Annotated in this window: 51 protein-coding genes; 18 read left to right on the top strand and 33 right to left on the bottom strand. The window is 63.0% G+C overall.

The window, feature by feature from the left end; translation table 11 throughout:
* Window positions 1-366 precede the first annotated feature (366 nt).
* Window positions 367-810, bottom strand: coding sequence for a DUF2147 domain-containing protein (locus tag Q0718_RS11910; protein WP_298918167.1), 444 nt, complete (start codon window positions 808-810; stop codon window positions 367-369).
* 223 nt (window positions 811-1033) lie between these two features.
* Here Q0718_RS11910 and rho point away from each other — a divergent pair, with 223 nt between their 5' ends.
* Entirely contained in the window at window positions 1034-2326 is a 1293-nt protein-coding gene (rho, locus tag Q0718_RS11915; protein ID WP_366523886.1) for a transcription termination factor Rho, read from the top strand.
* Window positions 2327-2619: 293 nt separating this feature from the next.
* On the opposite strand, the gene mmsB is transcribed toward rho, so the two are convergent.
* The 8 genes from mmsB to sdhC form a co-directional block, all read right to left on the bottom strand.
* Complete coding sequence (mmsB, locus tag Q0718_RS11920; protein WP_298918170.1) at window positions 2620-3495, bottom strand: 3-hydroxyisobutyrate dehydrogenase; 876 nt, start codon at window positions 3493-3495, stop codon at window positions 2620-2622.
* A complete protein-coding gene (locus Q0718_RS11925; protein WP_298918173.1) occupies window positions 3492-4529 on the bottom strand; it encodes an enoyl-CoA hydratase/isomerase family protein in 1038 nt (345 codons plus the stop codon). Before Q0718_RS11925 ends, mmsB begins: the two co-directional genes overlap by 4 nt.
* A gap of 161 nt (window positions 4530-4690) precedes the next feature.
* Window positions 4691-5845, bottom strand: a complete 1155-nt coding sequence (locus Q0718_RS11930) for an acyl-CoA dehydrogenase family protein (protein ID WP_298918176.1) — start codon at window positions 5843-5845, stop codon at window positions 4691-4693.
* A gap of 129 nt (window positions 5846-5974) precedes the next feature.
* Window positions 5975-7273 (bottom strand): hypothetical protein, encoded by a 1299-nt coding sequence (locus tag Q0718_RS11935; RefSeq protein WP_298918178.1) that lies wholly within the window; start codon window positions 7271-7273, stop codon window positions 5975-5977.
* 1364 nt (window positions 7274-8637) lie between these two features.
* Complete coding sequence (locus Q0718_RS11940; RefSeq protein ID WP_298918181.1) at window positions 8638-9360, bottom strand: hypothetical protein; 723 nt, start codon at window positions 9358-9360, stop codon at window positions 8638-8640.
* Between the two features lie 143 nt (window positions 9361-9503).
* Window positions 9504-11288, bottom strand: coding sequence for a succinate dehydrogenase flavoprotein subunit (sdhA, locus tag Q0718_RS11945; RefSeq protein WP_298918185.1), 1785 nt, complete (start codon window positions 11286-11288; stop codon window positions 9504-9506).
* Between the two features lie 9 nt (window positions 11289-11297).
* Window positions 11298-11642 (bottom strand): hypothetical protein, encoded by a 345-nt coding sequence (locus tag Q0718_RS11950; protein WP_298918188.1) that lies wholly within the window; start codon window positions 11640-11642, stop codon window positions 11298-11300.
* Window positions 11639-12025: a succinate dehydrogenase, cytochrome b556 subunit gene (gene sdhC, locus Q0718_RS11955; protein ID WP_298918192.1), complete on the bottom strand. Its 387-nt coding sequence runs from the start codon at window positions 12023-12025 to the stop codon at window positions 11639-11641. The genes Q0718_RS11950 and sdhC overlap by 4 nt, the downstream gene beginning before the upstream one ends.
* A gap of 190 nt (window positions 12026-12215) precedes the next feature.
* Here sdhC and Q0718_RS11960 point away from each other — a divergent pair, with 190 nt between their 5' ends.
* From Q0718_RS11960 to Q0718_RS11970, 3 genes are all read left to right on the top strand, one after another.
* Window positions 12216-14792, top strand: a complete 2577-nt coding sequence (locus tag Q0718_RS11960) for an RHS repeat-associated core domain-containing protein (RefSeq protein WP_298918195.1) — start codon at window positions 12216-12218, stop codon at window positions 14790-14792.
* Window positions 14783-15184, top strand: a complete 402-nt coding sequence (locus Q0718_RS11965) for a hypothetical protein (protein ID WP_298918198.1) — start codon at window positions 14783-14785, stop codon at window positions 15182-15184. The genes Q0718_RS11960 and Q0718_RS11965 overlap by 10 nt, the downstream gene beginning before the upstream one ends.
* A 367-nt stretch (window positions 15185-15551) precedes the next feature.
* Complete coding sequence (locus Q0718_RS11970) at window positions 15552-15851, top strand: hypothetical protein (RefSeq protein WP_298918201.1); 300 nt, start codon at window positions 15552-15554, stop codon at window positions 15849-15851.
* Window positions 15852-16277: 426 nt separating this feature from the next.
* Here the strand turns inward: Q0718_RS11970 and Q0718_RS11975 are convergent, their stop codons facing one another.
* A complete protein-coding gene (locus Q0718_RS11975) occupies window positions 16278-16637 on the bottom strand; it encodes a response regulator (protein WP_298918204.1) in 360 nt (119 codons plus the stop codon).
* A 151-nt stretch (window positions 16638-16788) separates the two neighbouring features.
* Here Q0718_RS11975 and Q0718_RS11980 point away from each other — a divergent pair, with 151 nt between their 5' ends.
* The 4 genes from Q0718_RS11980 to Q0718_RS11995 all read left to right on the top strand — a co-directional run bounded on the left by Q0718_RS11980 (window position 16789) and on the right by Q0718_RS11995 (window position 20739).
* Window positions 16789-17685 carry an N-formylglutamate amidohydrolase gene (locus Q0718_RS11980; protein WP_298918207.1) on the top strand — a complete coding sequence of 299 codons (897 nt, stop codon included), beginning with the start codon at window positions 16789-16791 and terminating at the stop codon, window positions 17683-17685.
* 180 nt (window positions 17686-17865) lie between these two features.
* On the top strand, window positions 17866-18267 hold the full coding sequence (locus Q0718_RS11985; protein ID WP_298918210.1) for a helix-turn-helix transcriptional regulator: 402 nt from the start codon (window positions 17866-17868) through the stop codon (window positions 18265-18267).
* 63 nt (window positions 18268-18330) lie between these two features.
* A complete protein-coding gene (locus Q0718_RS11990) occupies window positions 18331-19137 on the top strand; it encodes an inositol monophosphatase family protein (protein ID WP_298918213.1) in 807 nt (268 codons plus the stop codon).
* A 141-nt stretch (window positions 19138-19278) separates the two neighbouring features.
* Window positions 19279-20739, top strand: coding sequence for a Do family serine endopeptidase (locus Q0718_RS11995; RefSeq protein WP_298918216.1), 1461 nt, complete (start codon window positions 19279-19281; stop codon window positions 20737-20739).
* A gap of 199 nt (window positions 20740-20938) precedes the next feature.
* Here the strand turns inward: Q0718_RS11995 and Q0718_RS12000 are convergent, their stop codons facing one another.
* A complete protein-coding gene (locus tag Q0718_RS12000; RefSeq protein ID WP_298918220.1) occupies window positions 20939-21460 on the bottom strand; it encodes a DUF892 family protein in 522 nt (173 codons plus the stop codon).
* Window positions 21461-21681: 221 nt separating this feature from the next.
* On the opposite strand from Q0718_RS12000, the gene Q0718_RS12005 reads away from it, so the two are divergent.
* Window positions 21682-22128, top strand: a complete 447-nt coding sequence (locus tag Q0718_RS12005; protein ID WP_298918225.1) for a glycine zipper 2TM domain-containing protein — start codon at window positions 21682-21684, stop codon at window positions 22126-22128.
* Window positions 22129-22496: 368 nt separating this feature from the next.
* Here Q0718_RS12005 and carB read toward each other — a convergent pair whose 3' ends face one another.
* From carB to Q0718_RS12040, 7 genes are all read right to left on the bottom strand, one after another.
* Entirely contained in the window at window positions 22497-25784 is a 3288-nt protein-coding gene (gene carB / locus Q0718_RS12010) for a carbamoyl-phosphate synthase large subunit (protein WP_298918230.1), read from the bottom strand.
* A gap of 608 nt (window positions 25785-26392) precedes the next feature.
* Window positions 26393-26557 (bottom strand): hypothetical protein, encoded by a 165-nt coding sequence (locus Q0718_RS12015; RefSeq protein WP_298918233.1) that lies wholly within the window; start codon window positions 26555-26557, stop codon window positions 26393-26395.
* 270 nt (window positions 26558-26827) lie between these two features.
* Entirely contained in the window at window positions 26828-27679 is an 852-nt protein-coding gene (locus Q0718_RS12020; RefSeq protein WP_298918235.1) for a DUF6544 family protein, read from the bottom strand.
* A gap of 108 nt (window positions 27680-27787) precedes the next feature.
* Window positions 27788-28948 (bottom strand): acyl-CoA dehydrogenase family protein, encoded by a 1161-nt coding sequence (locus tag Q0718_RS12025; protein ID WP_298918238.1) that lies wholly within the window; start codon window positions 28946-28948, stop codon window positions 27788-27790.
* Window positions 28949-29083: 135 nt separating this feature from the next.
* Window positions 29084-29500: a hypothetical protein gene (locus Q0718_RS12030; RefSeq protein WP_298918240.1), complete on the bottom strand. Its 417-nt coding sequence runs from the start codon at window positions 29498-29500 to the stop codon at window positions 29084-29086.
* Between the two features lie 38 nt (window positions 29501-29538).
* Entirely contained in the window at window positions 29539-31329 is a 1791-nt protein-coding gene (locus tag Q0718_RS12035) for an acyl-CoA dehydrogenase C-terminal domain-containing protein (protein ID WP_298918243.1), read from the bottom strand.
* Window positions 31330-31341: 12 nt separating this feature from the next.
* Window positions 31342-31848 carry a MerR family transcriptional regulator gene (locus tag Q0718_RS12040; RefSeq protein ID WP_298918246.1) on the bottom strand — a complete coding sequence of 169 codons (507 nt, stop codon included), beginning with the start codon at window positions 31846-31848 and terminating at the stop codon, window positions 31342-31344.
* 269 nt (window positions 31849-32117) lie between these two features.
* On the opposite strand from Q0718_RS12040, the gene Q0718_RS12045 reads away from it, so the two are divergent.
* Together Q0718_RS12045 and Q0718_RS12050 are read left to right on the top strand one after the other, a co-directional pair.
* Window positions 32118-34772, top strand: coding sequence for a peptidoglycan-binding protein (locus tag Q0718_RS12045; protein WP_298918248.1), 2655 nt, complete (start codon window positions 32118-32120; stop codon window positions 34770-34772).
* Window positions 34773-34847: 75 nt separating this feature from the next.
* Window positions 34848-35306 (top strand): GNAT family N-acetyltransferase, encoded by a 459-nt coding sequence (locus Q0718_RS12050; RefSeq protein ID WP_298918251.1) that lies wholly within the window; start codon window positions 34848-34850, stop codon window positions 35304-35306.
* Window positions 35307-35308: 2 nt separating this feature from the next.
* Here Q0718_RS12050 and Q0718_RS12055 read toward each other — a convergent pair whose 3' ends face one another.
* The 3 genes from Q0718_RS12055 to Q0718_RS12065 all read right to left on the bottom strand — a co-directional run bounded on the left by Q0718_RS12055 (window position 35309) and on the right by Q0718_RS12065 (window position 39957).
* Entirely contained in the window at window positions 35309-36730 is a 1422-nt protein-coding gene (locus Q0718_RS12055) for a DUF1501 domain-containing protein (RefSeq protein ID WP_298918254.1), read from the bottom strand.
* Between the two features lie 10 nt (window positions 36731-36740).
* Window positions 36741-38483 (bottom strand): DUF1800 family protein, encoded by a 1743-nt coding sequence (locus Q0718_RS12060; protein WP_298918272.1) that lies wholly within the window; start codon window positions 38481-38483, stop codon window positions 36741-36743.
* Between the two features lie 175 nt (window positions 38484-38658).
* Window positions 38659-39957: an aspartate kinase gene (locus Q0718_RS12065; protein WP_298918274.1), complete on the bottom strand. Its 1299-nt coding sequence runs from the start codon at window positions 39955-39957 to the stop codon at window positions 38659-38661.
* 73 nt (window positions 39958-40030) lie between these two features.
* Between Q0718_RS12065 and Q0718_RS12070 the strand changes: the two genes are divergently transcribed.
* The 4 genes from Q0718_RS12070 (at window position 40031) to Q0718_RS12085 (ending at window position 43797) form a co-directional block, all read left to right on the top strand.
* Entirely contained in the window at window positions 40031-40204 is a 174-nt protein-coding gene (locus tag Q0718_RS12070; protein WP_298918276.1) for a hypothetical protein, read from the top strand.
* Window positions 40205-40264: 60 nt separating this feature from the next.
* Complete coding sequence (gene cobT, locus Q0718_RS12075; RefSeq protein ID WP_298918278.1) at window positions 40265-42121, top strand: cobaltochelatase subunit CobT; 1857 nt, start codon at window positions 40265-40267, stop codon at window positions 42119-42121.
* Between the two features lie 106 nt (window positions 42122-42227).
* On the top strand, window positions 42228-42557 hold the full coding sequence (locus tag Q0718_RS12080) for a hypothetical protein (RefSeq protein WP_298918280.1): 330 nt from the start codon (window positions 42228-42230) through the stop codon (window positions 42555-42557).
* Window positions 42558-42621: 64 nt separating this feature from the next.
* Entirely contained in the window at window positions 42622-43797 is a 1176-nt protein-coding gene (locus Q0718_RS12085) for a serine hydrolase domain-containing protein (RefSeq protein ID WP_298918282.1), read from the top strand.
* 14 nt (window positions 43798-43811) lie between these two features.
* Here Q0718_RS12085 and Q0718_RS12090 read toward each other — a convergent pair whose 3' ends face one another.
* Complete coding sequence (locus Q0718_RS12090; protein WP_298918284.1) at window positions 43812-44837, bottom strand: hypothetical protein; 1026 nt, start codon at window positions 44835-44837, stop codon at window positions 43812-43814.
* Window positions 44838-45044: 207 nt separating this feature from the next.
* Between Q0718_RS12090 and Q0718_RS12095 the strand changes: the two genes are divergently transcribed.
* Window positions 45045-45383 (top strand): VOC family protein, encoded by a 339-nt coding sequence (locus Q0718_RS12095; RefSeq protein WP_298918286.1) that lies wholly within the window; start codon window positions 45045-45047, stop codon window positions 45381-45383.
* Window positions 45384-45398: 15 nt separating this feature from the next.
* On the opposite strand, the gene bfr is transcribed toward Q0718_RS12095, so the two are convergent.
* Window positions 45399-45884 carry a bacterioferritin gene (gene bfr, locus Q0718_RS12100; protein ID WP_298918288.1) on the bottom strand — a complete coding sequence of 162 codons (486 nt, stop codon included), beginning with the start codon at window positions 45882-45884 and terminating at the stop codon, window positions 45399-45401.
* Window positions 45885-46024: 140 nt separating this feature from the next.
* A complete protein-coding gene (locus Q0718_RS12105) occupies window positions 46025-46216 on the bottom strand; it encodes a hypothetical protein (protein WP_298918290.1) in 192 nt (63 codons plus the stop codon).
* Window positions 46217-46318: 102 nt separating this feature from the next.
* Between Q0718_RS12105 and Q0718_RS12110 the strand changes: the two genes are divergently transcribed.
* The gene (locus tag Q0718_RS12110) at window positions 46319-46981 is read left to right on the top strand and encodes a hypothetical protein (RefSeq protein ID WP_298918292.1); all 663 of its coding nucleotides are present in this window, start codon (window positions 46319-46321) and stop codon (window positions 46979-46981) included.
* Here the strand turns inward: Q0718_RS12110 and Q0718_RS12115 are convergent.
* From Q0718_RS12115 to Q0718_RS12130, 4 genes are all read right to left on the bottom strand, one after another.
* Window positions 46978-47103 (bottom strand): hypothetical protein, encoded by a 126-nt coding sequence (locus Q0718_RS12115; protein WP_298918294.1) that lies wholly within the window; start codon window positions 47101-47103, stop codon window positions 46978-46980. The genes Q0718_RS12110 and Q0718_RS12115 overlap by 4 nt on opposite strands.
* A gap of 71 nt (window positions 47104-47174) precedes the next feature.
* Window positions 47175-47678 carry a MarR family transcriptional regulator gene (locus Q0718_RS12120; protein WP_298918296.1) on the bottom strand — a complete coding sequence of 168 codons (504 nt, stop codon included), beginning with the start codon at window positions 47676-47678 and terminating at the stop codon, window positions 47175-47177.
* 1 nt (window position 47679) lies between these two features.
* A complete protein-coding gene (locus tag Q0718_RS12125) occupies window positions 47680-48012 on the bottom strand; it encodes a putative quinol monooxygenase (protein ID WP_298918298.1) in 333 nt (110 codons plus the stop codon).
* A gap of 408 nt (window positions 48013-48420) precedes the next feature.
* Window positions 48421-49206, bottom strand: a complete 786-nt coding sequence (locus Q0718_RS12130) for an SDR family NAD(P)-dependent oxidoreductase (protein ID WP_298918300.1) — start codon at window positions 49204-49206, stop codon at window positions 48421-48423.
* A 104-nt stretch (window positions 49207-49310) separates the two neighbouring features.
* Between Q0718_RS12130 and Q0718_RS12135 the strand changes: the two genes are divergently transcribed.
* Entirely contained in the window at window positions 49311-49754 is a 444-nt protein-coding gene (locus Q0718_RS12135) for a DUF1761 domain-containing protein (RefSeq protein WP_298918301.1), read from the top strand.
* Here Q0718_RS12135 and Q0718_RS12140 read toward each other — a convergent pair.
* From Q0718_RS12140 to mtaB, 5 genes are all read right to left on the bottom strand, one after another.
* Window positions 49732-50286 carry a YetF domain-containing protein gene (locus Q0718_RS12140; RefSeq protein ID WP_298918303.1) on the bottom strand — a complete coding sequence of 185 codons (555 nt, stop codon included), beginning with the start codon at window positions 50284-50286 and terminating at the stop codon, window positions 49732-49734. The genes Q0718_RS12135 and Q0718_RS12140 overlap by 23 nt on opposite strands.
* A gap of 10 nt (window positions 50287-50296) precedes the next feature.
* Window positions 50297-50782 (bottom strand): hypothetical protein, encoded by a 486-nt coding sequence (locus Q0718_RS12145; protein WP_298918305.1) that lies wholly within the window; start codon window positions 50780-50782, stop codon window positions 50297-50299.
* A complete protein-coding gene (locus Q0718_RS12150; protein WP_298918307.1) occupies window positions 50779-51678 on the bottom strand; it encodes a DUF2391 family protein in 900 nt (299 codons plus the stop codon). The genes Q0718_RS12145 and Q0718_RS12150 overlap by 4 nt, the downstream gene beginning before the upstream one ends.
* A 70-nt stretch (window positions 51679-51748) precedes the next feature.
* Window positions 51749-53521 carry a signal recognition particle-docking protein FtsY gene (gene ftsY / locus Q0718_RS12155; RefSeq protein WP_298918309.1) on the bottom strand — a complete coding sequence of 591 codons (1773 nt, stop codon included), beginning with the start codon at window positions 53519-53521 and terminating at the stop codon, window positions 51749-51751.
* A complete protein-coding gene (gene mtaB / locus Q0718_RS12160) occupies window positions 53514-54809 on the bottom strand; it encodes a tRNA (N(6)-L-threonylcarbamoyladenosine(37)-C(2))-methylthiotransferase MtaB (RefSeq protein ID WP_298918312.1) in 1296 nt (431 codons plus the stop codon). Before mtaB ends, ftsY begins: the two co-directional genes overlap by 8 nt.
* Window positions 54810-55283: the final 474 nt, after the last annotated feature.

A 55283-nucleotide genomic window follows, 5' to 3' on the forward strand; every position in this document is an offset into this window, starting at 1 on the left:
TGAAAATGGTTCTTGTTTTCCCTTCCCCGTCACGGGGCAGGGCCCGCGCCTCGTGTCGCCTTCGCGGCACAAACGCACCCCCGCCGTGGCCCCGATGCCCGGTCGCACGATGAAACTCGCCTGAAGATCAATCAGCCCTTACCCTGGACAGAAACGCGCTGGCACGGTCCCGTGGGGTCCATCGCCCAACTCTCACAGCCAGACGAGACGGCAGAAGAGGGATCCCGGACCGAGCGCGGGATGAGGATTGAGAAGAAGTTCGGTCGGGACGGCCCATACTGCGGATCAAGCCGGAAAATGGACCATCGTCAGGGTCACCCGAAAGATGAGACACCCGGGCGTGACCAAAGGTGCGAGGCCGTGGGGCTAACCCACCCGCGTCCATTCCTGCGTCTGGCAGAAGAAGGCGATGCAGCCCTTCACCTTGAGGATATCGGAATCGTCCTTGTCCACGCGGATGGAGCTCTTGTAGCTCTTGCCGTCTTCGGGATTGTAGATGCGGCCATTCTTCCAGCGGTCGTCGTCCCATTCGAACCCTTTGAGCATCGTCAGGCCGATGATGGGTTGGGTCCGCAGGGCGGGATTGTCGTTGTTGACATCGGTCGTCGGTTCGCCGGGCGGGATGTCGGCCGTCGCGACGATGCCGCAAGGCGTGCCCGCCATGGACCCCGCACCGCAATCGGAAATGCGCACGGTCGCCGTTTCCTCTTCCGTCAGCCAGAGGCCGTAGACTGTGCCGGAAGCGGCGGCGGGCAAGGCGATGAAACAGGACAGGGCGGACAGGGCGGCGGCAAAGGCGGCGGTTTTCATAACGTCTTCTCCTCTGTCCGGAACGGCCGCGTCAAACGAAGTTCGCATTCTGATTGCTTGACCCAGCCCGTGGACATGCCTATCTGCAACGGGCAGCCGTCCTGGCTGTTCCGATTCCGAGCGTTTTCCGCCGGGATCATCTGCAGGCCGAGCCTCCTTTCATATTCACGAACGCGCCGTCGGATTCGTCCTGTGCGCGCCTCCTTTTCCGAAGTTGCAGACCATGACCGTCGATACGCCCGTTGACCAGCTCGAGACCATCTCGCTGGACGACCTCAAAGACATGAAACCCGGGGAGCTCAACCGCTTCGCCGAAGAAGTCGGGATCAAGAACCCCGGCTCCATGCGCAAGCAGGACATCTTCTATCAGACCCTGAAGGATCTCGCCGAGCGCGACGTGCTCGTGCGCGGCAAGGGCGTGCTGGAAGTCGTGCAGGACGGCTTCGGCTTCCTGCGCGCTCCGGAAGCCAACTATCTGGCCGGGCCGGACGACATCTACGTGTCGCCGAAGATCATCCGCAAGTTCGGGCTCAGAACCGGCGACACCGTGTCGGGCATTCTGGATTCGCCCGAGGGCGACCAGCGCTATTTCGCGCTGAAGGAAGCCGAGGAGATCAACTTCAGCACGCCCGAACAGGCGCGCATGAAAGCGCATTTCGACAACCTCACCCCACTCTATCCCGATCAGCGTTTCCAGATGGAGATCGAGGATCCGACCCTGAAGGACACGTCCGGCCGCGTCATCGACATCGTCGCGCCGATCGGCAAGGGCCAGCGCGCCCTGATCGTCGCCCCGCCGCGCACGGGCAAGACCGTGCTGCTGCAGAACATCGCGCACTCCATCGAGCGCAACCATCCGGAATGCTACGTCATGGTGCTGCTGATCGACGAACGGCCCGAGGAAGTGACCGACATGCAGCGCAGCGTGAAGGGCGAGGTCGTGTCCTCGACCTTCGACGAACCCGCCACGCGCCACGTCCAGGTCGCCGAGATGGTGATCCAGAAGGCCAAGCGCCTGGTGGAGAGCGGCAAGGACGTCGTCATCCTGCTCGACTCCATCACGCGACTGGGCCGCGCCTACAACACGGTCGTGCCGTCCTCCGGCAAGGTGCTGACCGGCGGTGTGGACGCCAACGCGCTGCAACGCCCCAAGCGCTTCTTCGGCGCCGCGCGCAACATCGAGGACGGCGGCTCGCTGACCATCATCGCCACCGCGCTGATCGAGACCGGGTCCAAGATGGACGAAGTCATTTTCGAGGAATTCAAGGGCACGGGCAACTCCGAGATCATCCTCGACCGCAAGGTCGCCGACAAGCGCATCTTCCCCGCCATCGACGTGACCAAGTCCGGCACGCGCAAGGAAGAGCTGCTGGTCGATCCGGTCGCCCTGCAGAAGACCTACATATTGCGCCGCATCCTCAACCCGATGGGCACGATGGACGCGATCGAGTTCCTGCTGGGCAAACTGAAGGACACGAAGACGAACAACGAGTTCTTCGACTCGATGAACACCTAGGCCTTTCCGGGACTTCGACATACGCGGAAACACCCGCTCCGAGCGCAGCGAGGGCCGTAGTGGTGTTTTCGCGTCCGCGCGCGGCTCCAGCACGCTGAGCGGCAGCGAATCGCGCCGCAGGCGAGCGCCCTTTCGGGCGCTTTCTTATTCCAGCCTAGGATGAAATAGAGTGGGCTTTCGCTGCCGCTCAGTCCGCTTCGCGGACGCGGCAAAAGAACCCCGTGCTCGGCTACGCCTGCGCGCGCCGCCCTTTCGCCGGTGTGCGCGATCTGAAGCCGGATTAAAGCTTTGTCCTACAGCGACCCATCGATCAGCTTCATCACGCCGGAAAAATCCAGCCCGCCCTCGCCCGCCGCTTCCATCAGCGCGTAAAGCGCCTCCGCCTGCGCGCCCATCGGGGTCGCGGCGCGGGCGGTCGTCGCCGCTTCCTTGGCTAGCCGCAGGTCCTTCAGCATCATCGCCGCCGCGAACCCCGGCTGGTAGTCCCGGTTGCTCGGTGCGCTCTCCACGGGGCCCGGCGCGGGGCAATAGCTCGTCATGGACCAATTCTGGCCCGACGCCGTGCTGGAGATATCGAAGAAGGTCTGGGCGTCGAGACCCAGCTTGCCCGCCAGGTTGAACGCCTCGCATGTGCCGATCATGTGGATGCCGAGCAGCATGTTGTTGCAGATCTTCGCGACCTGTCCATTGCCCGCATCGCCGGCGTGGAAGACATTCTTCCCCATGATTTCCAGCAGCGGTTCGGCGCGCGCGAACGCGTGTTGCGTCCCGCCGCACATGAAGGTCAGCGTGCCGTCCGCCGCGCCTTTGACCCCGCCGGACACGGGCGCATCGATCATGTCGAAGCCTTGGTCCGTCGCCTGCCCGATCACGGTCCGCGCGCTGTCCACATCGACGGTGGAGCAATCGATCATCAGCGTGCCGGGCGCGGCCACCTCGAACACGTCGGCATAGACGGCGCGGACATGCTGACCGGCTGGCAGCATCGTCACGACGGCATCCGCGCCGGAGACCGCCGCCGCAACCGTATCGGCCTTCGAACATCCCGCGTCGCAAGCCTTGGCGACGGCATCGCCCGACAGATCGAAGGCCCGCACCTCATGAGGCTTGGCCAGATTGGCCGCCATGCCCCCGCCCATGTTACCTAGTCCGATGAAGGCGATGATCATGTGTGGAACTCCTGACGCGGCTCCGCCACCTGTCGGAACATACGTTCGACTTGCTCATCCGTCACGGCCTCGACATCCTCGTGCGACCAGCCCGGGTTGCGGTCCTTGTCGATCAGCTGGGCGCGGATGCCTTCGTAGAAATCTTGGGTGGTCAGGAAATTCAGCGACAGGTCGAGCTCCATCATCATGGCATCGCGGAACTCCATAGTCGCCCCGCGCCGCAGCGCTTCCAGCGTCGTCGCCAGCGCGAGCGGGCTCTTGCGGCGGATCAGCTTGGCTTGCTTGGCCGACCAGTCGGAGCCTTCGTCGTCGAGCGCGGCGAGGATGTCGGCGACACTGTCGCGGTCGAAGAGCTGCACCTCGGTCGGCACGTCCGCGTCGCCGGGCGGGGTCGCTGCGAAGGACTGGATCAGGCCCGCAACCTCGGCTCCGTCCTGGATGTCTGCCAACGCCTTGATAAGGGCGGCGTGCTTGTCCGTCGGCACATAGGCGGTCGCCACCCCAATTTCGAAACATTCCGCCGGCCCAAGCCGCGCGCCGGTCAGGCCGAGCCAATTGCCAATGTCCGCCCTGAGCCTTGGCAGGAAATAGGTCCCGCCGACATCGGGAAAATAGCCGATCCCCGTTTCCGGCATGGCGAACAGGGTCGTATCGCCCGCCACGCGGTGGTCGCCATGGACCGACAGGCCGACCCCGCCGCCCATGACGATGCCGTCGATCAGCGCGACATAGGGCTTCGGATAGGTCTGGATCAGTTCGTTGAGCGCGTACTCCGTACGCCAGAACGCCTCCGCCCGGCCGTCCTTCGCCTTGCCGCTATCGTGCAGCATGACGACGTCACCGCCCGCGCAGAAGGCCCGGTCGCCTGCACCGTCGACGACGACGGCAAGAACGTCGGCGTCGTCTCGCCAGTCAAGCAGCGCGCGGGTCATGGCTTCGCACATCGGCGTCGTCAGCGCATTGAGCGCGTCGGGTCGGGCCAGCGTGATGCGCCCGATGGCGCCGTCAATGCGGGCGATGATGGTGTCGGTCATTGGTCTTCTCCTTTCCTCCCCGGAAAAGGGAGGTGCCGAGCGCAGCGAGGCGGAGGGGTGACAGGATCATCAAGACGGCGCTTTGCGCCGACATATAATTCGTCACCCTTCCGTCATAGCTGCGCTCTGCCACCTTCCCTATCAGGGAAGAAATATTGTTTTTACTGCCGCAGCAGTCCGCGGCTGATGATCACCCGCATGATGTCGTTCGTGCCTTCGAGGATCTGGTGGACGCGCAGATCGCGCACAATGCGTTCGACCTGATAGTCGGCGAGATAGCCGTAGCCGCCATGGACCTGCAACGCATCGTTGGCGATCTTGCTGCACAGATCGGTCGCGAACCGCTTGGCCATGGCGCACTTCATGCCGGCGTTCGGGACCTTGTGATCAAGCGCGTCTGCCGCCGAATAGATCATGAGCTGCGAGGCCTCCAATTCCGTCGCCATGTCGGCGAGGCGGAATTGCGTGTTCTGGAAGTCGGCGATGGGCTTGCCGAACTGTTTGCGCTCCTTGGCGTAGTCGGTCGCCAGCCGCAGCGCGGCGGCCGCGCCGCCGAGACTGCACGCGCCGATATTGATGCGCCCACCATCGAGGCCGGACATGGCGAAGCGGAAGCCGTCGCCTTCCGCGCCGACGCGGTTGGCCGCCGGCACGCGGGCATCCTCGAAGATGACCTGCGCGGTCGGTTGCGCGTGCCAGCCCATCTTGCGTTCCGGCGGGCCGAAGCTCACGCCCGGCATGTCCTTGTCCACGACGAAGCAGGACACGCCGCGCGCGCCGTCATCCGACGTGCGCGCCATGACGACATAGACGTCCGACCAGCCCGCGCCGGAGATGAATTGCTTCGCCCCGTTCAGCACATAGTCGTCGCCCCCTTTATCATTTGTGGCCCGGACCGCCTTCGTGGACAGCGACGCGGCGTCCGATCCGGCGCCGGGTTCCGTCAGGCAGTAGGAGGCGATCAATTCGCCCGCGACCAGCCTGGGGACATAGCGCGACTTGAGGTCGTCACCCGCATAGGAGGCGATCATCCACGTCGCCATGTTGTGGATCGTCATCATCGCCGTATGGCTGACGTCCCCGGCAGCGAGTTCTTCGAACACCATGGCCGAGGCGAGCCGCGACAGGCCCGTGCCGCCGTCGTCTTCCGGAATGTAGATGCCGAGAAAACCGAGCGCGGCCGCTTTTTCGAACACGCCGCGGTCGAGATGCTTCTCCCGGTCCCACTGTTCCGCATGGGGCGCGAGTTCCGTGGCGGCGAACGAGGCCGCCATGTCGCGGATCATCGTCAGGTCTTCGGTCAGTTGAAAATGCATGGGCGCGGCTATGCGGCCCCGCGCGGCGAAAGACAACGCGCGAAGACCGCGCATCACGGGCCGGATGACCCGTCAGTCCGCCTCCGATTAGAAGTCTTTTGCGCGGATCAGGTCACGCAGAGGCCCCCATCAGTCCACGCAGAGGCTGGGCCCGGCCGTGCCGTTCGCGACTTCCGCGAAGCAGCCGAACGGATTGTCGTCGGGCTGGCAGAGGCCCGTCGCCGGCGATCCGGCCGGCGTGCCCGCCGTCGTGCGGCATTGGCCGGCGCACTGGCCGCTATCGGTGCAGACGCGCCCGGCATCGGCGAAAGGCCGCGTGCAGCGTTCCGCGCCCAGCAATCCGGCGCGTTCGACGGTCCCGCCCGTCTTGTAGCAGCTGATGCGGTCCACCTCGCTCAACCGTCCGGTCTCGGAAGGCGGCGCGGGCGTGCTCGCCTGGTCGGACACCGTCGTCAGGTCCAGATAGGGCCGCAGGGCTTCGCCCGCGACGGCGATGCGCGCCCGGCGCGCGGCCGGTTCCAGCGTCACCAGCGTCCGGCGCGAAGCGTCATACAGATAGAGCGCGGTCGCGTCATGGCCGATCTGCTGGAACAGATGGATAGGCCCGCCCCGGACGTTCTGCTCCCAGGACCGGTCCGCGCTGCGGAAGAACTGACCTCGGGCATAGGCGGCGCGCTGCAGATCCTGAGGGCGCGGAGAGGCTGCGGCAGCAGGCGGCTGGGGCTGAGTCTGAGGCTGAGGCCGGGGCTGGGGCTGAGGCTGGGGCTGAGGCTGGGGCTGAGGGCTCGGCTGGACGACCGGCGGCGGCGCAGGCTGCGGGGCGGCCTGCATCGGCTCGGTCCCCGTGATCGCATAGATGTCCGTCATCGCGGCCTGGCCCGGCCAGCGGCCGCGAATGACATTCGCGTCCAGATCGACGACCAGCATGACCTCGCCGTTCGGCCCGCTTAAGGTCAGCGTCCGCGCCGTCGAAGCGGTTTCGAAGAATTCGTAATTGACCGTGCCGTCCTGGCGCATCTCCGTCCAGCGGCCCGGCTGTGCCCGGCTCTGAACCAGGCTGCCGCCGGGGAACCGGATGACGGCCAGTTCGGGCGACGGACGGCGCGGCGCGCCAACCTGGACGGGAGCGTTCTGAACGGGAGCGCTCTGAACGGGAGCGTTCTGGACGGGCTGTGCTTGCGTCTGCGCCTGTGCGGAAAGCGGCGAGGTCGGCGACGGCTGGGCCTGCACCATCCGGACGCTCGGTGAGGCACTGCGCGCCGCGTCCGCAGCGACAGGCCTATCGGCGGCCAGTCCACCGGCCGCAGGCCCGTCCGGGGACGGCGCGCCCAGCAATTGCGCCCCGGCGGATTGCGGCCAGGCCGTCTGCGCCGTGAAGCAGAGCGCCAGAAGGGCTGCCGCCATGATGGAAATGCGGATGAAGCTCATGATCCTGTCCTCGCGTCCGGGCGGCGGGTTCGCCCCCTCATAGCCGCTTGCGTCTTTCCGCAAGGTGAACGGACCGGCGACCGCCGCGCGCCCCGGCGTTCCAAGACGAACCCTGGCCGCCGCACTCTGCAAGTTCCGTTCCACGTCACCCCGAAACCATGCCGGAACTCCGACAGCGCTGCAGCGCCGCCTCCCGATGGCATTCTCGACCGTCATCGCGAGCTCGGCTCTCCCTTCATCGCCCCTACTTCCATTGCCTCTGGAATTCATGGCCGCGATTCGTTTTCCTCATCCATCATCTCTCACACCGGGCTCGATCCGGGATCCATCTCCCCACTCTTGCGATTTGCCTAAAGGTCCTGCGATGATCCCGCAGAACCGCGCCAGAGCGTTCGTGTCCGGAGTGAGGTGAATTCGGTTCACGCATGCGGGACGGTGCGCCCGGATTGCGGGCGTCACGCCCGGTCCGGCAATCCATCGTCCCGGTTGAAAGGGACACGAGGCGCGGGCCGCTGTCCGTTGATGGACAGAGAAAAGAACACACCGATTTACAACGGGCCGGGGCCCGCGCGGATGGAACGTGCTGGCGCCCGCGCCGCATTGCCGGCGGGATCGGTTCGATGGCTGGAACGGTCTCCGCTCGGCCCCGCAACGTCGGGGCGTCGCATCCAAGGCGCACGCTCCGCCAACGGGTCGCCCCGACGGCTCTGCGGCGGGGCGCGGCCTGGGACTCCGCGCGATCAGCCTGCGACCGCGCCTCGTCCGCCTCCGAATGTCTCCGCCGCCTGCGCCGCCGGATCTCCCCCGGTCGGCGCGGGCGTCGGACGGGTCGTTCACCCCACCCGGAAACCGCACTCCACCGTCCGCACCGCCGAGGACAGGCTCCCCCTCGTGTCTGATGCGAACACGTCCGTTATAAGGGAGGCCCGCCATACCGAGAATCTTTTTGGCTCACTTTTTTCGTAGGCGAGGATCGATTTTCGCGACGGGCCGGTGGCAGCGGCGTTTGCGGCCCGGATAGGCGAGCATGCCGTCCTCGGGAATGAGACGTTAGCGAGGATGGCGGGGGATGGGCGGCCGGAAACGGGGCTGAATCGGGGCGAATAGGAACAGTCTGAGGCGACGTGTCAGACCCGTTCCAATCGTTAAAGAGTGAACCGTCCAAGCCGCCCGACACGAACCGGTCGCTGCCGCTTAGACAGCGCGGCCACGGTTGCATCGATGGCGCGCCTTTTCAAAGCCAGATACGAAGCGAATTTATTGGTGAGGAGAAGGGTGACGTTGCACCGTCAGTGTTCCATATTTGAGGCATATGATTAGGCGTAACTCTCTCGCTACTTCGTGTTTCCAGCTCCTCAATCACATTATTGCACGACATGAACCGTGTCTCCGACTACGATTCTATCTCCGGAATCCCAAATCTGATCTATCCGGGCGACACAGCTATCATGATCGTCCGCACACACTTTTCCTTCGAAAACCAGTCCCATTTTTTCGCGTAACTGCTCTGAGGTCGGCAGCCATAAGCGGTTGAGAAAACCGCGGGATTTGTCCGGGCAGTCGGATAACGTATCGATAAGTCTATAGTGCGTCGTAACAAGACGCTTTTCGGCCTCCCGCCAAAACTCCTTATTGATTCCCTGGGTATCGTAGAGACGCTCTTGAGCGCCTGCGGCTGTGAACGCACAATAATGATCAGCTTCTTTTGCAAGTTCAAACTGATTTCTGTCCATCAAGGGCGACCAGTGAAAGCCGATCAATGGCGAGTCGATGAACACAATTTTATCCCCGGCAGGCAGTATGAACTCACTACAAGCGGAAAGGCATCGGCCTCGCACTGTGACCTCCATCTCTTTGGCCAATGCAACTTTGGCCGCCTCGAGCGCATCGACCGTAAAGCCCCCACCGGAGTTGATTTCCAAGCGAAATGTCGACGGGGCATCCGACAATAATTGTGTCAGGCGGCCATCTATCCTTCCGACGAAAACGAGATTTTCATCTGCTTGAAAGCAAGAGACAAGAAGATAGATCGATGCCAGTATAGCAGTTGCAGACAAAACTATATTTTGTTTGTATAAATGTCTCATCTCATCGAGATTTAAGTCCCGTCGGGCAACGTTTTAATGGAAAATCCGGCAAGTCTGCACTTTCCACATCGCACCCCTGGGCGTACCTTCACCGTCCTGCGGGCGAAAACTCGTACCCGGTCAAAGGGGAGTGAGAGGTAGGCTCAGTACACCCGCTTCTTAGGCTCAATATACTCAATCCCATCCGTCATCGTGTAATCATGCACGGGGCGGTAGTCGATCTTCACCGCATTCGCCCCGTCGTCATACCATGCCAGCGTGTGCTTCATCCATTGATCGTCGAGCCGGTCGGGATAGTCCTCATGCGCGTGGGCGCCGCGGCTTTCCTTGCGGTTGTCGGCTGAGGCGATGGTGACGCGGGCCTGGGCGACGAGGTTGTCGAGTTCGAGCGTTTCCATCAGGTCGGTGTTCCAGACCATGGTCTTGTCGGAGACGGAGACGTCGGCGAGCGTGTCGGCGACCGTTTTCACCTTTTCCACGCCTTCGGCCAGGCTCTCTTCCGTGCGGAAGACGGCGCAATGTTCCTGCATCGCCTTTTGCAGGGCGAGGCGGATTTCGGCGGTGCCTTGGGTCCCGGCGGCGGCCTTGAAACGCTCCAGCCGGGTGATGGAGTGTTCGCCCGCATTGGCGGCGAGCGGGGTGGTGTCGGCGCCGGCCGTCAGGACCTCGCCGCAGCGCAAGCCCGCCGCGCGGCCGAACACGACCAAGTCGATCAGGCTGTTGGAGCCGAGGCGGTTTGCGCCGTGGACGCTGACGCAGGCGGCTTCGCCCACCGCCATCAGCCCGGGGACCACATGGTCGGGATCGCCGTCCTTCAGCGTCACGACTTCGCCGTGATAATTGGTCGGGATGCCGCCCATATTATAGTGGCAGGTCGGCAGGACGGGGATCGGTTCCTTGGTCACGTCGACGCCGGCGAAGATTTTCGCCGTCTCGGAAATGCCGGGCAGGCGCTCGGCCAGCACGGCCGGGTCGAGATGGTCGAGATGCAGGTAAATATGGTCCTTGTTCGGGCCGACGCCGCGCCCTTCGCGGATCTCGATGGTCATGGCGCGGGAGACGACGTCGCGACTGGCGAGGTCTTTGGCCGACGGCGCGTAGCGTTCCATGAAGCGTTCGCCCTCCGAATTGGTGAGGTAGCCCCCTTCCCCGCGCGAACCTTCGGTGATGAGGCAGCCCGCGCCGTAAATGCCGGTCGGGTGGAACTGGATGAACTCCATGTCCTGCAGAGGCAGGCCGGCGCGCAGCACCATGGCATTGCCGTCGCCCGTGCAGGTATGCGCCGACGTGGCCGAGAAGAAAACGCGGCCATAGCCGCCGGTGGCGAGGATCACGGTCTGCGCCTTGAAGCGGTGCAGCGTGCCGTCATCGAGCTTCCACGCCGTGATGCCGCGACACTTGCCATCTTCCATGATCAGGTCGAGGGCGAAATATTCGATGAAGAATTCCGTGCCGCGCCGCAGCGACTGGCCGTAGAGCGTGTGCAGCATGGCGTGGCCGGTCCGGTCGGCGGCGGCGCAGGTGCGCTGCGCTTCCGGGCCCTGACCCATATTCTGCATCATGCCGCCAAAGGGGCGCTGATAGATCTTGCCTTCGTCCGTGCGCGAGAACGGCATGCCCCAATGTTCGAGCTCATACACCGCGTCGGGCGCGTTGCGGCAGAGATACTCGATCGAGTCCTGGTCGCCGAGCCAGTCCGAGCCCTTGACCGTGTCGTACATGTGCCAGCGCCAGTCATCGTCGCTCATATTGCCGAGCGACGCCGCGATGCCGCCTTGGGCCGCGACCGTGTGGCTGCGCGTCGGGAAGACCTTGGTCACGCAGGCGGTCTTGAGGCCTTGCTGCGCCGCGCCGAGTGCTGCGCGCAGCCCGGAGCCGCCCGCGCCGACGACGACGACGTCATAGTCGTGATCGATGAAAGTGGTCATGAACCCGTCCTAGAAAAAAGCGGCGGCGACGAGACCCGCCACGCTGGCCAGCCACAAGATGAGGGCGACGGACTTGTTCTTCCAGAGGCCGAAACGCCGCAGCCCACCGTCGAAATAATCCATGATGACCTCGTCCATCTCCAGCTTGGCGTAGAGGATGGCCGCGCTCAGGAACGCGATCATGCCGACCGCGCCGAGCGGGCTGGACAGCCAGGCCGCGATGCCGGACGGCCCATCCGGCAGGGCCAGCATGACGGACAGGATCGCGAACGGCAGGCCGACGATCACGCCCCACCCGGCCAAGCCGTGCATTTTGTGATGCTTCGTGCCGTGGGCGGCGGAATAGGCGCTCATGCCAGCACTCCGATCGCGGTCAGGACCAGCGCGGCGACCAGCGCCAGCGCGATCATGCCGTAGGACAGCCCATTGTTGAACCGCGGTTCGAACATCTCGCCCTGGTTCCAGATCGCGTGGCGCAGCTGCGCCAGCGCCATGAAGATGAAGGAGAACAGGAAGACGAACAGCCCGATCGCGCCGAGCGGCGAGAATAGCAGGTCGCGCAGCGGAATGCTGTCGGAGAAGCCGAAGAAGACCAGCCAGACCGCGACCAGGACCAGCGCGACGTAAGAGATGATCGCGCTCGCCCGGTGCAGGATCGAGCTCATCATCGCGCCGTGCCAGCGCCAGACCTGCAAATGCGGCGCCATGGGCCGCGGATCGTTCCATTCCGATGACATGGATGCTCCAGCCTGACGGCCCGCGCCGCGAGGGTCGCGCGCCGGCCTTGTTTCGTCCCCCGTCGCCCGGGGCTCAAGTGACTACGGATAATGGCCCGCCCCGGTTGCGACAAGGGAGGAAGCGGCGCGCGGACGGCTTTTGTTTGCGTTTGCGAGTGAGTCGCGGGGGTGGCGGGCTTGGACGGCGCGGATGCAAGCCGAGGCTGTGAATAACTTCTTGAAGGCGATATTTGCAACCCCAGGAAGAAAATGTTACCAGATAGCAATAATCCAAGCTGGGGAGCTTTCGTTCATGCCGTCATCCGCCGCCATCCTCCGGTCTGCGAGTTTCGCCGTCACCGGTCTCGCCGTCGTTCTTGCCAGCCCCGCCTTCGCCCAGGACGCGGCGCAGCCTTACGGCCCGCCCGTGTCCCAAACGACCGAGCAGGGCACGACCACGCTCTCCCCCCGCGCGGACGGCTTCGACGTCACCTTCCAGGATCTGCGCGGCGTGACCACGCGCTACGCCTACGACGCGGCCGGCTTGCTCGCCAGCGAGACCGCGCCGGAGATCGGGCGCCTGCGCTTCGATCACGACGACCAAGGCCGCCCGGTCCGCCGCGCGAGCGCCGACGGCCTCGTCGCCCGCGTCGAGTATGACGACAGCGGGCGATTACTGCGCAAGGCGTATCGGTCGGATGGCCCTCGGGGCATGGAGGACCGGATCGTCACCCGCTACGGCTATGACGTGTGCGAGAACGGCGCGGGCAAGCTCTGCCGGATCGTCCACAACGGCCACGTCACCCGCTTCGCCTATACGCCCGACGGACGCCTCGCCTCCAAGGCGGTGCGCCTGGCGGACGAGACCGATGTGGAGCGCCTGCGCTACGACTACGATGCGGACGGGCGGCTGGATCGGATGCGCTATCCATCCGGCCTGGTCGTGCGCCACCACTATGACGCCGACGGGCGGCTCGTCCGCCTGACCGGCCACTACGAGACGGGCGAAGACCGCGCCCGCTTTACCATTGCCCGGGACATCGCCTTCGACGCGGACGGACGCCTCTCGGGCTTCGTCCACGGCAACGGCGTGCGCACGCGCCTGCGCCGAGGCGACGGCGGCGCGTTGTCGCGGATCACTCTGGCGAAGGACGGCACCGTGCTCGACCGGGCGGACCTCGCGCGCGACACGGATGGCCGCGTCACCGCCATCGACCGCCCCGACGACGTCCGCGACCGCCGCTTCGCCTACGATGCGGGCGGCCGCCTGGTGATGGAGACCACGGGCGACGGCACGCCGACCGCCACGACCCGCATCGACTACGCCTACGACGCGGTGCACAACCGCACGTCGGCCACGCAGGGCACGGCCACGCGGCATTACACTTACGCGTCTGACAGCAACCGTCTGACCGCCATCGGGCGGCAGTCCGTGAGCTACGACGAACGTGGCAACCTTACTTCCGACCGCTCGCGCCGCCGCAGCTTCACCTACGACGCGACCAACCGGATGGTCGCCTTCATGCGCGACGGCGAGCTGCGCGCCACCTACGACTATGACGCCCACGGCCGCCGCATCCGCAAGCGCCTGCACCGCCCGGACGCGGACGGCGTGCGATCCGTGCGCTTCGTCCATGACACGGACGGCCGCCTGGTCTCCGAAGTCTCCCGCCGCGACGACCGCGCCGCCGTCCATGCGCGCGACCTGGTCTGGTTGGGCGGGCTGCCCCTGGCCCAAGTCGAGCGCAAAGTCCGCTCTGATGGCACGACACGGCAGGCGTCCGTCCTGTCGCTCCACGCCGGTCACCTGGGCGAGCCCAGAGAGGCGAGAGACAAGAGCGGCACGGTCGTCTGGCGCTGGGAGGGCGATGCCTTCGGCCATGGCCCCGTGCGGCGCGACCCCGACGACGACGGCGTGAGCACCGAGGTCTCCTTGCGCTTCCCAGGCCAATACCACGACCGCGAAAGCGGGCTGTTCTACAACCACCACCGGGACTACGATCCGAAGCTCGGACGCTACGTGCAAAGCGACCCGATCGGGCTAAAAGGCGGGGTCAACCGGTACGCCTATGTCAGCGGAGACCCGGTGAACTGGGTGGATCCCAACGGAATGAAACAATGCTGGTACACCTGGGCCGACCCGGACTCCGATGGTGGGGCTGGAACTTCCATCATTTTGACAAATTGCACTAGCAGCGTCGGCGGCGAAGATGGAGTTGCAGGCGGAGGCGGAGGCGGAGGTGGAATCGGAGTAGGCGGCGGAGCGCCCAACCCCGGACCCGTCTTCGGAGAGGGAGGCGGGGGCAACAATAATTTTGACCCATCAAAATCTATGTGCGTAAATCCAAGCACTAATCTACAATCAACGCTTGATGAAATCGCATCAAGAACATCAAATGACGGAAATGAGCACGGGGCATTTTACTATACCAGAAATGGGAAAGTGTTTTCAACGCCGATTTTTACCTCTGGCCAACCCAACACAATCGACCCGTCAACCTATATTCCTCATCTACAACAACTATCATTGTCTGGCGCCACAATCATTTTTGCAATACATTCGCACCCGTACTTAAGAATTTTAGATTCACACACAAACACTTATAACCGTACATTTCTTTCTGCTGGAGATATAAGGCTGTTTACAAATCTTCCTAGATATAACATTAACGTAGAAAGAAATTTATACGCCGCTCTTGTCGGCCATCCAAATGGGGTTCGAATCGACAGTTTTTTCCAAATTGACCTTAATGCAAATCAAGTGAATAGGATAGACACATGCGATTGATATATATGATTTTGATTTTAGTTTTATTAGGGCATAACATCAGCTCTAACGGCAAAGAATCGAACTCTTCTTTCTTAACTGAGTTTAACTACACTTTTAACGTTTCCTGCGCTCAAAGTACATATATAATTAAAGGAGTTATAAAAAACACCCCTCAGGAGAAAGCATATATAATAAAAAGTATTTACAAGGATTCGGTAAAAATACGCACTAAAAACCACAAGCTACACAAACAACTATTATCGGGGATTAAACTGGAGGAGCTTCCTCTGTTTTTTTGCGATATATCTGACCTATCTGTCAAATTCACCAAGCCTTTAACTCTGATTGATGGGAGCCACATGTCCGCTTTGTATGTTTATGAAGATAATATAATACCATTAATGGAATAGTCCCTTTAAAAAATCAACATATTTATTGCATTCTTAGGGTGGGGCAGGAGTTTACTATGGCTCACTTCCAATCGGTGGGGCTATCAAGTTATAATTAAGTTCAACTCTCATACCTGCGTAGAATGATCAAAAAAACTGTCATAGCAAGCTTTGTGGTTGCTCTCAGTCTAAGCTTTTTTTCAAACTTTGAATGAGCCTAGCATTATGAACTTTTCGAACATATTTTTCGTCTGAGCAACAGGATCATACTTTCTGCTGAAAGAAGGCCTTGGATTTAACGATGGTAAGTATCTCTTCAAAGTTAACCTTAAGCTTCCCTTAGTGTTACATATGACTTATATTGTTCTTATCATAATGGCCGCCACATTTGACTTCTTTTCTCTATAATATTATTTATATCCGCACCGACTATGCCTATGACGCGGTGCACAACCGCACGTCGGCCACGCGCCGCTACATCTACGCGTCTGATAGCAACCGTCTCACCGCCATCGGGCGGCAGGGCGTGAGCTACGACGCACGCGGCAACCTGACCTCCGATCGCTCAGGCCGCCGGTCCTTAGAAGCGGTCTCCGCAGTGGTTTTCTTAGTTGAAGGCCTCGTGTACTATTCAGGAAATGTTGACTTACCAAATACAGGCAAACGATGTCCAATCGTAACCCCATAAAAAGGAAAGCGTATGTCGTGCTTGCGGTTCAACTGACATTATTCTATGTGTCACTACTATGTTATGAGTGGTTTACCAGGAACCAGTGGAACGGCCTAGACCCCCAATTTGGAGTAGTCGCATTGTTAAGCTTAAGTGTTTTGTTGACTGGATTTTACGGACTATTAACATCAGTTTCTTCGAGGCCTCCATGGTGGGTGGCATCGTGTTTTGCAATTCTGCCACTGGCGCTCACTCTGTTTTGGAAATGAAATGAGGTAAATGACGGTAGACCGGTGAGTTTTTATTTTGTGAATCGACATTATCACAAGAAGGCGTTGCATTCTTGTGAAAGACAGAGATATAAAGTAGTCATTCTATGTATACATGCCGATTATGAAAACTCGTTTGGCGAATTATCTGATAAATCTCTGTCGTAAGTGACACTCAAGCCGCGATCAACCGATCCACTTCGTCTACCAATTGCCGCAGATGCACCGGTTTGCTCAGCACGGTCTGCTCCGAGGCGCGTTCGTCGCTCATGGCGACGGCGGCGAAGCCGGTGATGAACATGACCTTGATTCCGGGCGACAGGGTTTCGGCCTGTTTGGCGAGTTCGATGCCGTCCAGGCCCGGCATCATGATGTCGGTCAGGAGCAGGTCGAAGGCGCCGTCGGCGAATTTCAGGGCGCGCAGGGCGCGTTCGCCGTCGGAGCAGGCAATGACGTTGTGCCCGGCTTTTTCGAGAGCCTTTTCGAAGAAACGGCGCATGTCCGCATCGTCTTCGGCATAGAGGATTGTGGCCATGACATTGTGTCCCGGGCGGTTGATCTGTGCTGCAGTCAGAGGCCAAAGGCTGCGATCTGCCCTGCCATCCTAGCAGCATTCGTGCCTGATGTGACAGGTGCGACTTAAAAAACCCTGACCAAGGCGTACCGATCGGCTAGGATAACCGTTCATGCGGCCTTTCACCCCTAAAGACGCGCCAGTCAGCCCGGCGGAACGCCAGAGCCTCGCCCGGCTCGATCCGGGCCATTGGGTGGACCGGCCCGATGTCTGGCGCGCGGGTGTAGTCTTCGCCTCGCCCCATTCTGGCCGGATCTACCCCCGGCCGTTCCGCGAAGCGTCCTGCCTGTCCACGGCGCAGCTGCGCCGCAACGAGGACATGTTCGTGGACCGGCTGTTTTCCGGCGCGGTCGCCGCGGGAGCACCGCTGCTGCGCGCGCGGTTCCCGCGCTGCTATGTCGATGTCAATCGGGCACCCGACGAATTGCCGCAAGGCTGGTCGGATGTCCCGATCCGGGAAACGCCGCGCGCCCAGGCCGGTATCGGCGTGGTGCCGACCCATATCGGCGAGCGCGCCCCGATCTACCGCCAGGAACCGAGCCGGGCCGATGCTGCAGCGCGCCTGAAACGGCTCTACTACCCCTACCATAACGCGCTCTCAATGTTGATCGCGGAGGCGCAGACGCATTTCGGGCAGGCCTTGCTGATCGATTGCCACTCCATGCCGGGCTTCGCGCCGATGGGGTCGCGCCGGCCGGATATCGTGCTGGGCGACCGGTTCGGACGGTCCTGCAACGCGGAAACGATCTTCGTCCTGCGCGACGCATTCCAGGCGGAGGGTTTTTCCGTCGCGCTCAACTACCCTTATGCGGGCGGTTACGTGACCGAGCATTACGGCAAGCCGGAGGACGGGATCGAAGTGATCCAGGTCGAAATCAATCGAGATCTCTACCTCAACCCTGTCACGCTGGCGCCCAAGCGCGGTTATGAGGGCGTGGCGGCGAAGGTCGGCCGGATCGTGCGTTGCATTGTGGACGGCCGACGTCCTCACGCTCTAGCTGCGCAATAAACGGCCGCAACGCTCTTCATTGTTCGATTCCCGCACATTGGACGGAGGCTGAGATACCGTCTCGCGACGTCAGGCGAGCGGTTCGGGCCGAAACACTCCCGCTCCAGGCGAACAACCCTGACGGGGCTGGCACGGCATTTGCTCTCTTGTGAGGCGAGACGTTTTGAAAGGACACGCCCCATGACCAGCGACATCGACCTCTTCGTCGGCAAACGCCTGCGCCGCCGCCGCCGCCTGCTCGGCCTGACCCAGCAGGCGCTGGCCGAACAGGTCGGCATCCGGTTCCAGCAAATCCAGAAATATGAATGCGGCGCCAACCGCGTGTCGGCCGCGCGCCTGTTCGAACTGTCCGAAGCCCTGTCCGTGCCGGTGCAGTATTTCTACGAAGGCCTGTCGGACCGCGACCCGTTCGGGTGCGAGGATCCGGCGCATATCGCCTCGGACGTGCTGTCGAAGAAGGAGACGATGGATCTGGTGCGCGCCTATTATGCCATGGGCGAAGGTCCGCGCAAACATCTGCTGGACCTGGCCAAGTCGCTTGAAGCGGCGACCAAGCCGGCCTTGCGCCTGGTCGTGCCATAGATTCCTAACTGGACGCTTTCCCGTCCGCTTGCGCCGTGCGGCGCCAGCCCCTAGTCGGCGGCCATGACCGACATTGCCGACCGCTTAGCCTTCATGGACACGCTCGCCGAGGCGGTGCGGGCCATTGCCCTGCCGCTGTTCCGCTCCGGCGTCGCAGCCGAGAACAAGGCCGAGAGCGGCTACGATCCCGTGACCGAAGCCGACAGAGCGGGCGAGCGCGAATTGCGTCGCCTGATCCTCGAACGCTATCCGGACGATTCCATTGTCGGCGAGGAACATCCCGATCACGAGGGCACGAACCGTTACCGCTGGACGGTCGATCCGATAGACGGCACGCGCGGCTTTGTCGCCGGTGTCCCGGTCTGGAGCACGCTGATCGCCCTGTCGGTCGATGAAGAGCCCGTGCTGGGCATGATCGACCTGCCCGCGCTGGGCCTGCGCGCCGTGGGCGATTTGTCCGGCGAGCCGGAGGCTTGGCTGATCCATGATGACAGTCGGCGCGAACGCCTGCGCGCCCGCACGATCGACCGCCTGTCCGAGGCGCGGCTGGGCTGCACCCAGCCCTTCGGCATGTTCGGCCACGGCGAACTGGCCGCCTACAAGATCGTTCAGAGCGGCGTTGCCTTTTCGCGGCTGGGACTGGATGCCTATGGCTACGTCCTGCTGGCGCAGGGGCGGATGGATTTGATGATCGAAGGCGGCATGAAGCCTTGCGACGTGCGTGCCCTGATGCCGGTAGTGGTCGGGGCGGGCGGGGTGATCACGGATTGGCGCGGGGGGAATCCCAAGGACGGGCCGCGCCTTGTCGCCTGCGGCTCGCCGGATCTGATGCCGGAACTGTACACCTATCTAGGCCGGGCGATGACGTAAGGTTGCGGCTCGGCTTCACTTCCGAATTAAACCTCAGTCACCTTGTGTCGCGGAGGCTTGCGGGAACGGGCGGCGACTCCATATCTTTCCAAGACATTACAAGCTTTGTTCACGAGCCCGTTTCGCAAGGAGTCCCTGCTCATGAAGAAAATTCTGATCCTGTCCGCTGCCGCCATCGGCCTTGCGACGACGCCTGTCGCCCTGTCGCAGGTGCTTTCGGATACGACCGATCCGGCCGCGCCGCTCTACCAGCCGGTGCAGCTGCTCAGCCAAGGCAATTCCTCCATGACCTACGATGCGCGCCGGGGCGTCGTTACCATGGCACCGTTGCTGGAGCGCGTCACACCCGCTGTCGTGTCCATCAACACGGTGACGGAGGGCCGCGTCCGGCCTGAAACCGACGATGAGCGCCTGGAGATGTTCGAGCGCTTCTTCGGCCCATCGCCGCAGAACCGCGGCCCGCGCGCCGGGCTGGGCTCTGGCGTGATCGTCGATGCGCGCCAGGGGCTGATCCTGACCAACAACCACGTTATCGATGGCGCGGACGAAATCGAGGTGCGCTTGGAAGATCGCCGCGAGTTCTTCGCCGAAGTGGTCGGCACGGATCCGCAGACCGATCTGGCGCTGCTGAAGATCGACGCGCGCAATCTGCGCGACCTGCCGATCATCGACACGGACGATGTTATGGTCGGCGACTATGTCATCGCCGTGGGCAATCCGTTCGGCCTATCCTCGACCGTGACCAGTGGCATCGTGTCCGCCCTGGGCCGCGAAAGCGGCGGCGGGGGCGACCGCTATGCTGATTTCATCCAGACCGACGCGGCGATAAATCCCGGCAACAGCGGCGGCGCTTTGGTCAATTCCAAAGGTGAGCTGATCGGCATCAACACGGCCATCATCTCCCGCTCCGGCGCCAGCAACGGCATCGGCTTCGCCGTGCCGACCCGCACCATCCGCAATGTCATCGACCAGCTGACGGAATTCGGCGAAGTGCGTCGTGGCCGGATTGGTGTGGAGATCGGAAATGTCACGCCGGAATTGCGCAGCGGGCTTGGCCTTCCGTCACTGGCAGGCGCATTGGTTCAGACTGTCGTCGAAGACAGCCCAGCCGAGAAAGCTGGCCTCGAACAAGGTGATGTCGTCATTGCTTTCAATGGCGAGGAAATCGAGGACATGGCGGATCTGCGCAATACGGTCGGCCTGTTGATGCCTGGCACGACGGCGGACATCACCTATCTGCGCGACGGACAGCGTCGCACGACCCGCATCACGCTCCAAGCGCAGGATACCGAGCGCGACGTGCTGGACGAACGGACCGCCGACGACATTCCGTCCATGGAGAGCTTCTCCGGCGCGACGATCACGGACATCCCGTCCGATCTAGATCTGCGCGACGGCGATGACGGCGTCTATATCAGCCAAGTGCGCCGGGGATCCCGCGCCTTCCGCTCCGGCCTGCAGCGCGGCGACATCATCCGCAGCATCAATCGCCAGGACATAGAGAACCTGCGCGATTTCGAACGCTTCATCGAAGCTAATGAAGGCCCGTATGCGCTGGTCGTGGAACGGGACGGCCAGACTGCCTTTATCGGCGTGCGCTAGGCGCTCCGCCTTCTTTTAAAGGTCCGTCAAATTCTGAGAAAAGGTTTCCGGGAGAACATCCCCGGAAACCCAGATTGATTGCATAATGAAAGGGTCGGATAACGGTTGGCACCGCTGAGGAGGTAGCTCGTAAGTCCGGCCCTCGCGGAAGGGCTCCCCCCTGCCGCGCCAGGCCGCCTGGCCTGGCGCTTCAAGATCTTTACTCTTCTTCGTTTGCTTCGGCGGCTTGCTCGTTGATGCAGTTGACCGCCATGTCGGTGAAGGCGCGGTCGCCTTCATAACCCTCGTCCAGCAGCCCTTGAAGCGCCTTCGATCCTTGGTGATCGCCAAGCTGTTTGGCATAGGCATTGGCCGTGCCGTAACCGGCCAACGCGTAATGGGTCATGCGCTGGAACTGGGCAATGGCCGTCGCTTCGCGCAACGCCTCGTCTGTATAGTCGGAATGCAGCACGTGTTTCTTTCCTTCCGTGACCAAGCCTTCCATGCCTTTGCAATGCATGCCGGAGGCTTTCTCGTCATGGCGTTCGGCCAGCTTTTCCAGCTCCGCATTGTTGTCCTTGATCATTTTCTCGGACTGCTGGAACTTCTGCACCAATGGGCTGCCTTCGGGCAGCTTGCGCGCGAACATCCCGCACGTCTCCGCCGCTTGCTTGTTGGCGGAATGGATGTCCTTGATTTCGTGGATGTAGAGGTCCTTGAGGGATTTCGTCGTGCCGGACATGGCTGTGTCTCCTTTTGAAGTGGGTGTCAGAGACAAGCGATTCCGGGGGCAAGAAAGTTCCGGACAAACAGCGCAGTCAGGAAAAAGGAGTCCGGAGTTAACCCTGCAACCTGTCGCCAATCTGAATATTGTCCTCAGCCTTCAGCCAGACGGTATCCAGCATGACCGGTTTCGTCAGGCGGTTTTGCCTGGCGCCCGCAACGGGATGAAAGGACGACATCATGACACGCACGACCCGAATCGCCGCAGGCTTCTTGGTTCTAGCCGGGATCGCCTCCCTCACCGGGCCGGCTTCCGCCCAAAGTACGGAAGAAGTCCTGGGCGCCGTGATCGGCGGCACGGCCGGGACCTGGATCGGCAAGGAACTCGACAAAAAGGGCTCGACCCGCGAAGGCGAAATCATCGGCGCTGTTATAGGCGGCAGCTTGGGTTATGTCATCGGCGACCAGATCGATGACCGCAATGACCGCCGCCGTCATCAACAACGCCGTGTCTATAGCCAACCAACCTATCACCAGCCCCGCCGCGTCTACTCTCAGCCTGTCTATAGCCAGCCGCGTTACGTCCCTCCGCGACGAGTCCACACGCAGCCAGCCTATGTCGCTCCGCGGCGGCGCGTCGTGGGACACTACCCGCAAGGCCGTACGGTTTATCGCTCGCGTTACTAGTCCTCTGCGTTTGAGACTGAAAACAAGCCCCGCCTCTTTAGGTGGGGCTTGTCGATCATTCGGGAACGACCCGCCTACCCGATTTGGTCAAACAGTAGGTCACAGCTGTCTCGACGCCGTAACGCCGCTCTGTGGATCCGTCGGTCATCAATGGATCAAGACCATTTCATTATCGCCATTCACGCCCAGTTCTTGAAAAACGGATCGGAACAGGACACGGCTCTGACATGGGTGGGATTACCCTCTCGGCCGACCTCGAACCGGATCATGCAACTCCCGCTTTTGTAGGCTGTGGGCGGCATGGTCGTCATAATTCCACGTTCTCGAATCATGCCGGACCAATAAAAAGGTTGCAAACCGTAGCTGTTCTACCCGCTGGCAATGCTCTGCAAACTCTCTACCTCATACCCGCCGGCTTTCAGCGCCTTGATGCTCTCGACCGTGGCGCGACTGGCGGCGGCGGTCGTGAAGTAAGGAATCTTCTGTTCCAGCGCTGTCCGGCGGAGCGATTTGGAATCTTCCAAGGCCTGTTTTCCGGATGTCGTGTTGAAAACCATCTGCACGTCGCCATTCTTCATTTCATCGACAATGTTGGGACGGCCTTCATGGGCTTTCTTGACATAGTCGATCTCCAGTCCCTGCTCGCGCAAATATTTGGTCGTGCCGCCTGTCGCGACAATACCGAACCCGCTTCCGATCAGTTCGCGCGCCAAGTCTGCCATGAGCGGCTTGTGGTCGTCCTTGACGGAAATGAAGACACGCCCCTTTTCGGGGAGCGTCACGCCGCCGCCGAGCTGGCTCTTGGCGAAGGCGACACCGAAATTATCCGCCAGCCCCATGACTTCGCCAGTCGAGCGCATTTCCGGTCCTAGGACCGTGTCCACACCCGGGAAACGCGCAAACGGGAAGACGGCTTCCTTCACGGCGATGTATTTCTGCGGCCGCGTGGTGAGGTCGAAGCTGGAGAGCTTCTCCCCTGCCATGACCTTCGCGGCAATGTTAGCCACCGGCAGGCCGATGGCCTTGGCCACGAACGGCACGGTCCGGGATGCACGGGGGTTCACCTCGATAAGGTAGACCAGATCGTCCTTCACCGCGAACTGGATGTTCATCAGTCCAACCACGCCGAGTTCCAGCGCGAGAAGGCGCGCTTGCCGCCGCATCTCCTCTTGAATGCTCTCAGACAGCGTATAGGGCGGGAGCGAGCAAGCGCTGTCGCCGGAATGGACCCCGGCTTCCTCGATATGTTCCATGATGCCTGCGACGAACACGTCCTCGCCGTCGCAGATCGCGTCCACATCGACTTCTACCGCATCGCGCAGATATTGATCGATCAGGAGCGGCGACTTGCCCGATACCTTCACGGCTTCGGTGATGTAGCGTTCCATTTCTGCATCATTGTCCACGATTTCCATGCCGCGCCCGCCCAGCACGTTGGAGGGCCTCAGGACGAGCGGATAACCGACCGTCTTGGCGGCTTCCTTCGCCTCTTTTGCGGTCTTGGCGATGGCATTGTTGGGCTGGCGCAGACCGAGCTTTTCGACCAGAGCCTTGAAGCGTTCGCGATCCTCCGCGCGGTCGAGCGCGTCGGACTTGGTGCCGAGTAGCGGGATACCGTTCGCCTCCAATGCGCCCGCCAGCTTGAGCGGCGTCTGCCCGCCAAACTGCACGACGACGCCGAGCAGCTCGCCGGATTGCATCTCGCCCTGGATCAGCTCCAGCACATCCTCTTCCGTCAGAGGCTCGAAGTAGAGCCGGTCGGACGTGTCGTAATCGGTCGAGACCGTTTCCGGGTTACAGTTGACCATGATGGATTCGATGCCCAGATCCGCCATGGCGTAGGCCGCGTGGACGCAGCAATAGTCGAACTCGATCCCCTGGCCGATCCGGTTGGGCCCGCCGCCCAGGATGACCACCTTTTTGCGGTCCGACACGCGGGCTTCGTTCTCGATCTCTCCCCCGAAGCTCAGCGCCTCATAGGTCGAATACATATAGGGCGTCTTGGCCTGAAACTCGGCCGCGCACGTGTCGACGCGTTTATAGACGGGGCGGACTTTCGCCTTGTGACGAGCCTTGCGCACGGCACGTTCCTTGGTCCCGGTCAACTCGCCGATGCGCGCGTCGGAGAAGCCTTCGGACTTGATGGCGCGCCATTGCTCAGGCGTGGCTGGCAGACCGTTCTCGCGGAGCCACTCTTCGGCCTTCACGAGGGTTTCGATCTGGCGCAGGAACCACTTGTCGATGGAAGTATAGGTATAGACCTTGTCCACGCTCAGCCCGTGGCGGAAGGCCTGCGCGACGACGAGCAGGCGGTCGGGGGCGAGGATGGAGAGCCGCGCCTTGATCGCAGCGTCGAGCGCTTCGGAGTCGGTCTCGTCGAAGTGGATTTCGTTCAATCCTGTCAGGCCGGTCTCCAGGCTGCGCAAGGCCTTCTGGAAGCTCTCGGCAAAGGTTCGACCGATGGACATGGCCTCGCCGACGGAGCGCATCGCCGTGGTCAGAATGGGCTCCGCGCCGGGGAATTTTTCGAACGCGAAGCGCGGGCACTTGGTGACGACATAGTCGATGGTCGGCTCGAACGCGGCCGGGGTCGCGCCGGTGATGTCGTTATCGAGCTCGTCCAGCGTGTAGCCTACGGCAAGTTTCGCGGCGATCTTGGCGATGGGGAACCCGGTCGCCTTGGACGCTAGAGCCGAGCTGCGCGACACGCGCGGGTTCATTTCGATTACAACCATGCGGCCATCCGCCGGGTTCATGCCGAACTGCACGTTCGAGCCGCCCGTCTCCACCCCGATCTCGCGCAGCACGGCGATGCTCGCGTCGCGCATCCGCTGATATTCCTTGTCGGTCAGGGTCAGGGCAGGCGCGACCGTGATACTGTCGCCCGTATGCACGCCCATCGGGTCGATATTCTCGATGGCGCAGATGATGATGCAATTGTCCGCACGGTCGCGCACGACCTCCATCTCATACTCTTTCCAGCCAAGCAGGCTTTCGTCTACGAGCACCTGATTGGTCGGCGATGCGGAGAGGCCGGAGCGGATGATATCCTGATACTCGTCCTTATTATAGGCGACACCGCCACCCGTGCCGCCCATGGTGAAAGCCGGACGGATAATGGCGGGCAGACCCGTGAAGTCTAGCGCGTCCATCGCGGTGGCGACCCCGGCCGCGTAATCGACCGATCCGTCTTCGCGGGTCGGGGCGGTGACGATGGTCGCGCGCGGATTTTCCAGCCCGATTTTGGTCATGGCGTCGGCGAAGCGCTCGCGGTTTTCCGCCTTGTCGATGACGTCCGCCTTGGCGCCGATCATCTCCACGCCATACTTTTCCAGAACGCCCATCTGCTCCAGCGCCAGCGCACAGTTCAGCGCCGTCTGCCCGCCCATGGTCGGCAGCAGCGCATCCGGCTTTTCGATCGCGATGATCTTCTCGACGATCTCCGGCGTGATCGGCTCGACATAGGTTGCGTCCGCCAAACCCGGATCGGTCATGATGGTGGCCGGGTTGGAGTTGACCAAGACGACCCGATAGCCCTCCTCCTTCAGCGCCTTGACCGCTTGCACGCCCGAATAGTCGAACTCGCACGCCTGCCCGATAATGATCGGCCCCGCCCCGATGATGAGGATGGAGGAGATGTCGGTACGTTTAGGCATGGGCGCGGCGTCCGTGGCGGAAGAAAAGCAAATTGCCGTCTGTTAGGGAGATGGATGACGAGTCGCAAGGATCCGGTCGGGACTTTCGCACATCTTCCTTCAGCGGCAGTCTAGACGCGCTGCCTCAGTGCCCTCGGGAATGCCGGCTCGATTGGGGCCGCACGGCTTCCGTCCGGTTTGTGGCGCCAAGCCCTTCCCGATGTGAGTTCGTAACACGGAAACCGCGGCTCTTTTCAGTCATCGCACCATGTCCGATCTGGGACGCCGAGAGCTGGGCTTTGGCAGGTAACAAGGGTTCGACACCGATAGGCGGCATCGCCGTATCCATGTCGCGACGGATCAGGTCGCTTTCATTGCCCCAACTTAACTTGGACTGTGTTTTAGGGACGGATATTTTAGGGGTTGGCTTGAGTCTGATCATGGCGGACTTTCCGTGCCGCAACGGATCCGACCGCAGGCGACCGAGAGTCCGGCACTTGATTGAAATTGAGGTAAGAGGAAAAGGTTTGCGCGAAACATGACGGGCCGCTTCTCTGGGGAGTGAAACGGCCCGAACCATAGCGTGGTAACCGGAACAGTCGCATGGCGACGATCCGATGACGCCAGGATTAGCTGTTAGCAGGCTTGGTTTGGTTTTTCTGCGACATATCGGTCGATGCTTTAGAAATCGTCTGTTCGGACTTGTCATCCATTGAAACGACCTTGGACGGAGGCGACGAAGGCTTGCCCGTCTTCTTGGTTTTGTTGTTACCCTTGTTCTTGAACACGGACATTACGTCCTCTTTTCATTGTACGAGAAACATGTCTCGTCGCGCGCGGAAGACTGTTCCGCACTCTAACAAGTGGTCACGGCTGAGCAGCTTTACAAGCCTGAATTGCAATTATAAATTACAGATCCGGAAGAGGGATCGCGGCGCTGTCCGTAACGGAGAGAAAGCGAATTGCCGTCTGTCAGGGGCGCGAAGGCGAGGTGTAATCAAGGGTAAGGATCGTCTACGCTCTTTTGCCAATCGCAATCGGAAAAGCCAAAACTGTCGCGTTGCTTATGGATAGATCTGCGCATGGGGCAGGCGAAAAGCGGTCACGTCGGCGATGAAGAAGGGAAAATAGTCGTCCGTGCCGAAGGCATTTCCGGCTTCCACATGGGTCGGAATCGTGAACCCGTCAAACGTCTCGAACTCCGACAGGTAGCCGCCGAATGGCTGCCACCGAAACACACCCTGCGGGTTCGCGTTGCTCCACCGTTGCAACATCACCTGGATCGGGCGGCCATTGCTATCGACCGTCACATCGGCGGATTGCACAAGACCCCCATATGACATTGTGAACCGAGCTGTGCTGTCATCGACCGCGTCCCACGTGACGTGGTCACTTGGGAGTAGAGCGGCGGGCGCCCAGAACACGGCTTCGGCTGCGTAGCGTCCGAAGGCCGAACGGGCATGATCCGAACTCCCGCCGAAACGCGCAACCGGTGCCAGGCCAGCCAGCCAGAACCGTGTCCAACCTCCACTATCTGAGCCGGACACGCGCATGACGCCCGAGCCGCCAGACATCGCCCAGACAAAACCGTGCGGCGGAGCCAGAACCTGTTTGGCGGTCATGCTCAGATAGTTCGGTCTATCTTTTCTGCCCAAGCTAAAACGTCCCGTCATGTCGATCTCTGCAACGGTGTGGAGCGGTGTGCCTTCCGCAATGGCAAATGTCAGATATCGGCGCGCAGCATCGGGCAGGTCGGCCACCATGCGCCTGTTGAAGCGCAGAGGCGCATCGGGTTGCATGCGGATCAGCCGGTCCATTTCCGCCTGGTCAGAGCGGTGGTCGCTCTGACGCCACAGGGCGAGAACGACACACGCGGCCACTATTGATGCGACAAGAAGCAGAAGGACGAATTTCATCTGGGTGGGATCCACTATGCACTCAAGAGCCCAAGCTTATACCGCGCTCAGCCGGACGTAAAAAGCGCCCCGAAGGGCGCTCTCAAACAAGCTGGACTTAACACGCGTCTAGAGCGACCGTGCGATCACCATCTTCATGATCTCGTTCGTGCCGCCATAGATGCGCTCCACGCGTGCGTCGCGATACATGCGGCCAATCTTGTATTCGTTCATATAGCCGTAGCCGCCAAACAATTGCAGGCAGCGGTCGATGACTTCGCACTCCTTGTCCGTGCACCAATATTTGGCCATCGAGGCCGTGACCGTGTCCAGCTCGCCGCGCAGATGCTTGTCGGCGCAGTCATAGACGAAAGTCTTGGCGATGGTCGCGATGGTCTTGCATTCGGCCAGTTCGAACTGCGTGTTCTGGAAGTCGATGACGCGCTTGCCGAACGCCTTGCGCTGCTTGACGTAATCGATGGTCTCGCGCAGCGCCTCTTCCATCACGGCGACGGCGGTGACGGCGATGTTAAGCCGTTCCTGCGGCAGTTCGGTCATGAGCTGGATGAAGCCCATGCCGGTGTCTTCGCCGAGCAGTGCGTCGGCCGGGACTTTCATGTCGTCGAAGAACAGCTCCGCCGTGTCCTGCGCATCATTGCCGACCTTGTCGAGAATGCGCCCGCGCCGGAAACCGTCCAGCTCGTCCGTCTCCACGACGAAGAGCGATTTGGAGTGTTTCCCCTCCCCGCCCGTGTCGGCCACGATGATGACCAGATTGGCCGTGCCGCCATTGGTGATGAAGGTCTTCGAGCCGTTGATGACCCAGCCGTTTCCGTCCTGTTTGGCATTGGTCCGCACGCTTTGCAGGTCCGAGCCCGTGCCCGGTTCGGTCATGGCGATGGCGCCGACCAGTTCGCCGGACGCCATGCGCGGCAGCCATTTCTTCTTCTGCTCTTCCGTGCCGTAATGCAGGATATAAGGCGCGACGATAGCGTTGTGGAGGGAGAGGCCGAACCCGTCCACGCCGGCGCGGACCAGCTCTTCCTGGATGATCATTTCGTGACGATAATCTCCACCGCCGCCGCCATATTCTTCCGGCATGGAGGGGCAGAGCAGACCGTATTCGCCCGCCTGGTTCCAAAACTTGCGGTCGACCACCTTGTTCTTGCGAAACTCTTCGGAGTGCGGCGCCATCTCGTTCTTGTAGAATCGGTAGGTCGCGTCCCGGAACATGTTGATGTCTTCTTCTTCGTACCAATCGGGAGCTTTGAAATCGAGCACGTCGGCCATGGGTGAAGTCCTTGGATATATGGAATGCGGTGACGAAACTGTTACAGGAAAATGCCGCAGCCCGTGGTGCCTATGACGCGTAAGACTGCGCTTATCAGGGGTGTGATGGGCGTCGGTTCATGAGCAGGTTCAAGTCTACTCCGCTGTAGCATCAGCATAGACAATTTCGCCGCTTTGGTCCTCGATCACACCGTTTTCGTTCAGTGTGGCGCGCAACGTTACCCGGTCGATCGAGCCGCTGCCATCGTAGACCACAAAGTCAAAGGATGGCTCGTTTTCCATGCCGCAGTTTTCCTCGACATCTACGTCCCATTGGTAGTCGGCACCGTCACTACGTTGCGACAGCGTTACGTCGGGAACGGAAAACGGGCTGGGCCGACCCTCGATAACCGGATCCGTCCGTGGATCCATCGCAGTGCCATCATAAACATGAAGCCCTTGTTGCTGTGTTTCCGCGAGAAAGCGCGTCTCCAAAAGAGTGAAGAAAGAGGCATCGACAAGACAGTTGTCTGGCTGGGTATCACCACAGCCCGTGGCGGCGAAAGCCGCCACACAGCCAATGCCAACGCAAGTGCGAATTCCCTCACGCATTAGAACGCCGCGGCTTCCATCGCCATCATCGGCTCGGCGCCCGTTTTGATCTTCGCCAGGTGGGCGTCCATCATCGGCAGCATGCGCAGCATGAAGTACCGGCCCGTGATGAGCTTGTTGGGATAGAAATCCTCGTTGGAGCCGTCATCGATCTTGGCCTGCGCCACGACCGCCATCTTCGCCCACATATAGGCCAGCGTCGCCAGGCCCATCATGTGCATATAGTCGACCGAACCGGCGCCGGCATTGTTCGGGTCCTTCATGCCGTTCTGCATCAGCCACATGGTGGCCTCCGTCAGCTTGGTCTTGGCGGATGTCAGCCCTTCCATGAATTCGGGCAAGCTCTCGCTATCCTTATTGTCCTTGAGGAAGGCGTCGATTTCCTGATTGAGCGTCATCAGCGCGCGGCCACCATTGCGGGCGAGCTTGCGTCCGACCAGGTCGAGCGCCTGGATGCCGTTGGCGCCTTCATAGATCAGGGCGATGCGGTTATCCCTGACAAATTGGCTCATGCCCCATTCTTCGATGAAGCCATGGCCGCCGAAGATCTGCTGGCAGTCGATCGTGGTGCGCATCGACATGTCCGTCAGGTAGCCCTTGATGACCGGGGTCAGCAGGCCGAGATAGTCGTCGCATTTCTCGGCGAGCTTCTCGTCTTTCGTATGCTTCTCGATGTCCTCATGCATGGCGGCCCAGTAGAGCAGCGCGCGGGCGCCTTCGTTGAAGGCGCGCGTTTCCATCAACATCCGGCGCACATCGGGGTGGACGATGATCGGATCGGCCGGGCCGTCTTCGTTCTTCGGACCCGTCAGGGCGCGGCCCTGAAGGCGGTCCTTGGCGTAGGCGGCGGCGTTCTGATAGGCGACGTCGGACTGGCCGAGACCCTGCATGCCGACACCGATCCGCGCTTCGTTCATCATGACGAACATGACGCGCAGGCCCTTATTCTCTTCGCCGATCAGATAGCCTTCGGCTTCGTCGAAATTCATCACGCAGGTCGAATTGCCGTGAATGCCCATCTTTTCCTCGATGGAGCCGCAGACGACCGTGTTACGCTCGCCCGGCGTGCCGTCATCGTTCAGCTTGAACTTGGGCACGATGAAGAGCGAGATGCCCTTCGTGCCTTCGGGGGCCCCCTCGATGCGGGCCAGGACGAGGTGGATGATATTGTCCGCCATGTCGTGTTCGCCGGCGGAGATGAATATCTTCTGGCCGGAAATCTTATAGCCGCCCTTGCCGTTCGGAACGGCTTTGGTTTTCAGCATGCCCAGATCCGTGCCGCAATGTGGCTCGGTCAGGTTCATCGTGCCGGTCCATTCGCCGGACACCATATTGGGCAGATAGGCCTGTTTCTGCTCGGGCGAGCCGCCAACCTCGATCGCCTTGATCGCACCGCCGGTCAGGCCGGGATACATGGCGAACGCCATGTTCGATGCGGTCTGCATTTCGCCGACCGTGATCGCCAGCAGGCCGGGCATGCCCTGGCCGCCATATTCGGGATCCTTGTTGAGCGCGACCCAGCCATTTTCGACCATCTGCTTATAGGCATCCTTGAAGCCGGTCGGTGTCGTGACGGAGCCGTCCTCGTGCCGGGTGCAGCCTTCATGGTCGCCGACGATGTTGAGCGGGGCGAGCACGCCTTCACAGAACTTGGCGCCTTCGTCGATAATGGCATCGACCAAGTCGCGGTCGACTTCGCCGAACGGTTCGAACTTCTGCAACTGTTCCACATCCAGCACTTCGTGCAGCAGGAATTTCATGTCGCGGGTTGGGGCTTGATAGATGGGCATGAGTGTCGTCCTCTAGGTGGAGAGATGTTTATTGAAAGCGGCCTGATAGCGGGCGGCGAGACGTGATACGTCGGGCGCTTGGCCATCCGGTTGATCGGTCTGCAGCAGGTGATCGTTGATAACGGAGACGATCTCGGTCATGTCCTGTTCCAGCAATGCGACATCGCGACGCCGTTCGGCCAACCCGTCGATCACGGTCTGAAAATTGTCGCGGCGGCGGCGCAGCTCGCGCGGATCGTCGATGCGACCTTCGAGCACGTCGAACACGGCCCGGATGTCGTCGAGCGAGAACCCAAGGCGTTTGCCGCGCAGAATGCGTTCGAACCGGATCACTTCGGACGCATGGAAAGTCCGGGCTTGGCCGTTGCGTTCCGGCGACAGCAAGCCTTTGTCTTCATAAAATCGAACGGTGCGTGGCGTGACGCCGAAATGCTCCGCGAATTCGCGGATGGTCCAACCCCGATCGGTCAAGGTGCCGGACGGTTCGGCCAGAGGTTTCGCGGTGTGTGTCACACTCATAATTTAGTCAATCCTTACGTTAACGTCAAGGTAAAGAAGAGCTCTGTTTCGTTAACGGTTTAACCGGGCTTTAACTATAGCGTTCCATGGAACGGTCTGGACCGGGGGCCGGTCCCGTTCGGACAGTGGTGATTCGCAAAGCACCGAACGATGCCAGGGACTTGAGAGGGGTGCGCGCTATGGCCAGCCGGGTCGCCGACGATAATGCCAAGCCCACAGAGCCGTCCATTGACGCCAAAATGCCTGCCTCGGAGTCCGCAAAGAAAACTGTGCCATCGATAGCCGCTTCGCCAAGACCCGCAAAGCCCCGCCGCCGCAAGGCCGCCTCGTCCAAGACAACACGCGCCGCTTCGGTCCAGACCGGTCTGGATGATTTGGAAGCCCGCATGAAGCGCGCGGATACGGTGACGCGCGACAGCGTGGAATCGCTTGAAGCCGTCGTGTCGGCTCTGGAAACGAGTTTGAAGAAATCGACCGCCGCCCAGAAGGGATGGCTCACCCGGCATGTCAACGAATTGACGACGCGGCTCGACGCGCAGCGGTCGAACATGCGCAAGGCGATCAGGGCCGAATTGGCGAAGGCCGCGGCCGAAGGCGACATGAACGGTCTGGACGCGGCCATCGCCCGCGCGTCCGCCCGAATGGACCGGGCGGAAATCGCCCAGGCCGGCGCTGTTGCCCGCGTCAACAAACACCTGGCGGATATCGCGCGCGCCGTGGATGCGCGAATGAAAGCGAGCGACCGGACCCGCAAGGCCGAATTGGACGATCTGGCGGAAACGCTGACCGACAGGATCGCCCAGGCCCGCGCTCAGGTCGAAGATCGTGTGGCCGTCATCGAACGCGACAGCTCGGCTGCTTTCGGCAAGGTCGGCGACACGATCGAACGCATCCACACACAGCTGGAAGATCGCCGCAAGATGTCGAGCGAAGAGGTGCTGGAGAAATTCGACGCGTTGACGATCCGGACCCAGGCCGAACTGGAAGCCCAGAAGGCCGAGCTGAAACGCGACCTGCAGGAAATCGAAGCCCGCAACCATGCCATCGGCACCGGCGCGGCCGAACGCGCCGTGGAAAAATCGCGCGAGGACATCCGCGACAAGATGACGGCCCTGGGCGAACGGGTCGACGAGCTCAAGCGCCAAGTGTCCGCCAATAGCAACGCCACGCAGGATTTGCGGCAATTGGTGTCGGACTCCTCCAACTCTTCGGCCGCAACTGCCGAACTGGTACCGATGCAGCCGCAAACGCACATGCAGGTGCATTCCCCGATGCAATCGGAGGCGTCCTTGCAGGCACAGTCGCCCAACTTCGCCGCGCCCGCACAGGCCGTGAGTGCACATGCCGATGCGTCGGGCGCCGCCCGCTTGCCGGCCAGCAATCCCTATGCTTACACCGCGCCGGCATCGAACGACGCCCATGAAATGCGCGCCTTCGACCAGACGCCCGATTTCACCTCCGCACCGGTCGTTCCGTTTCCCGGGCAGCCTTTTGTTGCGCCCGGCAGCCCCGACGGCGCAGGCGCCCCGCCCATCCCGCCGTTCCAGATGCCGCAGGCCAACAGGCCTGTAACCGGCGAAGTTCATGCCGCAGATTACGAGCCCGCGCCCATTCCGGACAATGTCTATGCCAACCCCGCCTATGGGGAGACGGCGGATGCGCGAGCCGAACGCCTGTCGCGCGGCACGCCGGACTCGCCCATGGCTGTGCGCGTCACGGACGATGCGCCCAAACGCGGCTTCGCCTTGCCTGCCGTTTCCGCCCGGACGTTGCGAATCGCCTTGTTGGCAACCGGCGTGGCCGTCCTGGCCCTGCTGGCCGGGCGCATGATCCTGGGCGGCAATGACCGGTCCGGCCCGCAAGCGTCCGTCGGCGCCCCCGTACAGCCGGTCGCCCTGCGCGATCCGGCCGTCACGCACGATCCGGTCGTCGGCACCCTACCGCTGACCGGCCTGAGCCCGGCGGAAGCACCAGCCGCGTTGCAGACCGCCTCGCTCGTCGAAACGCTTCCGGACGCCGCGTCCGATACCCGCCTCATCACCGATGCCGCCGCAGAGCCGATCGGCGACTATGCCGAAAACAAACCCGTCGTGATCGACGCCGACCAGCTGGAGACGCTGGACGCGGCCGTCGAAGCCGGCAATTCGGTCGCCCAGTTCCAGAAAGGGTTGGCGGAACTCGACGCCGGACGCACGGATGAAGGCGCCGCCCTGATCCGCCAGGCCGCCACGGCCAATCAGCCCGCCGCGCTCTACCGGCTGGCGAAACTCTACGAAGCAGGCGAAGGCGTGCCCAAGGACGATGTCATGGCGCGCCAGCTGATCGAACGCGCCGCGCGCGGCGGCAACCGCATCGCCATGCACGATCTTGCGCTCTACTATACGGAAGGCCGCGGCGGCGTCGATCTCGACATGGATGCGGCCCGCTCCTGGTTCGAACAGGCGGCCCAGCGCGGCGTGGTCGATTCGCAATTCAATCTTGCCATCCTGTCGGAAAGCAGCGAGTCCGGGGCGGAGCCCAATCTGGACACCGCGCTATTCTGGTATTCCGTCGCCGCACGGCAGGGTGATCAGTTCGCACTGTCCCGGCGCGACGCTTTGCGCGGAGCCATCCCCGGCGACCGTCTGGACGCGATCGATGCCCGCGTCGCCGAGTTCGCCCCGCGCCCGATCGACGAGGAAGCCAACGGAATCTTCAACGACGTACCCTGGATCCAGTCTGCGCAAGCGCCAAGCCGCGATCAGATCCGCGACGCCCAGACGCTGCTCGCCGCGCTCGGCTACGGTGTCGGCACACCGGACGGCCTGATGGGCGCGCGCACCCGCAGCGCCGTAATGGAGTTCGAGCGCGCCAACGGCATGGCAGAAACCGGCCAGGTCAGCGCAGCCCTGATCCGCCGCCTGTCGGGGGTCGCCAGCGCCTGACGTTTTCAGGACACCTCACACTGCGCATAACTCCGGACGACGACAGTCTTGCGCGACTACGCTAAAGCGCCCGCCATGGACATCATCCGCGCCACCGCGTCCGACGACATCGCACAGGTCAAAGCGCTCTTCCTCGACTATCTGCGTTTCATCGAGGCCTATCTCGGCCAGTCCCTGGCCTTCCAGGGCACGGACACCGAGTTTGCCGACTTCCCACAAACCTATGACGCACTCTGGCTCGCCCGGTTGGACGGCCGAGCCGTCGGCGCCGTCGGCCTCAAGCCTTTCGGTCCGGACACGGCCGAGCTCAAACGTCTTTGGGTCGCTCGGGACGCGCGCGGCCACGGCATCGGCGACGCGCTCTGCCGAGCCTGCATTGCAGGCGCGCGACAAGCCGGTTACCGCCGTCTGCTGCTCGATACGGACCGAGGGCTGGACCGGGCCAACGCGATCTACGACCGGCTCGGCTTTACGGACGTGCCGCGATATTACGACAATCCGATGGACTCCCGCTTCATGGCGCTGGACCTTTGACGCTAGGCCGACGCTCCGCTCATGAAACCCAGATCGGGCGTATCGAACCGGGTCAGGTTGGGCAGCACGCGAGCGATCTCACTGCTGTCCAGCCCGAACCATCCGCCCAGCGTGGCTGCATACTGATCGACCGACACGGACGGGATCAGACGTGCGCGCGACTTGGTAAAGCGTTCACTGTCCGGATCCAGTTCCGGCAGATCGCCGTAAAAGCGTCCACCCTGCACCGCGCCGCCCAGCACGAACTGATGACTACCCCAGCCATGGTCCGTCCCGTCGCCATTATCCGTCAAGGTACGGCCGAAATCGCTCATGGTGAAGACGGTCACGTCGTTCCAGACACCCATGGCGACCAATGCGTCGCGGAACGCCGCCAGCGCCTGGGCCACGTCGCCCAGCAAGCCGGCCATCGAGGCGGCCTGGTTGTTATGCGTGTCGAACCCGCCCGTATCGGCATAGAAGAGCTGGCGGCTATTGCCGATCGTGCCGCGCAGGTTGATGGCGTTGGCGACCGCCTTGAGCTGGCGGCCGATGCGAGTATCGGGAAATTGCGTTGCCACACCGCCAGACGATCCGAACGCTTCGCGATAGTCCCGCATGTTCCTGATGCCCCGCGACTGTCCGGCGATCACGTCGCGGGCGAACAGATTGTCGGAACCCTGCACGGCATCGGCCAGGAAGGCGTCCATCTTCTCGCGCGCGACTCGGCCATGCGCGCCGCTCGTCAGATAGGGCTTGGCTGACAGGTCGATGCCGAGGCCCGACGGATCGGACGGCGCCTTGAACTGCAGCGCACGTTCGGCCGCCAAGAAGATATCGCCGCTGCCCGCCGTGATGAGAGAAAAATCGGGATTCCCGACCCCGCCATGCCGGATCATCTCGTCCATGAAGGCCCCGCCCCAACCGCGCGAGACGCCTTCTATGCCCATCGCCATCCAGGTCGATTGCTGGTCGTTGTGGGAAAAGAGCCGCTGGGGCAACGCATCCGTGCCGCGCTCCATGCCTGTGCGCGAGGTCGGCGCCAGCAAGGGTCCGACCGCGCCGACCAGCGCCGCTTCGCCCGCATCGAACATGGATTTCAGCGGCGCCAGTTCCGGCGTCAGGCCGAAGGTCCGTCCGCTGAAACGGGCCGGTCCCGACGGGCTGAGCGGCAATAGGGCTTCGCGCGACCGCGATCCGTCGCCATGGCCGTTGACGATGCCCGGACGCAAACCGGTCAGGGCGTCGTGGCTCGGCTTGTCCGTCGGCAGAACCGCGTCGAACATGTCCGCCCCGCCCTTCAGGAAAAGGCCGACCATCGCCTTGTAGCCGCCCGTCGTCGCCGCGAAAGCCTGCCGTCGCCCCAGGCCCGCGAGCGCGCCCGTCGCGCCGAGGAATCCGGCTGCCGAGGCCTGCAGAAAGAGCCGTCTGTTGTAGTAAGTCATGGCCCGTTCCCTAGTTCAACGCCGCGAAATCGGCCGACGCCACCGTCATGAGCAAGGCGATCCGCACGCGTGAGCGGATGTCCGCATCGCGCCGGTTCTCCCGCACCGGGAGCGCTTGGACGGCGTCGATGATCGCCGTGCGGGTCGCCCCGTTCATCCGACCGGCGGTCAGTTTCAGATCGAGCATGTCGACCAGCGCCTTGGCGTCGTCGCCGATGGCCAGCTCCTCGGACAGGTCCGGCTTCGGCCTGTCGGAGTCGGACGTGTCACCCTGCGTGATGAAGCGCGTCATGAAGTTCAGATAGCCGAGCGCCGAAGCCTGGTTGACGATCTGCAGCTCCGGTCCCGTCAGGCCTGCATCGCCGCTTTCCGTGGACGGGGCGACGTGTCCGGGCCGGTAGAAGTTGAAGACGGACGGGCTGCGCAGCGGCGACTGGCCGAGCGAGCCGATCGGGTCGGACGTATCCACGAACCGGTTCCAGCCCTGTTTCGTGACCCGCAGGCTATCAGGCCCGGCATAGGTCCGTGCCAGCTGGACATATTTCAGCACCGGTTCGCGCAACTTGCCTTCCGTGGCTTGCCGCTTGTCGTCGTGCAGGCTCTCATCCAGCAGGATCGCCGCCAACGTGGCGGACAGATCGCCCCGCACGCCTGTGCCGAAGGCCGTGCCATCTTCCGCCTTGTAGGCCCCCGTTTCGAACGCGGCCGCAACGCGGCCGACATAGGCCGGGCTCGGATGGCTGGCCGTGAAGCGCTGGATCAGCTGGCGCGACACGAAAGGGGCGACATTGGGGTGGGCGAAGACGGCGTCGAGCGCCTGATCGATGGATTGCGTGCCGGGCGTCCCGGCCGATATGGTCGTGCCGAGAAAGCGTTTTTCCAGCGTCGAATGTTCGCGCTCATACATTTCCAGCGGCACGTGATAGGCGTCGTCCCCACGGCGGTAGCGGCGGAAATCCGTGCCCGCATGGGCCAGTCCCGTGAAGACCCGCGCCAGGCCGACCACGTCCTCATTGCCGTAGGTCTCGATCTCCATGCCGCGACCATCGCGTTTGGGCGTGCCGTCCATGTTCAGCTCGACCAGCCCGATGGTGAAGAGCTGCAGGATCTCGCGGGCATAGTTCTCGTCCGGCTGACGGCCCTTTTCCGGGTTGCCCTTGCGGTTGTAGGCATATGTCAGATAATCGCCCATCACCGGCGAATAGGTCACGTCCTGTAGCAGGTCGCGGTAATTGCCGAAGGCATGCCGATCCAGCACGTCGAGCCAGGTGCCCAGCCCGTAGCGTACATCGTTGCCGAACTGGCTGTTGCCGACCACGACGATCTGCGACAGGGCGAACGTCATGCGCGCGCGCAGCTCCGCATCGGAGGTCAGCATGGCCTCCCACAGCGCTTGCGAACTCTGGCGGCCATTGGTCTTGTCCGGCGCAATGCGCGACCGCAATAGCGCTTCATAGCCGAAGGCCGGTCGGGCGAGCTCGCTGACGATCCAGCTGCTGGCGTTTTTCCCGGTCAGCGCGTTCACGTCCGCCGTGCCGGCGTCCAGTCCCGCAAGCTGCAGGAACCGGGCTGCCTCGGCCTTGGTTTCGAGAGCCGTTTTGAGTGTCGGAGGCGGAGGAGGCGGCGGCGCAGGTGTCGTCGCAGGGGGCGGACCGCCGACCGGCGCGGGTGCAGGGGCGTCGGATCCACCGCCGCCGCAGGCCGCCAGCAGCATAGTCGCCGCGATCGCGCCCAACAGATGAAACAGTTTCATCGCTTCGTCCCCGATTGATCCCGGCTGCCGTCCTCCCGTGACGGCTGTTGCCGGGCACTCCCCTGATCAAAGTGTTCCCTCTCTCTTAAATGAGTCCGAAATATGGTGGTTAACGGAATGCAGCCGAGATGCAGTCAGAATGCAACCGGCTTCCTTGCCCGGCGGTGCGACGGCCTTACGGCGCGGTGACGGGCGGGGCAGGCGTTTCGTGCAGGTCGAACGCGCTGTGCAGGGCGCGCACGGCCAGCTCGGTATATTCGCTGTCGATCAGCACGCTGATCTTGATCTCCGACGTGGCGATGACCTCGATGTTGATGCCCTTGGCGGCCAGCGCTTCGAACATGGTCTGCGCCACGCCGGTATGGCTGCGCATGCCGATGCCGACGACAGAGACCTTGGTCACGTCCCGGTCGCTTTTGATGTCGGCGAAGCCGATCGCGTCCTGGGCCGCTTCCAGCGCCGCCAGCGCGGTCTCCAGATCGCGTTCGCCCACGGTAAACGTCAGGTTGGCGCTGTTGTCGGAGCGCGAAATGCCTTGCACGATCATGTCGACGATGACGCCCGCATCAGACATCGCCTTGCAGATCCTGGCCACCATGCCCGGCGTGTCGGCCAGTTTCAGCAGGGTGATCTGGGCTTCGTCGCGGCTATAGGCGACACCGGATACGACGCGCTCTTCCATGGTTTGATCCTCGTGGCAGACGAGAGTGCCGGGATTGTCCTGGCCCTCATCGGCCATGGAGCTCAGCACCCGGATGGGCAGGTTGTTGTTCATGGCCAGCTCGACCGAGCGGACCTGCAGCACTTTCGCGCCAAGGCTGGCGAGCTCCAGCATCTCCTCGAAGGCGATGCGGTTCAGGCGTCGCGCCTCCGGAACGACGCGCGGGTCGGTCGTGTAGATGCCGTCCACGTCGGTGTAGATGTCGCAGCGATCGGCTTTCAGTGCGACGGCCAGCGCGACCGCCGACGTGTCCGACCCGCCGCGGCCCAGCGTGGAGACGCGGTGCTTCTCATTGATGCCCTGGAAGCCCGCGACGACCGCGACATTGCCCTGCGCCAGGCTCGGCCCGATGGCGGAAGACTCGATTTCGGCGATGCGCGCCTTGGAATGCGCCATGTCGGTGCGCAGCGGAATCTGCCAGCCGAGCCAGGACCGGGCGGGGACACCGCGCCGCCGTAGCGCGATGGCCAGCAGGCCCGACGTGACCTGTTCGCCCGACGCGACGATGGAATCGTATTCGTCATGCACGTCGCCCCCCAGTTTTTCGGCGTGTTTGGCCTCGCCCGGCGCGCAATCCGCATCCAGCGCGTCGACCAGCGCGACCAGCCGGTTCGTTTCCCCGCTCATGGCCGACACCACGACCGCGACCTCGTGCCCGGCCGCAACCTCGGCCGCGACACGCGTCGAGACGGCGCGGATGCGGTCCAGATCGGCGACCGACGTGCCGCCGAATTTCATCACGATGCGGCCCATGCGGAACGCTCCTCCGGCTAAGGGCCGCGCTCTAGGCCAAGGCCGACGGACACGCAAGGAAACGGCGCGGCGCATGCTTCGCCGGATGGGGGCGCAGGAGCCGCATTCCCTTTCCCGCCGCCCGGCGCGGCGCGGCTTCGACCGCGCCCAGATGGACATGCACGTAGCGATACAGCAGACGCTGCAAGAGGAAACCGACACGCTGAACGATCAGGTCGAGCGCATGGCGAGGGGCCAGGGCCGATAGACCGATCTTCGACGACATCCGCGCTACACATCTTGCGGCCTGCGCCGTAAACAGGCTGCGATGAAGAGCAACGCCCCCCCGATCGACGGTTTCAAACGGTCTCTTGCTGCCGCGACCAAGGCCATCGCCGCGCGCGAAGATTTGGAGGTTTCCTACGGCGGGGACGTGGCCGGGCTGGTGCGCGACCAGATCATGCTGCCGAGCCTGCCGCCCGCACCCAAGTCCGACATGATCGCCAAGGCGCGCGGGGAAGCGGACGCGCTGGCCTTGCGCATCGCCCTGCACGACGCGGACATCCACGCGGCCAACCTGCCCAGATCCGGACCGGCGCGGGCCGTGTTCGAGGCATTGGAGCAGGCACGGGTGGAAACGGTCGGCGGGCAGCATCTGTCAGGGTTGGCCGATAATCTCGCGGCAGCGCTATCGGCGCGGGCCGCGCGGCGCGGATTCGACAAGGCCGACATCGCCAAGGACGATGCCAGCTTCGCCGAGGCGGTCGGGCTCTATGCGCGCGAAAGGCTGACCGGGTGCGACCTGCCGGAAACCACGAACGGCATCATGGCGGCCTGGCGCGACGAGATTGCCGAACGCAGCCAAGGGCGCATCAAGGGCTTGCTGGATCATATCGACGACCAGGATGCGTTCGGCCGCTTGGTCAACAACTTCATCGCCGACCTGACGCTGGACCGTGACGAGGCCGACCCGGAACAAGAAGACGATCAGGACGAAGACAGCCAGCAGGAAGAGCAGGAGCAAGAGGACCAGTCCGCCGACGCGCCCAATGAGGAACAACAGGGCCAGACCGAAGTCTCCGACGCCGACGCGCTGGAAGACGAGAGCGAGGAGGCCCAGGACATCGTCGATGCGGAGAACATCGACGGCGAGAGCGACGATAGCGAGCATACGCCCGACGCGCCGTCGCAGCGCCCGCAACCGCGCAATTCGCCTGATCCGTACCGGGTCTACACGACGAAACATGACGAGGTGGTCAAGGCCGAGGACCTGTGTCCGGTCGAGGAGCTGGAACGGCTGCGAGGCTATCTGGACGGGCACATGGCGGGGCTGAGTTCCGTCATTTCGCGGCTGGCCAACCGGTTGCAGCGCCGGCTGCAGGCGCAGCAGCAGCGGTCCTGGACCTTCGATCTGGAGGAAGGGATGCTGGATACGGCGCGGCTGTCGCGCGTCATCATCGATCCGCTCTCGTCCCTGACCTTCAAGGAGGAGAAGGAGACGGATTTCCGCGACACGGTCGTGTCCATCCTGATCGACAATTCGGGTTCGATGCGCGGGCGGCCCATCATGGTCGCCGCCGTCTGCGCCGACATCATGGCGCGCACGCTGGAACGCTGCGGCGTCAAGGCGGAGATCCTCGGCTTCACCACCAAGGCTTGGAAGGGCGGCAAGTCCTTTCAGGACTGGATGGCGGCGGGCAAGCCGCGCGTTCACGAGGGCGGTCCCGGACGACTGAACGATCTGCGCCATATCGTCTACAAGTCGGCCGACATGCCGTGGCGCCGCGCCAAGCGGAACCTCGGCCTGATGATGCGCGAAGGGCTGCTCAAGGAGAACATCGACGGAGAGGCGCTCGACTGGGCCTATCGCCGCCTGATGGCCCGCCCCGAACAGCGCCGCATCCTGATGGTCATCTCCGACGGTGCGCCGGTTGACGACGCTACCCAGAGCCAGAACCGTACCGGCCTGCTGGAAGCTCACTTGCGCGAACAGATCGACAGGATCGAGAACCGTTCCGACGTCGAGCTTGTCGCCATCGGCATCGGCCATGACGTGACGCGCTGGTATGCCCGCGCGGTCACGATCATGGACGTGGAGCAGCTGGGCGGAGCGATGACGGAGAAGTTGGCGGAGCTATTCGATCAGGGTGGAAAGACGGCCCGGCCAGGCCGGACCGTTCGCTAGGACGCGGCTGCCGCACGGATGATACGGCAATCCGCCGGATAGTCTGGGCGAAACGAAAAGCGCCCCCCATGCGTTCGTCCCGCGACACACATGATGGAGACGACCCATGATCAATGCTATCCTCGACCGCTTTGGCTCCGACAGTCGTGGCAAATTGCTCGATACGCTGCAGGATGTCACGCGCAGTTTCGGGATCGACGACCTGTCGACGAACCGCCTCAGCAAGTCGCAAATGCGCTCGGCTCTGCGTACTGCGCGCAGAGGCGCACGGCGCGCCGCATCGCGGACATCGGCCTTCGCTTCCGCTCACCCCCGGCAAGTGGGCGTGGGCATCGGCGCAGCCGCCGTTGCCGCAATCGGCCTGTACGCTTTCGCGCGGATGCATGAGGGCAAGGATGCCGATATGGCGGAAGCCTTGCCCAACACCGATTCCTAATTCGCAGGCGCAGACCGGAAGGAGTATGCCTGACAACGGCCGCAGGCACGGATAAAGCGGTTACATGAACCTCTTTCTCAAGCTCCTGCTGAGCTTCGTCCTGTTCATCGTGCTGGCCGCTGCTCTGCTTTGGGGATCGGCGAAGCGGGCGGCCGTGCCGGGACCGGAGGCGCCGCCGCTGGACACGCTGTCGAATGCCGGTCTTCAAAACGCCATCAAAGCCGTGGCGGCGCAGAACAAGCTGGTCGGAATGACTGGCCGGGTCGTCGTGGACGGTGCGGTCGTGGCCGAAGCAGTCAAGGGCTGGAGGACCAAGGCGGCGGACGCGCCCCTGATGCGCGATGACCGCTTTCATGTCGGGTCGATCGGCAAGTCGATGAGCGCGACGGTGATCGCAACGCTAGTCGAGGACGGGACGATGGGTTGGAACGACACGCTCGGCGCGAGCCTGCCGGATGTACCGATGCACGAAGACTGGCACGACACGACCCTGTCCCAATTGCTGACCCATACGGCGAGCGCGCCTGCCATTCCAATCTCGGACATGATCAATTCCGTGAGCGAGCCGGAACGACTTCATGAAATCCGGCGCCGAGTCGCTGCCAAGATGCTCGAAGATCCGCCGAAGACGGAACCCGGCAAAACTTTCGCTTACTCCAATGCGGGTTTCATGCTGGCTTCGATCATGGCTGAAGAAACGACAGGCGAAAGCTGGGAGACGCTGGTGCGGACACGGCTGGCAGAGCCACTTGGCCTAGATACATTCGGTTTCGGCGCGCCGCAGGGTAATGCCCCTTGGGGTCATAGTATGATTTTCGGGTTCAAAATGACGCACGATCCGACAGAGGGCGCCGACAACCCGCCTTTCATGGCGGCCGCTGGGACAATGCACATGACCTTGGATGATCTGCTGCGGTACGGACGCGCGCATTTGGACGCTGGACGGGGTAACGACACGTTACTGAACGCTAAAACGTTCGAGCGCCTCCACACGCCGGCCTTGAACGATTATGCCTATGGCTGGATCGTGCAGACGCGCGATTTCGGTGACGGACCTGAACCCATGATCTGGCATAACGGATCGAACACTATGTGGTACGCGCTGCTGGTGCTGCTGCCGGAGCGGAATGCAGCGATCGCGCTGGCCACGAATGATGGCAGCCATCTTGAGCGCACACGGGCGAGCTTCGACCGCCTGGCGTTGGAGATTGCCGAGCGAGTTGCACAGGCTGCGCCCTAGAATCAGGCCGCGCCCTAGAATGTCGGCATCGATCCCGTCGCGGCCCAAGGGATGAAGAAGGCGAGCGCGACGGAGACGGCCAGGCCGAAGAGCAGTCGCCCGGCATCCTTGGTCACGTCGCGCACGGCTTCGGTCTTGTCGCGCAGGCCCGCCACATAGGTCACGGTCAGTTCGCGGCCTGCGATCAGGCCGAGGAAGACCCAGGTCGTGCTCATGGGGATATCGTTCATTTCCTTGAAGATCAGCAGGATGATGCCGAACATGATATCGACCAGCGTGCCGACGCGCGGATCGTGCGTATTGGTCTTGGAGTTGACGATTTCCTGGATCTTGCCGCCCCGGCGCGAGAATGTGTAGGCCAGCAGGCCCAGCGTGAGGAAGCCGCCCCAGAAAATGGTGCTCGCCGCGATGGTGACTTCGGTCTGGCCGGCGATTTCGACGGTCTGGCGCGGCAGGAAGACGAAGATGTTGGCCAGGTCCTGGGCCAGCCATTGCCACCACAGAAAGGCCGTCGTCATCCATTGGAACACATACCAGTAGGGCGCCGCGCCCTTTTCCTGGGTATTGGCGATCCAGCGTTCGTAGAAGCGCGAAATCAGCGTGTAGACGGCGATGCCCGCCCCAAAGGCCACGGCGTAGCCGAGCGCGGATTTCAGTAGCATGCTGCCGAGCAGACCTTCGGTCTCGCGCCCGCCCGTCAGGGCGAACATGGTCAGCACCAGGAAAGTCGTGGAAACGGGAACGGAAGCCCGCGTCAGCAGGATCAGCACGGCGGGCGGGATGATGTGATACCACTGCACTCCCTGGTCCGGATAGGGGATGTTGTTCAGCCGGTCGAACGCGACGTCCGTGTCGTAGGCGAAATAGCCGTACACCATGACGGAAATCAGGATGGTCCCGGCGAACAGCCACAGCGTGAACCAATGCCGGTGCCGGTTGGAGCGCAGGAACGTTCCCAAGGTCTGGATGGCGTCGTTGGCGATGACGGAATAGGCGGCCAGCGCGAACCCTATGACGCCGAACAGTTCGATACCGGGCATGGAACACCTGTCTTAAGGCCTGCAATCGCAAGACCGTTCAGCCGGGCCCCGGGAAGGCCCCCGCCCGGCTTTCGCCACCCGTTAGCGAACCTCGACCCGACTCGCCAAGTGACAGTTTTACGACGTTCTGGTGGCGGTTCCTGACACTTGCGCGCTCGCGCTGCGGCCGCCAAACGAACGACCCGCGCCCCTTTCGAGAAAACGCCCATGCCCCTGACCATCGATTATGTCGAATTCGCCTCCCCGGATCTGGAAGGGACCCAGCGCTTCTTCGCCGAAGCGTTGGGCTGGTCGTTCACCGATTACGGCCCGGACTATCGCGACATCCAGAATGCCGGGACCGGTGCGGGCGTGGAGCGCGGCGGCCTCCGACCGCCGCTCATCGTGCTGAAGTCGGACGATCTGGTACGCGACAGGGCGAAGCTGCTCGAAGCAGGGGCGGAATTGGTCCGGGACATCTTCGAATTTCCGGGCGGGCGCAGGTTCGAGTTCCGCGAACCCGGCGGCACGCTGATGGCTGCCTGGACGCAGAGCGCGGCGCCCTGAACGCCAGCGTGCCTTTCAGCTGGCTTCGTCGGCGGGAGCGCTTTGGAGCTTGATGTAGCGTTCGATGCCGATCTGCTGGATCAGGTCGAACTGGGTCTCCAGGAAATCGACATGCTCTTCCTCTTCGACGAGGATCTTCTGAAGCAAGTCGCGCGTGACATAGTCCCGGACGGATTCGGCGTAGTGGATCGCATCCTTGTACATCGGGATCGCCATCTCCTCGAGCTTCATGTCGCATTCGAGGATTTCCTTCACATCCTCGCCGATGTGCAGCTTGCCCAGATCCTGCAGGTTGGGCAGGCCGCCGAGGAAAAGGATGCGCTCGATGATGTCGTCGGCGTGGTTCATCTCCTCGATCGATTCCTCATACTCCTTCTTGGCCAGCCGCGTGACGCCCCAATCCTTAAGCATGCGCGAATGCAGGAAATACTGGTTGATGGCCGTCAATTCGGCTTTCAGCGCGCGATTGAGCCAGACGATGATTTCGGGATCGGATTTCATGACGCCAGCTCTAGGCGGCGAATTTCGCGCCTGTCAAACTCTATCGCGGCATGCGATTTTCATTCGCAGGGAAAATCGTCGCAGGCACGGCGAAACCCGCGCAAACGGTTCTCACACGCAACAATTTCAAAGCGTTAGACTTATTCGGCGGCGTCCAGCAGCGGCCGCGTCCGGCGCCAGGACTGCAACCGGTCATCGATGTCGGTGCGGCACTGGCCGCAGCGGAAGCGCGTCCCGCAAGCCCGTTGCACGCAGGCTGCGCTTTCCGCACCTTTTGCAGCGGCGGCTTCGACGGCCCGGGTGTTGATGTTGTTGCAGATGCAGTGGATCACAAAAATCGCTCTACGCGAGTGCGAATGATTGTCAATAACCTAGATCAAAAATCGGCAACGGAAATCATCGCCGTCCGCAGCGGTCGGGTCTAGGATGCCGACATGGCCCCCGAAGCGCTGGCTGCGCGCCACCCCCGCCTGTTCCACCAGACCGCGCCGGACGCCTGGCCCGGTATCCGGACGCACGGCCTGCTACCGACGACGGCGATCCTGCAACGCTTGCATTTGCCGTCTGCGCAGATCGACGCGCTGACCCATTATCCACGCCCGCATGGCCTGGTCTTCGAACAAACGCCGCTGGGGCGGGTGGAAATCAACGATAACAGGCCGCTCTCCCATGCCGCGCTCGAGCGCTGTTTGGATGACGGCCTGTCGCCGCAGGACTGGTGCGCCATGCTGGCGGCACGCACCTTCTTCTGGGCGGATGAACACCGCGGCCTGTCGCGCCTGCTGAACGCGAAGACGAACCGCGACCGTCCGCGCGACGTGCTGGTCATCGACACGCTGTCCTTGGCCCGCGCGCACCGGGCGCGGATCCAGCTGTCGCCGATCAATAGCGGGGCGACTATCCGAAAAGCGGCCCGACGCGGGATGCGGACCTTCGCGCCGATGCGCGACTTCGACACCTATGCCGGCTGGGCGGCCCTGCGCGGACGGCGCGACACGGTGCTGGAAGTGGTGGTGCCCGGCGCCGTGCCGGATTTGGCGGATCATGTGACCGAGGTCAGGCGCTACGCGAACGGATCATACCGCGTTCTGGACTAAAGCCGCCGATAGCCTCGGCTCTTGCGCCCCTTGAGCATCCAATCCGACAGACATTGCGCGCGCAGGGCGATGATCCAGGAGAGGGCCGGCACGTGCCCGACGGTCAGGATCAGGGTCTGCATGGGCAACGGCCCTGACGGCCAAGCGTCCGGAGGGCCAGCAGGCTTCCGGTCACAATCGCATAAACCACCGCTTAGACCAGACGCCCCGCCAGGATCCGTGGCCACGTCACGCTTCCTTCTTCCGCCACGCCGCGCATATGTGTCCCGATAATGTCGAAATAGTCCGGCAGGGCCGCATGCAGGCGGTCGCGGCCCGCCGCCGTCAGGCGCAGGCGCTGCACGCGCGCGTCGGACGGATCCGGCGTCTGCGCGACCAGCCCGCCTTCGACCAGGGCGCGGATGGTGCGGCTCAGCACGGGTTGGGACACGTCGATGCGCGCCGCCACATCCGCATGGCGCAGGCCGGCTTCATGGCGTTCCCGGTCGATAACGACCAGGATGACGAATTTCAGCTGCGACAGGCCATGCATGGAGAAATGGCGCTCGACCTTGCGGATCAACAGGCTGGCACTGCGCATCATGTCCAGCGCCGACAGGATCATGTCCGGGTCGCCCGCGCCCGATCCGTTGACGCCGAGTTCATCGACATAGCGCTCCACCATATGCCGCGCCGGCAGGACTTTCAGGAGGAACATCTCAGCCGCCCCTGCCATCGGCCGGCGCGCAGTCGACAGGGTGGAGTTCCTGGATCTCCGGCGGTTCCTGCAACCAGTTCCGGTAATCGTCGAACACGGCCGTGGTGTAGTCGGCGGCATGATGATCGCGCAGCGCATCGGCATTCTCCCAGATCTCATGAAGGTAGAGCGTCAGCCCGTCCGGTGATTGATAGAGGTCGAAACGATGGCAACCGGACTCGCCGCGTGTAACGGTCATGAGGCTGAGAATGGCATTGCGTGCGTCGTGAGCATGCTCGGTCTTGGGCCGGATGGTTGCGATGAGATGGAGGAGGGAAGCAGAGTCCGTAGTCATGGCACGATTTTTAAATATCATGATATGTATGTCAAGTATTGTGTGGCGACTTTGGCGGGATCTCATATCCGCTTCGGCAGTGAGTGTAGGGTTTGGCCCCGTCTCATGAGCCTAATGACACGAGGTCTCCGCAGTAAGCGCCGAGGATGACACTTTCAACAACCCTCACCCTAGGCTCGACCCGAGATCCGTCATGTGACCGCTATGCCGGCTGGAGCGTCTGGGAAATGGATTCCGGGTTGGGCCAGGAATAAGGATGTGTGAACGGCCCGGAAAGACACTGTTTGAGGTTGCGGCGCGCCATTCCTTTTCCGTCCTTTGGGACAGTTATCGGGCTGACGAGGTTTGCGACGATTGCCGCTGGCAACCTTAGACCCGCGCGCGAGACGCAAACCTATCGGCCAGACATCAGCGCGGCGGCATCCTCGCGCCTGCATCCGTGCGGATGTATTCCGCGTTGATATAGGCGTGCTCACACATGAACTTGACGACGTCGGCATACTCGCTCGGCTGGCCGAAGCGGTTGGGGAACTGGACGTGGGCCTTCAGGTTCTCCTTCACTTCCGGCTTCATCTGCTCGTAGATCGGCGTTTCGTAGAATCCCGGCAGGATGGTGTTCACCCGGATGCCTTCGCGCGCCAGATCGCGCGCCATGGGCAGGGCCATGGACAGGATGCCGCCCTTGGACGCGGCATAGGCGACTTGGCCGATCTGACCGTCCTGCGCGGCGACGGACGCGGTGTTGATGACCACGCCGCGCTCGCCGTCCGGCTGGGTCGGATCCAGGCTCATCATGCCGGCGGCCGACTTGGACGCGCACAGGAAGCTGCCGATCAGGTTGATGTTGATGATGCGGATGAAGGCGGCCGGGTCGTGCGGAACGATTTCGCCCGTGTCGCGCTTGCGGGCGACCGTCTTGATCCCGCCGCCGATCCCGGCGCAATTGACCAGGATGCGTTCCTGACCGACCTCGGCGCGAAGCGCCTCGAACCCCGCATCGACGGAAGGCTCGTCGGCCACGTCGACCTTGGCGAAGACGCCGCCGATCTCTTCGGCCACGCTTTGTCCGCGCGCCTCGTTCATGTCGAAGATGCCGACCCTGACCCCCGCCTTGGCCAGCATCCGCGCCGTGCCTTCGCCGAGGCCGGACGCGCCGCCCGTGACGATGGCCGAAAGAGTGTTGTCGAGTTTCATGGGTCGCTCCGTGAGTATTCGTTTTCCCTGCGCGGTTAGGCAGGTCGGGCGTCCATCGCAAGGGCGGGCGCGTAAACTGTCCGAACAGCGAAAGAAGAACCGTCATGATCTACATCGTCGACAACATCGTTCCCATCCTGGCCGCGACGGTCGCCGGCTTCCTGTTCGGCGGGCTTTACTACCGGATGCTGCGCGGTGCCTGGCTGCGCGCCGCCGGGCCGAACGCGGCGCTGGCCGAACGCCGCCCCGGTCCGCTGCACTATGCGGGCATATTCGTCGCGGAATTCTGGATGGCGGCGATCCTGGCGGGTGCGGTGATCCTGGCCCCGGCCGGCGATGCCGGGCCGTGGACCATGGCGCTGGGCAGCGCGTTCATCATCTGGATCGGCTTCGTCCTGCCGACCGTCTATGTCAGCTACCGCGTGCTGGGACAGACGATGCGGCTGGTCGCGTTCGATGCGGCCCACTGGCTGGCCGTCATGCTGATCATGGCGGCGACCGTGCAGGCGATCGGGGTCACGGGTCCTATGACGGAGGGTCCGGGGTGAGCCGTTCGAGCGCCGGAATGTCGGCCATGGCCGCGCCGGGGCGGCCCGCTTCGCCGGACGGCACCACGGTCAGTTCGGCGTTGGATTCCAGCACGACCGCGTAGCAGTCCGCCGGATCCGACAATCCGGCCGCGCGGATGGCGGAAAAGATTTCGGCGCGGCTGATCCGTTCGCGCGCCATCGCGGCGTCGCGCATCTCTCCGCGGTGAACCAGCAGGGTCGGCGTCGAGACCATCATGCCGGAAATCCGCTCGCTGCGCGACATCCAGTATGTCAGACCCCATTGCACGCCGAGCAGCACGGCGATGGCCAGAACGGTGTCCGCGACGGTCACGTCGGCGAAACCGATCGCCGAGGCGATCAGCGAGCCGACGGCGACGGTGACGATCCAGTCGAAATTGTTCATCTTCGATACGGACCGCTTGCCCGCCAGCCGGATCAGCAGCACCAGCAGCGGATACATGATCGCCGCCGTCACCGCCGTATTGTAGGCGCTTTGCCAGCCGTCGAAGAAAGGGGCGCCCCAGTCCATATCCGGCGCCTTACGGGCTCTGGTAGGATGTGACGCGCAGTTTCAGATTCCCTTCCGACGGTTTCTGCTCGAAGACGAGATCCAACCGCGCCGTCTCGCCCTCGCCCATCAGGGGCAGGGTCGCGCTGATCGTATCGTCCCGGTCGCCCGGGCCGTCCAGCTCGGCCACCACGACCACCGTGGTCACGGCGACGGTCGAGGTGTTGACGACGGTAAGCGGGAGGACGAAATTGCCGTCGCGCTCGTCGAGCTCTGAAAATTCCGGGCGGATGTCGAACTGGGCCGGCACCGTGTCGGACATGATCATGTAGACGAGATAGGCGACGATCATCAGCATCGCGCTGACCGACAGCAGGCGCACGACCCAGATCACGAAGGTCGGGGGCGGGTCCTCGCGCGTGGCGGAGCCGTTCGACGAACCGTCCTGCCCGGACTGGTCGCTTTCGCTGTCGGACTTGTCCTTTTCGTCGGACTCGTTGTTCTTGTCTTGGCTCATAGGACCAGCCTTCCTGCCGCCCCGCCCAGTGTCGTGGCATAGCCGACGATGATCACCCAGACGATGGCCATGCGCAACGGCGTGTCGAGCCCCAGATAGCCGAACGCCCAGAGCCAGGCCGCCGATGTCAGGAGGCTGACGAGATAGCAGACCAGCGTGGACAGCCATTTGGAGGACAGCACGCCCTGATGGTTTTCGCGGCGTTTGTGGAACTGCGCCGTATAGTTGATGCCGTAGGACACCATGACCGAGAAGACCAGGATGGCGAGGGCGTGTTTGGGGCCGATATCGGCGAGCATGACCTTGGGTTCGATGGTCGGGACGATGTTGAAGGCGAACAGCGTGCCGCCAAGTGCGGTCGCCAGCAATTTCTCCCAATCCTTGCCCAGCAATTCGACGGCGACCGAATCCTCGCCGTCTTCGCCGCCGCCGCCGCGCTTGCCGAGCTGGTTGATCGCGAGAGCCGCGCCGAAACCGGTCGGCACGACCATCAGCGCCAGCAGGCAGACCAGCACGGCGAGCGGCGTGTCGAGCGTCACGCGCGCCGTGATGTAGAGGGTGACGATGCTCGCCACCAGGCCGAGCCCCATGGCGGTGGCGGCATCCCAGAAGATCTGCGTGCGCGTCCGGCCCGTCTTGAACCCGGAATAGGAGATATAGCCGACCGTGATCACATAGGCGCCGACCATGATGGCGATCAGCACCGCTTCGTCGATATTGCGCGCGCGCTCCCACATTTCCTGCGTGTAGAGCAGCGGCAAGGCGACGAAGAGCGCGCCGCAGAATCCGCGCAGGAGCTCACGGACTTCATGGCGGTAGAGCTTGTCCTCGCGTTCCTCGACTTCCACGCGGCGGCCGAGCGGCGATCGCCATTTATGATAAGTGGTCGCCGACATAACAGGAACAAGACGGCTGGGCGCGATGAAACGTTCCTGATCCGAACCGATCTTGTTAGCCTGGATCAAGTCAGGCGGACACGTTATCCGCCACGCCCGAGAGGGCCGCCGCGAAGACGGGGGCCGAAAACGTCTCAAGATCCCCGATCGCTTCGCCGATGCCGATGAAGTGGATCGGCAGCCTGTATTTCTCCGACAGCGCCACCAGCACGCCGCCCTTGGCCGTGCCGTCCAGCTTGGTCATGATCAGGCCGGAAATCTTGGCGGTTTCGCGGAAGGCCTCGACCTGGGACAGGGCGTTCTGGCCGACGGTCGCATCCAGCACCAACACGCTGTGATGGGGCGCGGAAGGGTCGGTCTTTTCGATCACCCGGATGATCTTGGCGAGTTCGTCCATCAGCTCGGTCCGGTTCTGCAGGCGGCCCGCCGTGTCGATCATCAGAATGTCGTAATCTTCGTCGCGCGCCCGGTTCATGGCATCGAAGACGAGGCTCGCCGCATCCGCGCCGGGCTGGCCGCTCATCACCGGCGCACCGGCGCGCTCGCCCCAGACGGTGAGCTGCTCGACGGCGGCGGCGCGGAACGTGTCGGCGGCGCAGATCAGCACGCGCTTGCCCTGGTCGCCGAACCGTTTGGCGATCTTGCCCAGCGTCGTGGTCTTGCCCGATCCGTTGACGCCGGCGAACAGGATCACCTGCGGCCGGGCCAGACCCAGAACGAAGGGCGTTTCCAGCGGGGTGAGGATGTCGGAAATCGTCTCGGCCAGCGCGACCTTGATTTCCAGATCCGTGACCTGCTTGTCGAACTTGTCCTCGGCCAGGCGGCCGCTGACCTTCTCCGCCACGTCGGATCCCAGATCGGCCATGATGAGGATGTCTTCCAGGTCCTCCAGCGCGTCCCGGTCGAGCGTGCGCTGGTTGAAGCTGGCCGCCATCTGGTCGGACATGCGCGAGGTGGAGCGGCGCAACCCCTTGGAGATGCGGTCGAAAAAGCCGCCCTCGGCGGTGACGTCCGGTTCGGGTTCGGGTTCCGGCGGCAGACCCGCCTTGATCCGCTGCGCGCGGCGGTCCTCGGCCAGCCGGACGCGTTCGTCGCTTTCCGCCTGTTCGCGCGCCTTGCGGTCGGCGGCGCGGGCCGCGCGGCGTTCGGCTTCGTCGGCTTCGCGGGCCAGGCGGTCGGCCAGCGCCTGATGGCGGACGTCTTCCGCGCGCGCTTGGGCGGCTGCCGCGTCCGCGACGCGGCGGTCCTCTGCCAGGCGCGTTTCCTCGGCGACCCGTTCGGCTTCCAAACGCGCCCGCTCGGTGGCTTCCGCTTCGGCCTTGCGTTTGAGCTCCGCCGCTTCGGCCTCAGAGGCGGCGCGAGCGATCTCCGCCTGCCGCTCGGCTTCCAGCCGCGCCGCTGCTTCGGCGCGGAGCTTGGCTTCGGCCTCGCGCCGGGCCCGGTCCTCGGCCTCGCGGGCGGCCTGGAGTTCGGCCAGGCGGGCGTCTTCCGCGCGGCGCTCTTCCTCGGCGGCCTTTTCCGCGGCGTGCGCGTCCGCGCGCCGCGCATTCTCCTCGGCCAGTTGCTTGGCGCGCTCGACGTCACGGGCGGCCTGGATTTCGGCCTGCCGCTTCTCTTCGGCTTCGATGCGGGCGCGCTCTTCGTCGGAGACCTCGGCCGTCCCCGCATCCTGGGCGCGCGCCGACGCCAGCGCGGCGGCGTTGATCGCCGCCATGCGCGCGGCCATCCGTTCGTCGATCAGCTTTTCGGCGGCCGCTTTTTCCGCCGCTTCGATGGCGAGTTTCTCGTCCTTGGACTTGAAGCCCAGCTTGGACAGGAAGCCGCGTTTCTTCTTTTCAGCCATGAAGCGTTCCGGTGAGATGATCCTGGCTTGCGCCTATCACGCGCACATCCACAAGCGAACCCGCAGGGGGCGGATTGTCCACGCGGATCAGGCTGAAATCGGGGAGCCGGCCGTTGCCGTTTTCCTCGAACAAGGCCGTGTCCGTGTCGCCGACACGCCTCGCGAGGTGCGCCGTCTTCGCGGCCGCCCCGGCTTCGCGCAAGGCCCTGGCCCGCGCCTTGACGATGGGGCCGTCCACGGGCGGGATCTTCGCCGCCGGCGTGCCTTCGCGCGCCGAATAGGGAAAGACGTGCAGCCACGCGATCCCGATGTCCGACACGATGGCCCGGCTGTTTTCAAACATGGTCTCGTCTTCCGTCGGGAAGCCCGCGATCATGTCCGCGCCGAAGGTGATCTCCGGGCGGCGGTCGCGTAGCCGCGCACAGAGATCGACCACCTCCGCGCGGCTGTGACGCCGCTTCATCCGCTTCAGGATCATGTCGTCGCCGGCCTGCAGCGACAGGTGCAGATAGGGCGTCAGTCGCGGCTCGCTCACGATCAGCTCGAACAGGACCGGATCGACTTCCGCCGGATCGATGGAGGACAGGCGCAACCGGTCCAGTTCCGGCACCAGCTTCAGCACGCGCCGCACCAGGTCGCCGAGCGGCGGCGTCCCGGGCAGGTCGCCGCCCCAGCTGCTCAGGTCCACGCCCGTCAGCACGACTTCGCGGTAGCCCTGCCGCACGAGGTTGCGCACATGGCCGACCACCTCGCCCGCCGGGACGGAGCGCGCATTGCCGCGGCCGTACGGGATGATGCAGAAGGTGCAGCGATGGTCGCAGCCGTTCTGAACCTGCAGGAAAGCGCGCGTGCGCGACTGCGCCTTGTCGGGGGAATTCGCGCTGCCGAGGAATTGCGGCGCGCTGTCGCGCACCGCCATGATGTCGTTGACGCGGATGCGCTCGCTATGCGCCCCGAAATGCTGCGGCGCGAAGGCGCCCGGCAGCATCTTGTCGTGATTGCCCAGAACCTGGTCGACTTCGTCCATGGCGGCGAAGGCGTCGGGATCGATCTGCGCGGCGCAACCCGTGACGATGACTTTGGCACTCGGCCGGTCCCGCCGCGCCTTGCGCACGCGGCGGCGGCTTTCGGCCACGGCCTCATTCGTCACCGCGCACGTGTTTACGATCACCGCATCGCTCAGCCCGGCGTCGCGCGCCAGCGCAACCATCGCGTCGGATTCCGACGCATTCAGGCGGCAGCCCAGGGTTATGACATCGACGGTCTCATTTTTCGAGATTTGGGTCACGACCCGGCCATGTGGTCCGCTCGGACGCGCGAATCAAGCATGGCGGTCAGAACGGCTTTGGGGAGATATCCGCAAGGCGCGCTCTCGCGGCTGTCGTCCCGTCCCTCACGAGGGAATTGGAGAGCGGACATTCACCCGTGAATGTCGGGTACAGCGCTTCGCTTCTCTCTACCCCTCATCCCGGGCTCGACCCGGGATCCATCTCCCAACCGGTCCGGCCAGCCTGAGGGTCCTGCGATGGACCCCACGGGACCGCGCCAGCGCGTCCCTGTCCGGGGTGAGGAATTTTCGTTAGGTTATCTATGGCATCGATCATAATGCATGCTTCATCGTGCGACCGGGCGTCGGGGCCACGGCGGGGGTGCGTTTGTGCCGCGAAGGCGACACGAGGCGCGGACCCTGCCCCGTGACGGGGAAGGGAAAACAAGAACCATTTTCACGAAGGCAGGGCCCGCGCGAGGAGTCCGGCCCGAC

Origin of the sequence: uncultured Algimonas sp., from assembly GCF_947498175.1 — a bacterium.
Taxonomy (GTDB): Bacteria; Pseudomonadota; Alphaproteobacteria; order Caulobacterales; family Maricaulaceae; genus Litorimonas.

Bases quoted from the DNA above. Each gene is read 5' to 3' on its own strand.
- Q0718_RS11910 (WP_298918167.1), bottom strand. From the start codon at position 810: ATGAAAACCGCCGCCTTTGCCGCCGCCCTGTCCGCCCTGTCCTGTTTC.
- rho (WP_366523886.1), top strand. From the start codon at position 1,034: ATGACCGTCGATACGCCCGTTGACCAGCTCGAGACCATCTCGCTGGAC.
- mmsB (WP_298918170.1), bottom strand. From the start codon at position 3,495: ATGATCATCGCCTTCATCGGACTAGGTAACATGGGCGGGGGCATGGCG.
- Q0718_RS11925 (WP_298918173.1), bottom strand. From the start codon at position 4,529: ATGACCGACACCATCATCGCCCGCATTGACGGCGCCATCGGGCGCATC.
- Q0718_RS11930 (WP_298918176.1), bottom strand. From the start codon at position 5,845: ATGCATTTTCAACTGACCGAAGACCTGACGATGATCCGCGACATGGCG.
- Q0718_RS11935 (WP_298918178.1), bottom strand. From the start codon at position 7,273: ATGAGCTTCATCCGCATTTCCATCATGGCGGCAGCCCTTCTGGCGCTC.
- Q0718_RS11940 (WP_298918181.1), bottom strand. From the start codon at position 9,360: ATGAGACATTTATACAAACAAAATATAGTTTTGTCTGCAACTGCTATA.
- sdhA (WP_298918185.1), bottom strand. From the start codon at position 11,288: ATGACCACTTTCATCGATCACGACTATGACGTCGTCGTCGTCGGCGCG.
- Q0718_RS11950 (WP_298918188.1), bottom strand. From the start codon at position 11,642: ATGAGCGCCTATTCCGCCGCCCACGGCACGAAGCATCACAAAATGCAC.
- sdhC (WP_298918192.1), bottom strand. From the start codon at position 12,025: ATGTCATCGGAATGGAACGATCCGCGGCCCATGGCGCCGCATTTGCAG.
- Q0718_RS11960 (WP_298918195.1), top strand. From the start codon at position 12,216: ATGCAAGCCGAGGCTGTGAATAACTTCTTGAAGGCGATATTTGCAACC.
- Q0718_RS11965 (WP_298918198.1), top strand. From the start codon at position 14,783: ATGCGATTGATATATATGATTTTGATTTTAGTTTTATTAGGGCATAAC.
- Q0718_RS11975 (WP_298918204.1), bottom strand. From the start codon at position 16,637: ATGGCCACAATCCTCTATGCCGAAGACGATGCGGACATGCGCCGTTTC.
- Q0718_RS11980 (WP_298918207.1), top strand. From the start codon at position 16,789: ATGCGGCCTTTCACCCCTAAAGACGCGCCAGTCAGCCCGGCGGAACGC.
- Q0718_RS11985 (WP_298918210.1), top strand. From the start codon at position 17,866: ATGACCAGCGACATCGACCTCTTCGTCGGCAAACGCCTGCGCCGCCGC.
- Q0718_RS11990 (WP_298918213.1), top strand. From the start codon at position 18,331: ATGACCGACATTGCCGACCGCTTAGCCTTCATGGACACGCTCGCCGAG.
- Q0718_RS11995 (WP_298918216.1), top strand. From the start codon at position 19,279: ATGAAGAAAATTCTGATCCTGTCCGCTGCCGCCATCGGCCTTGCGACG.
- Q0718_RS12000 (WP_298918220.1), bottom strand. From the start codon at position 21,460: ATGTCCGGCACGACGAAATCCCTCAAGGACCTCTACATCCACGAAATC.
- Q0718_RS12005 (WP_298918225.1), top strand. From the start codon at position 21,682: ATGACACGCACGACCCGAATCGCCGCAGGCTTCTTGGTTCTAGCCGGG.
- carB (WP_298918230.1), bottom strand. From the start codon at position 25,784: ATGCCTAAACGTACCGACATCTCCTCCATCCTCATCATCGGGGCGGGG.
- Q0718_RS12015 (WP_298918233.1), bottom strand. From the start codon at position 26,557: ATGTCCGTGTTCAAGAACAAGGGTAACAACAAAACCAAGAAGACGGGC.
- Q0718_RS12020 (WP_298918235.1), bottom strand. From the start codon at position 27,679: ATGAAATTCGTCCTTCTGCTTCTTGTCGCATCAATAGTGGCCGCGTGT.
- Q0718_RS12025 (WP_298918238.1), bottom strand. From the start codon at position 28,948: ATGGCCGACGTGCTCGATTTCAAAGCTCCCGATTGGTACGAAGAAGAA.
- Q0718_RS12035 (WP_298918243.1), bottom strand. From the start codon at position 31,329: ATGCCCATCTATCAAGCCCCAACCCGCGACATGAAATTCCTGCTGCAC.
- Q0718_RS12040 (WP_298918246.1), bottom strand. From the start codon at position 31,848: ATGAGTGTGACACACACCGCGAAACCTCTGGCCGAACCGTCCGGCACC.
- Q0718_RS12050 (WP_298918251.1), top strand. From the start codon at position 34,848: ATGGACATCATCCGCGCCACCGCGTCCGACGACATCGCACAGGTCAAA.
- Q0718_RS12055 (WP_298918254.1), bottom strand. From the start codon at position 36,730: ATGACTTACTACAACAGACGGCTCTTTCTGCAGGCCTCGGCAGCCGGA.
- Q0718_RS12060 (WP_298918272.1), bottom strand. From the start codon at position 38,483: ATGAAACTGTTTCATCTGTTGGGCGCGATCGCGGCGACTATGCTGCTG.
- Q0718_RS12065 (WP_298918274.1), bottom strand. From the start codon at position 39,957: ATGGGCCGCATCGTGATGAAATTCGGCGGCACGTCGGTCGCCGATCTG.
- Q0718_RS12070 (WP_298918276.1), top strand. From the start codon at position 40,031: ATGCTTCGCCGGATGGGGGCGCAGGAGCCGCATTCCCTTTCCCGCCGC.
- cobT (WP_298918278.1), top strand. From the start codon at position 40,265: ATGAAGAGCAACGCCCCCCCGATCGACGGTTTCAAACGGTCTCTTGCT.
- Q0718_RS12080 (WP_298918280.1), top strand. From the start codon at position 42,228: ATGATCAATGCTATCCTCGACCGCTTTGGCTCCGACAGTCGTGGCAAA.
- Q0718_RS12085 (WP_298918282.1), top strand. From the start codon at position 42,622: ATGAACCTCTTTCTCAAGCTCCTGCTGAGCTTCGTCCTGTTCATCGTG.
- Q0718_RS12090 (WP_298918284.1), bottom strand. From the start codon at position 44,837: ATGCCCGGTATCGAACTGTTCGGCGTCATAGGGTTCGCGCTGGCCGCC.
- Q0718_RS12095 (WP_298918286.1), top strand. From the start codon at position 45,045: ATGCCCCTGACCATCGATTATGTCGAATTCGCCTCCCCGGATCTGGAA.
- bfr (WP_298918288.1), bottom strand. From the start codon at position 45,884: ATGAAATCCGATCCCGAAATCATCGTCTGGCTCAATCGCGCGCTGAAA.
- Q0718_RS12110 (WP_298918292.1), top strand. From the start codon at position 46,319: ATGGCCCCCGAAGCGCTGGCTGCGCGCCACCCCCGCCTGTTCCACCAG.
- Q0718_RS12115 (WP_298918294.1), bottom strand. From the start codon at position 47,103: ATGCAGACCCTGATCCTGACCGTCGGGCACGTGCCGGCCCTCTCCTGG.
- Q0718_RS12120 (WP_298918296.1), bottom strand. From the start codon at position 47,678: ATGTTCCTCCTGAAAGTCCTGCCGGCGCGGCATATGGTGGAGCGCTAT.
- Q0718_RS12125 (WP_298918298.1), bottom strand. From the start codon at position 48,012: ATGACTACGGACTCTGCTTCCCTCCTCCATCTCATCGCAACCATCCGG.
- Q0718_RS12130 (WP_298918300.1), bottom strand. From the start codon at position 49,206: ATGAAACTCGACAACACTCTTTCGGCCATCGTCACGGGCGGCGCGTCC.
- Q0718_RS12135 (WP_298918301.1), top strand. From the start codon at position 49,311: ATGATCTACATCGTCGACAACATCGTTCCCATCCTGGCCGCGACGGTC.
- Q0718_RS12140 (WP_298918303.1), bottom strand. From the start codon at position 50,286: ATGGACTGGGGCGCCCCTTTCTTCGACGGCTGGCAAAGCGCCTACAAT.
- Q0718_RS12145 (WP_298918305.1), bottom strand. From the start codon at position 50,782: ATGAGCCAAGACAAGAACAACGAGTCCGACGAAAAGGACAAGTCCGAC.
- Q0718_RS12150 (WP_298918307.1), bottom strand. From the start codon at position 51,678: ATGTCGGCGACCACTTATCATAAATGGCGATCGCCGCTCGGCCGCCGC.
- ftsY (WP_298918309.1), bottom strand. From the start codon at position 53,521: ATGGCTGAAAAGAAGAAACGCGGCTTCCTGTCCAAGCTGGGCTTCAAG.